Raw genomic sequence first — 40,961 nt, 5'->3', positions numbered from 1 at the left:
TTAGCGTCCAAGAACCGCACGGTACACCTCCGCTGTTTTTTCGACGGTCTGGCGCCAGGTAAGCTGCGCCGCCCGCTCCTTGCCGGCAGCGATGCAGCGCTGCCGAAGGGCATCATCCGTCGAGAGGTCCTGCATGGCCGTCCCGATCTCCTGCACGGACAGGGGATTCACCTCGAGCGCCGCCCCCAGCGAGACTTCCGGCAGCGACGTGGTGTTCGATGTCACGACCGGCACACCGGACGCGAAGGCTTCCACCACCGGGATGCCGAACCCTTCATGCAGCGATGGAAAGACGAACACGCCGGCGCCGGCATAGATCTGGCGCAATGCCGCTTCGCCTGATACGTAATTCAGCCAGACCACGTTCTCGCCGGCTTCCTTCGCCCCTTTCAGCCTGGCCAGCACCTCGTCGCACCGCCAGCCGGCGCGGCCGACGATGACGAGCTGCCTTTCCTTCTTGATTTCCGCGGGAAGCTTGAGATAAGCATCCAGGATGCGCTCCACATTCTTGCGCGGCTGCAGCGTGCCGACGAAGAGGAAATAACCGGGGCGCAGCCCATGTTTCGCCATCGCCGTCTCGACCTGTTCCACCGGCAACGGCTGGAGCCACTGCGACGCGACGCCGCAATGCACGACTGAAATCCGCTTCTCATCCACGCCGAAGCATTCGACCAGTTCCGTGATCGAAAAATGCGACAGCGCAATCACATGGTCCGCAAAGCCGGCCGTCTTGCGCAGGAAGTGATTCTTCACCTTGCGCATTGCCCCGCCATACCACTCGGGGAATTTCATCGGAATGGCGTCGTGCAACGTCGCGACGACCGGGCAGCTCATGCGATTGATCCGGTAATCGGTGGCATGAAAGATGTCGACGGGAAGCCGGGTACGCCACAAGGGCATGGCGACATCCCGGAGCAGCGTGAATTTGTGTGCCGCAGGCAGCGGCTTGCCGACCGCCATGCGCTTGTTCGAAGATCCCAGCGGATAGGACCAGGGCTGCACTTCGCAGCCGTGCCGGGGCAAGCCATCCAGCAGCACGGATGTGTAAACACCGATCCCGTCAAGCCCGAGCTTGACGTATTCCGGTTCCAGCAGGTTTGTCGACAGTCCGACAGAAATCTTGGTCATGCGTTGTACATCCAATCCAGCGTGCTTTCCAGCGGATACGTGGCAACCTGCCCGACCGCCCTTTGTAATTTTTCCGCCGACCCGACCAGCCGCTTGACCTCGTTGGCGCGGGTGAACGCGGGATTGACCCTGACGTCGATCGGGTAGCCGGCAATCGCCGACATCATGTCAAGAACGCCGCCCAGAGTGTGCCCTCTGCCCGAACAGATATTGAACACCTCGCCTGCCGGAGCTTCCTCGAGCAGGCGGCGGTAGGCATTGGCGACCGTGCGCACATCCGAAAAATCGCGCTCGACATCGAGATTCCCCAGTTCGATCACCTGTGCACGCTGCACGAAATGCGACACGATTTTTGGAATCAGGAAATGCGGCTCCTGCCCTACGCCGGTGTAATTGAACGGTCTCGTCAGCACGATGGGCAAGCGATCGCTCCAGGTCCTGACCATATGTTCCATGGCCAGCTTGCTTACCGCGTAATGATTCACCGGCTGCGGCGGCTGTGCCTCGGTGATCTGGTCGGCGCGCGCATTGCCATAGATGTTCGCGCTGCTGGCGACCAGCACGCAACGCGGCGACAGTCCGGCATCCGCGATCGCCTGCAGCAGATTCAGCGTGCCGATCACGTTGACGCGGTAGAACGCTTCCGCGTCGGCATGCTGCACGAAACTGATCGCGGCCAGATGCACCAGATAGTCCGGGCGCACCTTCTCCATCACGCGCCGGCAATTGTCCGGGGCGGTGATATCGAGCGTGACTTCATGCGGCCCTGCCGCCGCACCGACGATGGCGCCTATCACCGAATAGCCGGCGCGCTCCAGTTCTTCGCGTACGTACTTGCCGGTAAAGCCGCGTGCGCCGGTCAGCAGCACGCAGCCCCGTCCTGCGGATGCAGATATGTCAGAAGGAGAAGCCAAGCGTATTTCTCCGGAGATCCGCCTGTACCATCATCTGGCACAACTGCTCCAGCGTCGTCGATGGCGACCAGCCGAGCTTTTCCTTCGCCTTGGCCGGATTGCCGATCAGCAGGTCCACTTCGGCCGGCCGGTAAAACTTCGGGTTCACCCGTACCAGCGTCTTGCCGCTCACCGCGTCGACACCCGTCTCCTGCTCGCCGTGACCGCGCCACTCGATCTGGAAGTCGGCGGCCTTGAATGCCATCGTCACGAAGTCGCGCACCGTCTCCGTACGGTTGGTGGCCAGCACGAAGGTGTCCGGTTCGTCGGCCTGCAACATCATCCACATTCCTTCGACATATTCCTTGGCGAAGCCCCAGTCGCGCTTGGCGTCGATGTTGCCCAGCTCCAGCACGTCCTGCTTGCCGAGGCGGATCTTGGCGACGGTGTCGGTGATCTTGCGCGTCACGAATTCCCGGCCGCGCAGCGGAGACTCGTGATTGAACAGGATGCCGCTGCAGCCGAAGATGTTGTACGACTCGCGGTAGTTGATGGTGATCCAGTGCGCATACAGCTTTGCCACACCGTACGGGCTGCGGGGATAAAACGGCGTGCTTTCAATCTGCGGAATGGCCTGCACCTTGCCGAACATCTCCGACGTGGACGCCTGATAGAAGCGGATCGCCGGATTGACGATGCGGATGGCTTCGAGCAGGTTCAGCGGCCCGATGCCGGTGATTTCCGCCGTGGTGGCCGGCTGGTCGAACGATACGCCGACGAAGCTTTGCGCCGCAAGGTTATAGACTTCGGTCGCGCCGGAGGTCTGCAGCAGGCGGATGCTGGCACTGAGGTCGGTCAGGTCGTATTCCACCAGGTTCAGGTTCGGGTGCTTGTCGATCCCGAGCTCCTCGATGCGCCAGAAGTTGACCGAGCTGGTGCGGCGGTATGTGCCATACACCTTGTAACCCTTTTGCAGCAGCAGTTCGGCGAGATAGGCGCCATCCTGGCCGGTGATGCCGGTGATAATCGCGATTAATGGTTTAGTCATTTGAGATGCGGATTGGAGTTAATGAAGATGCATGTGCGGAACTAAGGAAATCAGGAAACCGGGCACTGGCAAGGTGATGAACGGGCGAGCCGCTCAGAGCTCGTCGACTATCTCGCCGACACGCTTTCGGAACAGACGCATGCCGATCGCGCACAGCGCTACCGACACCAGTAGTGGCGTCATCAGGCTGCTCCATTGCGGCCATTTTGCGTGCACGAGCACATCCTGGTAAGCCACGATCAGCGGCACCATCGGGTTGAAGCTGATGTAGTGTTGCGCCCACTCCGGCAGGATCGCTAGCGGATAGACGATTGGCGTGAACCAGAACCAGAACTGCAGCAGCACCACAAAAAACTGGCCCACGTCACGGAAGAATACGTTCAGCACGCCGACGATCATGCCGAGTCCGACCGCGAACGCGACCTGAATCAGCAGCACCGGTAGCACGGCAATAATCGTCATGCCGGGAAACGAGCCCGACAGGATGAGAAAACCGATAAACAAGCTGAAAATGATTGCGAAGTTGACACCGGCATTCAGCACGACGATGACCGGCAGGCAAATGCGCGGAAAACTGATTTTCTTGATCAGGTTGGCATGTTCAATGAAGACGTTCTGCGCCCGCCCGGTGATTTCCGCGAACAGTCCCCATGTCAGCACGCCTGCGCACAGATAAATGCTGTAGGCGAAGCCGTTGCTTACGCCTGGCAGCTTGGCTTGCATGACCTGCGAAAAAATCACCGTATAGACGACAATCATCGCCAAAGGGTTGAGCACCGTCCACGCCGCGCCCAATAGGGAGTTGCGGTAGCGGGACTGGAATTCCCGTTTGACGCTGCCCGATATGAAGCCGCGATAGCTCCATATCGAGCGTATCATGCCAACGGCCATTATTGTGCCCTGCCGTAGATATCCTCGAAGCGGATGATGTCGTCTTCACCAAGATACGGTCCGCATTGCACTTCGATCAGCGCCAGCTCCCCGCTGCTGCGGTTGCTCAGACGGTGCTTGTTGCCGGCCGGAATATAAGTGGATTGATTGGCTTCGAGCGTGACCACCTGATCGCCGTTGACGACTTCAGCCAGGCCGGACACCACGATCCAGTGTTCGCTGCGATGCTGATGCATTTGCAGGGACAGCGATGCGCCCGGCTTGACGACGATGCGCTTGATCTTGAAGCCGGGTCCCTCTTCCAGCACGGTGTAGGTACCCCATGGACGATTGACCGTGCGGTGTATCTTGTGCGCGTCATGCCCTCTTGCCTTGAGCTGGCTGACCACCTGCCGCACTTCCTGGCTCTTCGACTTGTCCGCCACCAGCAAGGCATCCGGGGTGTCGATCACGAGCAGGTTATCCAGCCCGATGACCGCCACCAGGCGGTCCTTGGATTCGATATGGGTATTGCGGCTGTCGATGACGATGGTCTGGCCGCTGGTGTGGGTATTGCCCTCGGCGTCGGCGGGAATGGCATCCGCCACCGCGCTCCATGCGCCGATGTCGCTCCAGTCGAAATCGCCTGGAATGACTGCAATGTTCTTTGCCTTTTCCATGACTGCATAGTCGATGGAGATGTTTTCCAGCTCGCCGAAAGCCTGGGGCAATTCCATCTTGTCGGCTTCCAGGCAGGTGTTTTCCCAGATCTTCTGCGCCGATTCGAGCAAGGCTGGATTGTAGATGGCGAATGCATCCAGAATGGCGCTGGCCTTGAAGCAGAACATGCCGCTGTTCCAGACATAATTGCCTTGCGCGAGGTACTTTGCCGCGGTGACGGCATCCGGCTTTTCGACAAAACGCTGCACGAGGTTCGCATGCTGGCTGACCTTGTTGCCCATTTCGATGTAGCCGAATCCTGTTTCGGGTCCGGTGGGCTTGACGCCGAACAGCACCAGGAATCCGTCTTTCGCCAGCGCCTCTGCGTGCTGCACCGAGGTGTAGAACGACGGGGTGTCCTTGATCAGATGGTCCGCCGGCATCACCAGCAGGCAGGCGTCGTTCTTTTGCTGGATCGCCCACAGCGCGGCCAATGCGATGGCCGGCGCGGTATTGCGCCCTGTGGGCTCGAGAAGATACTGCGGCTTGACCTCCTGGTCGGCGAGCTCGTCATGCGAGAGAAAATAGTAGTCGCGGTTGGTGACGATCAACGGCACGGTATTGCCGGACACCGCCATCGCGCGCTCGTGCGTTTGTGTCAGCAGGCTCTTGCCGCCGCCGATGCGCATGAATGGTTTCGGATGCGCTTCGCGTGACACCGGCCAGAGCCGTGTACCGGCGCCGCCGGAGAGAATGACAGGAATTAACATAATAATCTCGCAGTTCTTTTACCAGTGAGGCTTCGGGCGGCATCGGATGGATGCCGTCCGGCGCTGTTGCGCATCATGACCGGGTAAGTCCGGATACACGCTATCGCGGGCCATTTGCATGCGGAGGCGATACGGCGCAAAGGCGCGTCGAACCGCTTCCCGCATATCTTGTGTCTCCCACCTGACTGCCCCGATGGCTTCGATTGCAGACGAATCCGGCGGCAGAAGTGGCACCAAAATAGTCTGGGCAATACTGAAACAACCGATTTGACCTTGCGCAGGAATATCGAGAATGCAACACTGCACTTCATCGACTTGCTGCTCGAAATCAATCTTCGCTGCACGGTATTGCCGGCGGCAAAGTACCAGCTTGCCTTTTCTGCTCCAGTGGGCCTGATTCGGACACGCATTTGCACCTTGCTTCCGCAGATTGCTCTCACTGACTTCGCAGCCGCTGTATTCGTTTTAAAATCGCCCCGGCTGCGAAAAATCGATAGCCCGCCATTTTACGTGACCGGATTGGTAAAAACACATTTTACGAAGCGGATTACATCATTAATGAGCGTAAAAATTCGTAATGCTTTGTGAATATTCTTCACTTATTTGTATTTTTAGAGACCGGGTTCCAATGAACCTGGCCGCTTATTATAATAAATGCAACACCTCTTCTCCCACACATGACAATTTATGCAATCGGCGACCTGCAGGGCTGCCACGCAAAGCTGGTAGAACTGCTGGAGCGGATCCATGCACGGCATGCCGGCGACACCCTTGAACCCGAACTGATATTCGTAGGCGACCTGGTCAACCGAGGTCCCGGCTCGCTGGCGACCCTGAGACTATTGCGCTCGCTGGGCGACCGTGCCCGGGTCGTTCTTGGCAACCATGATCTGCACCTGCTCGCCGTGGCCAAGGGCATCCGGAAACCGCATTCCAGCGACACGCTGGACGACATCCTGGCAGCTCCGGACCGGGATGACCTGCTCGACTGGCTGCGCAGGCAGCCGCTGGCCATCCTTGAAGACAACCATCTCCTGATTCATGCCGGCGTGCTGCCGCAATGGACTGCTCATCAAACGCTGTCGCTGGCACAGGAAGTGGAAGCCGCACTGAGCGGACCGGACTGGGACGGCTTCCTGAGCCGGATGTACGGCAATACGCCGGCAAAGTGGGATGATGCGCTGGAAGGCGCCGACCGGCTGCGCTGCATCGTCAATGCGCTGACGCGCCTGCGCTTCTGCACGCCGGACGGCACCATGGCCCTCGCGGCATCGAAAGGCGTCGAAACCGCCCTGCCCGGTCATTTGCCATGGTTCGATGTGCCCGGGCGGCGGACCGAGGACATCACCGTGGTGTTCGGCCACTGGTCGACACTCGGACTGACCATCCGCCCCAACCTGCTCGGCCTCGATACAGGATGCCTGTGGGGTGGAAAACTGAGCGCCATCCGCCTGCAGGACCGCGCGGTGATCCAGGTCGATTGCCCGCAGTATCAGCGGCCAGGCGAAATCTGAGCTTCTTCAAACTCTGCCAGAGATTGAATGGCACCAGTGCTTAGTGCGGCGGTGATCGCCTTGTGTGTCACCCCCGCCAGCTCACGCCGGTGCATTCCCGGCGCGGCGTATATCGGCGGCAGCAACAGCAGCTGGGCATGGATGCGCCCCGCTTTCAGGATCGCCACGATGCTCTGGAGGAAGCTCATGTCGCCGACGAAGTCCGCCGCCGGATGGTAGTTGCCGGCATCGTCGAGGTAGCGCACCGCGCAGGGCTGTATCGGCACCTGTGCCTCGACGGCGGCTTCGAACAGGTTTGCATGGAACGGAAGCGGGTTCCCCTGCGCGGCGGTCGTCCCCTCGGGGAAAAACGCCACATGCTCGCCTGCCTCCAGGCTTGCCACCAGGCCCTCGTAGATTTTCCGGACATCCCTTACCCGCCCGCGCGCGATGAATACTGTTCCGGCCTTGTCGCATAGCCAACCGATCAGCGGCCAGCCGCGAATATCGGATTTGGCGACGAAACGGCATGGCAGGACGGAATCGATGACGAAAATATCCAACCATGACACATGGTTGGAGACGAAGAGTGAACGACGCACCACGTTCGCCTCCAGCGCGCCGACCACCTCGACACGCACGCCGCAGATCGTCAGCAATCTGCCTGCCCACCGGCGGATGCGGTCCTGCTTTCCGGCGGCATCCAGCCGGGGGAAGACGAACGCGCACGTCGCCATGCCTGCGAACAGGTGAAGCATGACGCGCAGCAACCGGTAAGCGATCATGGGCCCCGCTTACCGTTCAACGGACCGTTCAAATGCTATGTGGCCGCCGACGATGGTGGCGCTTACCCTCCCGGGCAGTTCGTAACCGAGGAACGGTGTGTGCTTGCCTTGGCTGGCAAGGATGCCGGGCGCCACCGTCCAGCGGGCGTTTGCATCGAAAATGCAGACGTCCGCCGCGCTGCCGACCGTCAGGCGCCCTGCCGGCAAACCGCCGACACGGGCCGCGTCGGAAGTGATCTTGCCGATGGCGCCGGCCAGCCCCGCCGGCGATCGGGCGTCTTCCCCTGCCCACTTGAGCGTGAGGGACAAGAGCAGTTCAAGTCCGGTGGCACCCGGCGATGCTTCGCCGAACGGCAGCAGTTTTTCGTCATCGTCCACCGGAGTGTGGTCGGAACAGATGACGTCGATGGTGCCGTCCGACAAACCCTGCCGAATCGCATCCCGGTCGCGCTGCGCGCGGAACGGCGGCGTGACCCGGGCATTCGGGTCGAAGAAGCCGATATCGGCATCGATCAGATGGATATGGTGTGCGCCGACATCGCAAGTGACCGGCAGGCCCTCCTTCTTCGCGGCACGCACCAGTTCCAGCCCGGCCGCCGACGACATCCGACATAAATGAACCCGCACGCCGGTGACACGCATCAACTCGAAAATCGTGTGCAGTGCGATGGTTTCGGCCATGACCGGCACGCCGGACAGGCCCAGACGGGACGCCACCGGCCCGCTGTGGGCGATGCCGCCGCGGCCGAGGTAGGCATCCTGCGGACGCAGCCAGACGGTATAGCCGAAGGTGTTCGCATATTGCATCGCGCGCATCAGAACCCGGGTATCAAGGATCGGATGATCCGCCTGGGAAAAGCCGATGCAGCCAGCCTCGGTCAGCTCGGCCATCTCGGTCAGCGACTCGCCCTTGAGGCCGACGGTCAGCGCGCCCAGCGGGTAGACATGCGCCTGGTTCAGCCCCTTGGCACGGTGCTTGAGCATCTCCACCAAACCCGGCTCATCCAGCACCGGATCGGTATCCGGCGGGCAGACGAGACTGGTCACCCCGCCCTGTATGGCGGCCTGCATCTCCGACTCCAGCGTCGCCTTGTATTCATAGCCCGGTTCGCGCAGGCGGGCACTAACGTCCACCAGTCCCGGAATGACCGTGAGGCGGCTGGCGTCGATCACCCGGTCGGCGGTGAAACCTGCGGGCGCCTGCCCGACACCGGCCACCTTGCCGTCGGCAATGTACAAATCCTGTTGCGCATCCGCGCCGCCGGCCGGATCGATCAGATGGCCGTGCTTGATGTGAATCTTCATCTTGTTAATTTCCCGCCAAAATACTCATGACCGCCATGCGCACCGCGATGCCGAACGTTACCTGCGGCAGGATCACCGCCTGCGAGCCGTCGGCGACCGCCGAATCGATTTCGACACCCCGGTTCATCGGCCCCGGATGCATGACGATCGCATCGGGCTTGGCGAGCGCCAGCCGTTCGGGCGTCAGGCCGTAGCTCTTGAAAAATTCCTGCGCCGATGGCAGCAGCGCACCGGTCATGCGCTCGTTCTGGAGACGCAGCATGATGATGACGTCGACGCCCTTCAGGCCTTCGTTGATGTCGGTGAAGACGCGCACCCCGAGCTGTTCGAGCCCGCCCGGCAGCAAGGTACGCGGCCCGATCGCACGGACTTCCGGCACGCCGAGCGTGGTCATCGCATGGATATCGGAACGGGCGACGCGGCTGTGCAGGATGTCGCCGACGATCGCCACGGTCAGCCCGGTAAAGTCCTTCTTGTAGTGGCGGATGGTGTACATGTCGAGCAGTCCCTGCGTCGGGTGCGCATGCCGTCCATCGCCGGCATTCACCACATGCACATGCGGCTGGTTGGTGTCGGTCAGGTGCTTGGCGATCAGGTAAGGCGCGCCGGATTGCGCATGGCGCACCACGAACATGTCGGCATGCATCGCGGCAAGGTTGTCGATGGTGTCGAGCAGCGACTCGCCCTTGCTGGCGCTGGAGGCGGAAATATTCAGATTGATGACGTCGGCCGACAGGCGCTTGGATGCAATCTCGAAGGTGGTCCGGGTACGGGTGGAGTTCTCGAAGAACAGATTGAAAACGCTCTTGCCCCGCATCAGCGGCACTTTTTTGACATCCCGGTCGCTGATGCCGACGAAAGAGGAAGCGGTATCGAGAATATGGGTGATGACGGCCTTCGGCAGGCCCTCGATGGTGAGCAGATGCGTCAGCTCGCCGTTTTTGTTCAATTGCGGATTAAGCATGGTCCACCGTTAGCGAGAATCGGCCGTCGTCGGCCCGTTGCAGCACAAGCTGCTGGTCATTGGGGAGCGCAACGGTTTCGGCAACAAAATCGGCTGCGATTGGCAGTTCCCTGCCACCGCGGTCCACCAGGGCGGCCAGCATGATCCGGGCCGGCCGGCCGTAGTCGAACAGTTCGTTGATGGCGGCACGGGTCGTGCGGCCGGTGTACAGCACATCGTCGACGAGAAGGATGGTTGCGCCGTCCACCGCGAACGGAATCTGGCTCGGTTTCACGTCCGCGTGCAGCCCTCTTTCCGCATAGTCGTCGCGGTAAAAGGAAACATCGATGAACCCGAGGCGCCCGGTGAGCTGCAGCTCGGAAGCAAGTCGTTCCGCCAGCCAGGCGCCGCCCGAGTGGATGCCGACAATCGCGATATTTTCCGCGCTTGCCAGCCCGGATTTGATACTGCGCGCAAGCGTCTGGTACAACGCCTCCGCATCGAGGTTAAGGTTGGGCATGGTCATTGAAATATTGTTGCAGAATAATTGCGGCGGCTTCCGCATCGATCAGCTCGCCGCGCCGCTGCGGCACCACCGATGACGAGTAACGCTCGTCGATCAGCGTCGTTTCGACACCGAAACGACCGTGGAGCTGATTGGCGAAGCGCCGGCAGCGTACCGTCATTTCGTGCTCCGAGCCATCCGGATGGCTCGGCAGCCCGACCACGCACAGGCCCGGCTGCCATTCATCGATGAGGGCCGCGATCGCTGCGAATTTACCGTCATTGGTGGCCGCCGAAATGATCGTCAGCGGCTGTGCCTGCCTGATCAGGGTATTGCCGACCGCCACGCCGATACGCTTCAGGCCGAAGTCGAAGCCGAGGATCGTCTGCATCCGGAACCCGTTCAGGCATGTCCGGCTTCGCCAGCCAGCATCATCGGGTCGATACCCAGCAGTCTCATGGCGGCAACGAAGCGCTGCTCAATCGGCAGATCGAAGATGATCGCCGGATCGGCGCGCACTGTCAGCCAGCCGTTGTTGGTGATCTCCTGCTCCAGTTGCCCCGCGCCCCAGCTTGAGCAACCGAGCGTGACCAGCAGGCGTTCGGGCCCCTTGCCCTTCGCCACCGCTTCGAGAATGTCACGGGAATTGGTCAGCGCCACCTGGCTGGAAACTTCCAGGGTGGACGAGAAATCGCCGGGTATCGCGTGGAGCACGAATCCGCGCTCGGCCTGCACCGGTCCGCCGAACATGACCTGCTTGCTGCCGATGGCGGTCCAGTCGGCGCCGGCCTCCGGGATGAGGTCGATGCGCTCCAGTAACTCGTCGAGCATGATGTCGGTTGGCTTATTGACAATCATGCCCAGGGCGCCATCCGTGTTGTGCTCGCACAGGTAGACGACCGTGCCGCCGAACATCGGGTCGAGCATCGAGGGCATGGCGATCAAAAAATGATCCGAAAGGTTTAGGTTGTGATCTGCCACGGTTTCGGAATGTGGAATTGGGTTGGTTGCCGGATCGGTCTGGCCGGCGGTGTCCGCGGAATCGGCCGATGTCTGCAGTTCCGGCGTTTGCACGCCTGCACTGCTTTCACGATAATGGCGATTTTATCATTGACGGCTGCGTCCCGGCCTCCGCCGGTTCACTCCGCTTCCGCATGCCAACATTCAGCAAATCCCTTGTCTGGTTCAGGCGCGACCTGCGCATGTTCGATCACGCCGCGCTTTTTCATGCGCTCAGGCAAAGCCGCGAGGTGTATTGCGTGTTCATTTTCGACCGCGCCATTCTCGACAGTCTTCCCCGGCGGGACCGCCGGGTCGAGTTCATCCTCGACAGCGTGATCGAGCTGAACCAGGAATTGCGCCGGAAAGGCGGCCGGCTGATCGTCCGGCACGCTGATGCGACGAAGGAGATTCCGGCATTGGCTGAGCAGCTCGGCGTCGATGCGGTATTCGTGAACCGCGACTATGAGCCGCATGCCGTTTCACGCGATGCCACGGTTGCCGATGAATTGCGAGTCGCCGGCCGGCAGTTGCTGGCTTTCAAGGATCAGGTCATCTTCGAGACCGATGAAGTGCTGTCGCTGGCCGGCAAACCGTTCTCGGTTTTTACACCCTACAAGAACGCCTGGCTGAAGAAGCTGCATTTGGCAGGCGACGATTTTTTCCTGAAAGCCTATCCGGTCGAAACCTATTGCACACGTTTGGCCGATCCGCCGCCCTTATTGTGCGGCGACATGCCCGCGCTTGCCGATATGGGCTTCGAGAAAACAAACCTCAGCGCGCTCGGCATGCCTACCGGCATGTCGGGCGCGGAAACCCTGCTGAAAGAATTCGGATCACGGGTTGATCAGTACCATATTTCTCGTGACTTTCCTGCCGTGAAAGGTCCTTCCTATCTGTCGATGCATTTGCGCTTCGGCACCGTGTCGATACGGGGACTGGCGCGCAAGGCTGTTCATGCAATGCGTCTGCAGGGCTGCAGCGGTTCCGCCACCTGGCTGTCGGAACTGATCTGGCGCGATTTCTATTTCATGATCCTGCATTTCCATCCGCACGTGGCCGAGCGCTGCTTCAAGCCGGAATACGATGCGATCCGATGGGAGTCGGGCGAGCGGGCACAGATCCTGTTCAATGCCTGGCGCACCGGCGCGACCGGCTATCCACTGGTCGATGCGGCGATGGCGCAACTCAACCAGACCGGTTATATGCACAACCGCCTGCGCATGGTGACTGCGTCGTTCCTGATCAAGGATCTCGGCATCGACTGGCGTTCCGGTGAACGCTACTTCGCGGAACGATTGAATGACTTCGATTTATCCGCCAACAATGGCGGATGGCAATGGGCAGCGTCCAGCGGCTGTGACGCGCAGCCCTACTTCCGCATCTTCAACCCGATCACCCAATCGCAAAAGTTCGATGCGGAAGGCAAGTTCATTCGGCGCTATTTGCCGCAATTGTCCGCGCTGCCGGACAAGCATGTGCATGCGCCCTGGCTCGCGCCGGCTTCCGTGCTGCGGCAGGCGGGACTCGTCCTCGGTCGCGACTACCCGCTCCCGGTGATACAGCACGACGCCGCCCGCCAGGCGACCCTGATCCGCTATGCGGTCGTCAAAAAATCTTCCGTTACCGCGCTCGACGAATAGCATGCTTTTCCTGTGTATGCGGGCGGCATCCGCGTCGCTGATCGGATATTGAGCGCCTTTCCGGATGCCCCATAAAAAAAGCCCGCAACCAGTGCGGGCTTTCGAATGATGCGGCGGAGCTTATGCAGCCGGAACCGCTTTGCGTATATAACCGGCAATCAGGCGCAGCAGTTCTTCTTCCTGATACGGTTTACCAAGATACTCATTGACGCCGAGTTCCATCGCGTAGTTGCGGTGTTTCGCCGCAGTACGTGATGTAATCATTACGATCGGTATGTGACGGGTACGCTCGTCGCCTCGAACGTTGCGGGTCAGGTCGAAACCATCCATGCGTGGCATTTCGATGTCCACCAGCATCACGTCCGGAGTCATTGACTGCAGGTGTTCGAGCGCATCCACACCATCCTTGGCGAGCACGACCTGATACCCCTCCCTTGCCAGCAGGCGCTGCGTGACGCGCCGCACGGTGAGGGAATCGTCGACCACCATGACGATGTTCTGTGTGCGCAGCCCCTGTACCGCTTCAGTCCCCGGTACAAGAGGCTGTGAACCGCCCATCTCGGCAACCGCACCCATTGATTCCGGTGCATCGGAAGGGAGGATACGCGGCGCGCGGAGGTTTGCCTGTACCGCGCGCTGTGCCAGCGGCACCGGATTCAGAATCAGCACGATATCGCCGGAACCGAGAACTGTCGCACCGGCAATGCCGATCATCCTCGCCAGCTGCGGGCCGATGTTCTTGACCACGACCTCGCGGTTACCAACGATCTCATCAACGTGCAGGGCCACACGGTCATTCCCGCTCTTGAGGATCAACAGCGGGGAATACTGCTGCGTTACCGGCGTGGCCGTCGCGTCGCCCAACAATCCCGGCAGGTAATACAGCGGCACACGCTGTCCCTGCCACATCACCGCACCGTCGTTATAGGCGGCGGCCAGCGGATTGGTTTTCAGCTGCTGCACCTGTTCCACCAGTACCGACGGCACGGCGTAAGTCTTGCCGCCGCTCGACAGCAGCACGACCTGGGTCACAGCCAGGGTGAGCGGGAGGTGAATGGTGAAGACTGCGCCCTTGCCGGACTCGGACATGGTCGATACCCGACCGCCGAGCGCCGTCGCTTCCGAACGTACGACGTCCATACCGACGCCACGGCCCGCCAGTTCGGTGATCTGGTCGGCGGTCGAGAAGCCCGGATGGAAAATCAGGTCTTTCACCTCATCTTCGGACAGCTTGCTGTCGTCGGTGAGCAGCCCCACCTGGCGCGCCTTCTTGCGGATATTGTCGAGATTCAGGCCCTGTCCGTCGTCCGAGAACTGGATGACGACCTCGTTACCTTCCTGGCGGATCTCAACCAGCAATTCGCCGGTTTCATTCTTTCCTGCCGCACGGCGCGAGGCGCGCGACTCGATGCCATGCACGATCGCATTGCGCAGCAGGTGCTCGAACGGCCCTGTCATCTTTTCCAGAACGCCGCGGTCGATTTCGACCGCGCTGCCGCGGATATCGAGGTTGACGCGCTTGTCCATTTCCTTTGCGGTCTGCCGCGTCACGCGGTAAAGACGCTCGGAGATGCTGGCAAACTGAACCATGCGCACCCGCATCAGGTCCTGCTGCAGGTCACGCGTAAGGCGCGCCTGGATCGACAGGTCGCCAGTGGCGCTGTCCAGCGTGCGGCTCAGGTTCTGCTGCACCGACCCGACGTCGTTGACGCTTTCGGCCATCATGCGGGTCAGTTCCTGCAGGCGGGTAAAGCGGTCGAACTCCAGTGGGTCGAACTCACGGTCGGCCGAATGCGCCATGCGGGAAGTAATCTGCGATTCCGCCTGCATTTCGATCTCGCGCAACTGGTCGCGCAGCCGTCCTACGTTTTCGGTCAGTTCCGACAGCGACTGGCGCAGCGTGCCGACTTCGGTTTCGATCTTTGAACGCGCGATCGACACCTCACCGGCCTGGTTGACCAGGCGGTCCAGTATGTCGGCGCGAACCCGCACCAGCGGCACCGAAGCGGAACCCGCCGCTGCGGCGACAGGGGCAGCCTCGACTGCCTTCGGTGCGACGAAACGGCCGCTTGGAACCGGCATCACCGATGTCAGCACCACCGGTTGCGCGGAGTCCTGATTCTTGACGACAGGAGTCGATTCGTCCGCCGGCGTTGCTTCGCTCTGTACCGGCGCCTGTTGAGGCGCTGTCCGGGATGCGGACGGATTCTGCAACTGCTCGAACAGTTGCAAGGCATCGTCGTACCGCACCAGCAAGTCGTCGACCGACACCGCGGTCGGCATGGTCAGGTGCATGATGTTTTCGATGCGCGACTCCATGTCATGCAGGTGCTGGCCAAGCGCCATCGCACCGGCCATCCGCGCGCTGCCCTTGAGAGTGTGCAGCAAGCGCAGCATCGATTGCGGCCACACGGCGCTGCCCAGCTCGCCCTGCCAGGACCGCAATACCTGTCCCATCTCGGGCAACATGTCGCGCCCTTCCTCAAGGAAGACCGGCAGCAGGTCGGCATCCAGATCGTCGTTGACGGTGATCGCCGGATGCGGTGCGTCGTCGGCCTGATTGGCGAAAACCGGCTCCTGGCGAACGGATGGCTGCGCCTGCACCGGCTGGAACGCCACTTCCGGCTCGAAGACCGCGTCTTCAATAACGCTGTCTGGCTGAAGCGGCTCGGCGGACTCTGCATCCCATGCATCACTCACAGTTGCCGAAGCCTCAGGCAATTCAGCCGGCAACTCCGCATGGACGTCCAGATCAGCTTCCATATCGGTCTGCGCATGCGGCTCTGCGGAATGATCGAACTCGACAGGCGGCTGCGTTTCCGGCTGGACGTCGGAACGTGCCTCGATCTCGCGCAGCATTCCCGATAGAAGCTGCACGAATTCCGGTTCGTGCGGCGGCATTTCCCCCAGCGCGAAGGTTTGCAGCATCAGCTTCAACTGCTCCACGCTTTGTTCCAGCGTGTCGTATTCACGATCGACCAGACGAACCGGTTTACGCATCAGGAATTGCAGCACCATCTCCAATGCATGTGCAACTTCCTGCAAGGCATTGAATCCAACCGTCGCGGAACTGCCTGCCAGCGAATGCGAAGCATGGACCGCCTGAATGCTGACCCGGCGTTCCGGCTCATGCCGCCATTCGGCGATATCGTTGGCAAGCAGACGAACCAGTTCGTCTGTCTCGGCAAGGTAGATATTGTGCAGCGGAACACTGATCTCCAGGTCACCGATACGCTTGACGTTGTCGTTGCTGACCGGCGTCGCCGGTGTCATGGTCGGGAAGTCGATGACTTCGGCGACGGATTCGCGCGGTGAAGCGGTAGATACACGTTCCGCCGGAACGTCGTCAAGAGCATGTAATTCCACCACGACCGATGACTCCGCCGCGGGCTTCAATTCAAGCACTACCGACTCTTCCTCGATATTGCCTGATTCCGCTACTGCCTCGATGTCCCCGGTGGCAAATTCATCTGCTGCCGGCGCCTGCGTCCCGTCTTTTGTCCCGGCAGCGAAGGTGCTGCTGTCGAACATGGCCATGTCGGCATCCGACAATTGCAACTCTTCCGCTTCCGGCAATTCCGCAACCGCTTCCGGCGCGGCGTCTTGCATGAAATCGGTAACAATGTCGAGCGCAGGCAGCGTTTCGGCTTCGGCGATTTCCTGCTGTGCGTCAGTCATCAACTCCGGAGTTGGTGTCGACCCGACAGTTGGCTCGAACGTCATCTCAGGATCAGGCATGGCGCTGATCGACAAGGCAGACGACGAATCGGATGCGGTCACGGGCTCAACCAGTGATTCGATCAGGGAAGCAGTCAACGACTCCGGGAGAATTTCCGCCACGGCCGGCGCTGCGGGATCCGCCTCACCCGGAATTTCATCCAAGGCAATTGCGTTCGATTCGGCAGAAATCTCTGAGTCGGCGATGTTGTGCGCTTCAATCAAAGCCGGTTCGGATACGGCTTCAGGCAACGATTCCGCTTCGGACTGGACTTGCTGTTCGACTTGCGGGCTGGAGCCCGATTCTTCGAAGACGAAGCTCTGGCCTGCCTTGATCCGCTCGGCAGCGGCGACTATCGCATGCGAAGTCCGGCTGGACCGCCCCTGGGTTTTCAGGTCCTGCACCCATGCGCCGAGAACTTCAGCGGCCTTGTCCAGCAATGCATACAAGTCCGGATCGCCCGGACGCGCGTCCGACAGGCGCAGATTCAATACCTGTTCGATGCTCCATGCTGCTTCACCGAATGCAACCAGTCCGACCATGCGACCGCTGCCCTTGAGCGTATGGAAGGAACGGCGCAATGTCGTGAGATGCTCCTGATTGCTCGGTTCACCGCGTGCCGCAGGGACGGTCTGACCGACGCACTCCAGCACTTCCTCGGCTTCCATCAGGAAGATTTCCAGCAATTCAGCGTCCACGGCCTCGTCGGTTTCCAGCGCGGCTGTTTCCGCCACGACCACTGCCGCAGGTGCCGCCGGAGCGGTATTGCTGACCACGGGCGCGAGAACCTGCGTGGAGGCGGCGATGTCCGCCCGCTTGAGCGCTTCGATGCCGGCTTCGGCCAGATCGTTGGCTTCGGGATTATCGACCAGGGCGGCATCACGGCGAATCTGTTCCAGCGATTCCTTCAGCTGCTCCTGCAGTACCTGATTGCCGGGTTCCGCGCTGAGCGAGAGCGCAAGCTCCGCCGACTGCTGCAGATGTAACTCGAGCTCGTCTTCCACAGTGGACAAGACGGCGGTTTCAGCGCCGGGCACCGCTGGACCGCCAGTCTCGGCCACCGGCTCAAAAGGGCCGGGGTCCTCCACGACAGGTTCAGGCGCAGGTCCCTTCTCCACCACGCTGGCGCGGAATACGCCTCGATCCTCGTCGTAGGAAAAACGCTGTTTCGCGCTGTCTGCATTGTGCTGCAGAGTTTCGATGAAGAAGCTCAGCGCACCGACGTTCTCCGCCACCCGCTGAAACTCTTGCTGTTCCGGCATCACATCCGTTTCCGTCGCGGCAAACCGCTTGACCGCCGCTCGCGTATGCTGGATGGTGCGCATTGCATCGTCCTGGTCGAGGATCGCCATCGCGCCTTCGATCTGATACAGGATGGTATCCAGCTGTCCCAAGGAATCCTGCTGCGCCGGATCCCGGAAATATTCGTCCAGCATCTTCTCGACCTGACGAAGGCTGTTCTGCATTTCACCGGCGAGCACCGTCATCGTCTGACGCTGTTGTGCTTCGCGGGACATGTCGTCCAGCCATTGGGCAGTCTCCACCGGCTGCTGACCCGCAACGATGGACAGCAGGCGGGCCGTCATGGCGTCCGCGCGTTCCGCGAAATTGTCTGGAAGACGGCCGATGTTACCCAGGGCGTTCTCGATGAAAAGCAGGCTGGTAGCCATTTCCAGCCCGAGGCTCTCGCCTGACGTACCGCGCGCTGCATGGCGCGAAATGCCGCTTAGCTCCCGCAACAGCTTCGTCAGCGCGGGCGCATTCAGCTTGGCGCCGGCGTCAGCGAGTGCCTGCATTTCATGTTCAAAGGTGTCGGCGCCGCTGACGTCGCCGCCGGCGATACGGTTCCACAGGTTTTTCGCCTGCGACAGCCGCTCCTTTGCAGCCGCAAGAGCATCCAGATTAATCTGTCCGTAACGCTTGATCTCATAATCTGCCGGAACCAGCCCGTCGAGCTGATATGCGCTGCGGATCTGTACTGCCCGTGGCGATGGATCGGTCATCTGCGCGATGAAGAACAGCGCATCGCGCAACAGTCTTTCGGCGATGCTCGACGAACCCTGGCTCAGGCGCCGGATCTGTAGATTGATTCGGGCAAAAAGCTGCTTGACGTAGATTTCCTTCGGAATCTTGCTGGCGGCGACCGCCTCGGCAAAACCATGCATCACCCACCAGAATGCTCTCGATTGCGGCGCGCTCTGCATCCGGTCGATTTCAGCGACGATGTCACGCAGGACAGCGGCGTTCGCCAGTTCGGCATTGCGGTCGGTGCTCTTCAAAAACGGCAGCAATGCTCTCTCGAACCGTTGGCGAAGCGCCGCATAGTCGGGCTTTGCGCCTGCCGCTGATGCGACCGGCAATTGCGGGCGAATCGCCAGATTGGGGAAAAACAGGTCAGCGGGATGAATGCGTTCCGCTCCGCGCACTTCCAGCAGGGCACGATAGTACGGAAACAAGCGGACAGGCTGATGCGGCAAGCCTGAAAGCAGTTCTTCCAGATACTCGACCAGAGCAACGTAGCCGAGATCGATTGCCTGCGCCATCTCATTGCTGAACTGGAGCTGCTTGGTATCAACCCGGTCAAGGAGATCCTCGACGGTTTCCGTGATGATGGAAACGCCATCGACATCAACGATCTGCAAAGCACCATGAGCCTGATGCAGATAGCTCTTGGCATGGCGAAGTGTAGTTGATTGCGCTTCGACATCCTGTGCGGCAGCCTCATACAAGGCGGCCTTGGAGCGGCCGAGGGCCTCGCGTATTTCACCCATCACCCAGGACAACGGTCCGGTATCGAAAGTATCCCGAACGCCCTGCGTAATGGCGGAAGAAGGGGTGGTCATGACTGCCTCGCGGAGGTTCAATAGGCGACAAACCGAACCGACGGTTTATCGCCTGGCATTACGAATTGGCGGCAAGCCGGTACAGGCGAACACCGGGCTGGGATCAGGCAGTTACGCGGAAACGCGATACCGAATTCTTGAGTTCTTCAGCCAGCATGGACAGTTCGTGAATCGACTGCGCAGTCTGTTGCGTACCTTCCTGCGTCTGTTCGGTAACGGTCAGGATGTTCTGAATGTTCTGCGCAACACCGTTCGCCGATGTTGCCTGCTGTTCGGTCGCAGAGGAAATTCCCTGAATCAGTTCCGCAAGGCGATTCGAAACGCGCCGGATGTCGGACAGTGCCGCACCGGCCGCATCGGACAGTTTGGCTCCCTCAACCACACCCTGCGTGGATTTTTCCATCGCCGCTACCGCATCGTGGGTATCCGTCTGAATGGTACGAACCAGCGCACCGATCTGCTTGGTCGCCTCACCGGAACGTTCCGCCAGTCGCTGCACTTCTTCAGCAACCACCGAGAAGCCTCGACCCGCTTCACCTGCCGACGCCGCCTGGATCGCCGCATTCAGCGCCAGCACGTTGGTCTGTTCGGTAATGTCGGAAATCAGTTCGGTGATTTCGCCAATCTCCTGCGAAGATTCGCCGAGACGCTTGATTCGCTTCGATGTTTCCTGGATCTGTTCACGAATCTCGTTCATGCCCTTGATCGCGTCTTCCACCGCTTTTGCACCCTGCTCCGCCGCGGCCACCGACTGGCGCGCCACGTCGGCAGATTCGTTAGCGGATTTCGATACATCGGTAATCTGGACTGCCATTTCAAGTACCGCCTGGCCGGTTTCCTGAATCTCGCGGGATTGCTTCTGGGACGCGGCAAGCAGTTCAGTCGAAATGTTTTGCGCCTGGTTGGACGCGGAGGTAACCTGCTCGGCGGTCTTCGTCACCCGGCCCACCAGGCCGCGCAGCTCTTCCACGGTATAGTTAACCGAGTCGGCGATCGCACCGGTGATGTCTTCCGACACCGTTGCCTGCACGGTCAAGTCACCGTCCGCCACTTCCTGCAGTTCGTTCATCAGTCGCAAAATAGCGGCCTGGTTCTGATCGTTCGCAGCCTGCGCTTCTTCTTCCTTGCGCAGCGCTTCGAGACGCTGTTGTTCCGCCTGCTGGCGGCGCATGTCCGCTTCCTTGGTGCGATTGCGGCTATCTTGCAGCAGTACCAGTGCAATACCGACCGCGGCAACCAGCGCTGCAACCGCGCTGACCAGCATCAGCCAGAAGGAGACGCTCAGCGAGTCCTCTTTTGCGCGATAAGATTGCTGCAACGTCGTCAGGCGCTGCTTCAGCGTTTCATTTTCAGCAAAGATCAATTGCTCGGATTGCTTGGCCGCAATGAAGTTTTGCAGGTTGCCGAGAATCGTCGCAACCGACTGCTGGTATTCGGCGAACGCGCTCTGCAGTTCCGTCAGTTTTTCACGTGTATCCGGATCTTGTGTCGCGGTCAGGCGCAGAACGTCGCTGCCGTTCAGGAAGCCTTCGGTGATGTCACGGAACGTGTTGGTGTCCTTACCCAGCAGGAACGCCGTTTCCGGGTTCACACCTTCGGATGTCAGAAATTCGTTGGCGCTGCGACCCAGACGCTGGGTCAACATGACCAACTGACCGGCGGCGGAGATTTCCCTTGGCGACGCGCCGGCCTGTGCTTTTAGCGTGGAGATCTGTTCAGTCAATTCAAGCAACACCGGGGACAGCGTATTCAGTTTCTGGAGTGTCGTACCGAAACCCGTCAGTTCCTTGTTGAGCTTGAGAATGGTGTCCGCCGCCTTGTCGGAATTCGACCAGATCTTCTCCGTCTCTTTCAGCAAGGTTTCCATTTCCGCGTCGGGTGGGCTGATTTCCCGTCCGAGGTATTCGCCGCCTTTGAGCAGCACGGACAGATCCCGATTGAATTCCTTGCGGCTTTCCTCGAGCTGTTTGAACGCGGCCGGGTTACCCTGGATCGCGTTAGGCGCCGCCTTACCGATACGCTGGGAGTGCATCAGCGCGTCACCGGCGATTTGCGTTTGGGTGGATGCGTGGATTGACTGGTTGGAATTCAACCACACAAAGGAGGCGCCAAGAACCAGCGAACCGCCGAGCACCGCCAGCAGGACCCGCACCTGCTTTTGCAGTGGCATCTTGCCGATCAGCGGCAGGCGGATATCGCCGCCCTTCTGGAGAGCGTCGCCGATAAAGGTAGCGTTGAGATTTGTTTCGGTAATGGCAACCAGCGGATCGGCGGGCGCGGCGGATGGTGGCGTCATGTCGCCAGGTTCGGCCTGCACTGCGACCGTGTTGGCATCGTCGGTTTGACCGACGTGCGCTGCAAGATCTCCGCCCTCAGCAAGTCCTTCCTTTTGTCCCTTGGAAAAGAACGGTAGTTTGAATGCCATTACTGAGTCTCCTAATTCTGATGACTGATTACTGTGTCGGGCTGGTCGTGCAACCTAGCGGCTTATAAACCAACATGCAAAAACCGCGGGTCTTGCACGATTAAAGATAAATTGAGTTCGGTCCAGACTTGGGACTCGCGATCAATGTAGCGCTGCGCAATCCAGGGTGTGGCAGTCCCGTCCGCCGGGCCTTGCAGCTCCATCTCTGAAATATTGCGCAGACCCATCACGCGGGATACGAGCAGACCGCTGTTGAAGGACAGGCTCGAAGAGAACGCCACGATGCGGCTGTCTTTGTCGATCGGCGTTGCCGGCTGCCCCTGGAACGCGGCAAGATCAATGACGCTGATCAGGTTTCCCCGGACGTTCGTCAGGCCCAGAAACCAGTCCTGCGTCAATGGAACCTCGGTGATCGATCCGATGGAAACGATTTCACCTGCTTCGCGCAGGTTGAGCAGCCATTTGGTCTGCCCGATCATCACGCCGAGCTGACTGGCATGCTCCTGCGCACCGCTGCGCACCGCCTGCATGCGCTCCACCAACTGAGCCTGGAATTCGCGCAAACGGGTGCGACGCGCACCGATGTCGCGTTTTGCAAGCACAGGCTTTGACAAGAGTTCAGGAGTGGTCTGGCTCATGACGGCGTCGTCTTTAACCAAGCGCGGCGATTTTGGAGAGAAGCTCCTGTGGATCGACCGGCTTGACGATGTAATCGCGCGCACCTTGGCGCAGCCCCCAGATGCGATCCGTTTCCTGATTCTTGCTGGTGCAAATGATGATGGGCACATCCTGTGTTTCAGGATCGCGGGAGATGGCGCGGGTGATTTGGAAACCATTCTGACCTGGCATGACCACATCCATCAGGATCAGCTGGGGCTTGTCAGCTTTTACTTTCAGCAGTGCTTCCTCGCCGCTTTCTGCGGTGGACACGGAAAATCCGTTCTTGATCAGGATATCGGTCAGGAAATAGCGCTCTGTCGGAGAGTCGTCTACTACAAGAATTTTTTGAATGGCCATCTTGAACTTTCAGATCGGTAATTATTTGGCAACGGCGATGGCGGTATGCTCGCGCACCGTTTTAAGCAGGCTGTCTTTGGTAAAGGGCTTGGTAAGGTAGGCGTCGGATCCGACCATCGCCCCACGCGCCCGATCGAAAAGGCCGTCCTTGGACGACAGCATGATGACCGGCGTGGTGTGGAATTTGGCGCTTTTCTTGATCAACGCACAAGTCTGGTAGCCGTCCAGTCGCGGCATCAGGATGTCGCAAAAGATAAGGGCCGGCTTATGGTCGTTCATTTTGGCGAGAGCGTCGAAGCCGTCGTCTGCCAATACGACCTGATAGCCAGCTTGGCCCAGGAAAATTTCCGCGGAGCGACGAATCGTACTGCTATCGTCGATCACCATTATTTTGAGACCGGCGTTATCTATTGATATTGTCATGACGTAATCTCGTTAAGCTACCGCCCAATATACGGCGCAACTGTAACAAAAAGCAAGATGCTTTAAAACAACTCTTTCTTTACGTCATGGATTAGCGTGGTTTTTATGCGAAACGCCGGGAGGTGGTTTATATAAAAATGACGGGAATTTTCAAAGTGCGACCATTTCGAAGTCTTCTTTCCGGGCTCCGCACTCCGGACATGTCCAGTTCATGGGCACATCGGTCCAAAGCGTTCCGGCCGGGATACCTTCATCGGGGAGGCCCGCCGATTCGTCGTATACCCATCCGCAAATCAAACACATCCAGGTCTTGAATTCCTGGTTCGACGATTCGTTATTACTCACGGTGCTTGCCCTTCAATCAAGTAAAATGCAAAGTCGCATATCTTAATCTACCCGCTGTGCAAAACCAAACATCTCCACTCATTCTCGCCTTTGGCGCAACCGATCCGGTGAGCGCCATCGGCATCCAGGCCGATCTGGCATCATTTGCCGGCATGGGTTGTCATGGCTTGTCGGTCGTCACCGCGATACTGATCGGCGACACGGCCCGTATCGAAGATGCGCAGGCCATTGATCCCGACTGGGTCGCCGACCAGGCGCGGGTAGTTCTCGAGGACATGCCGGTTGCGGCGTTCAAGGTCGGTGTCGTAGGCAGCATGGAGAATGTGACGGTGATCGCGGAAATCGTTTCCGACTATCCCGACATCCCGCTGGTGCTCGATCCGTTCATATCCGCCATGCCGGACCAAGGTCCGGAAGGCGAGGACATGCTGGTCGCGATACGCGAACTGCTGATTCCCCAAACGACAGTATTCGTGACCTCGGCGGTCGAACTGTCGCGACTGGCCGAAACCTGGCGCGAACCGTCGACCGAGGACACCATGGCAACCGACGCAATGCGCCTGATCGGGATGGGATGCGAATATGTTCTCGTTACCGGTACGCCGGGCGACGTGCATGAAGTCGGCAACATCCTGTTCGACGAATCGGGCATGGTGCGGCAGGACACATGGCAACGCCTGTCAGGCTCCTTCAGCGGCGCCGGCAGCACAATGTCCGCGGCGATCGCGGCGCTTCTCGCCAACGGCCTGGACGTGCCGGAAGCCGTATTCGAAGCGCAGGAGTTCACCCATGCGGCCCTGTCGAACGCACATCGACTGGGCATGGGAAAGCTGACACCCGACCGCTATTTTTGGGCCCAGGAATCTGAATCCGGCCCTAATACATAATCTTTCCTGCTTCACATGACATCTCAAAACGACACCCTTTTTGCCCGCGCCCAGGTGACGACGCCAGGCGGCGTGAATTCTCCAGTCAGGGCGTTTCGCTCCGTCGGCGGCACTCCGCGTTTCATTACCCGCGCAGCCGGCCCCTATTTTTGGGACGCCGACGAGCGCCGCTACATCGACTACATCGGTTCTTGGGGACCGGCGATCGTGGGCCATGCACACCCGAAAGTGATTCAAGCGGTACAGGATGCCGCCGCCCGGGGATTGAGCTTCGGCGCTCCCACTGAAGGCGAGATCGAAATGGCGGAGGAAATCTGCCGCCTGGTGCCATCGGTCGAGCAGGTGCGCCTCGTCTCCAGCGGCACCGAAGCGGCCATGAGCGCCCTGAGATTGGCGCGTGGCGCCACCGGCCGCGATGCGATCATCAAATTCGAAGGCTGCTATCACGGGCATGCCGATTCCCTTCTGGTAAAAGCCGGCAGCGGATTGCTGACGTTCGGCAACCCGACCTCCGCAGGCGTCCCGGAAGATTTCGCCAAGCATACCCTCGTGCTCGATTACAACGATCCCCAGCAGCTGGAAGAGCTGTTTTCACGTATGGGCGACCGCATCGCCTGCGTGATTGTCGAGCCGGTGGCGGGCAATATGAACCTCGTGCGCGCCACGCCGGAATTCCTGCAGACGATGCGGCGCCTGTGCACCGCACATGGTGCGTTGCTGATTTTCGACGAGGTGATGTCGGGATTCCGGGTCGCTCTCGGCGGCGCGCAATCGCTGTACGGCATCACGCCGGACCTCACCGTCCTCGGCAAGGTGATCGGCGGCGGCTTGCCGGTGGCGGCGTTCGGGGGCCGAAAGGACATCATGAAGCACCTTGCGCCGCTCGGTGCGGTCTACCAGGCAGGCACCTTATCCGGCAACCCGGTCGCCGTTGCTGCCGGAATGACGACGCTCAAACTGATCCAGGAACCGGGTTTCTATGAAAATCTCGGCGCGCAGACAACAAAGCTGGCAAACGGTCTGGCAGAAGTGGCGCGGCAAGCGGACGTACCATTCTGCGCCGATGCAGTGGGCGGCATGTTTGGCATTTATTTTGCCGAGCAGGTGCCGGCCACTTACGGCGCGATGATGAAATGCGATAAGGCGGCCTTCAACGCATTTTTCCATGCAATGCTCGATGCGGGCGTCTATCTGGCGCCGTCTGCATTCGAGGCAGGTTTCGTGTCCGCCCAGCATGATGACGCTATCATCGCAGCAACGCTGGATGCCGCGCATGCTTCATTCGGAAAACTGAAGCGCGCCGCCGGCTGATCCGATCCACGCCGCGGTCAATCCTGTCGCGGCGTAGATACTTATTTCAGCCAGCCGCGGCGGCGGAAGTAGAGGAACGGGGCGACTGCGCTACCTACCATCAGCATCAGCGCGAATGGGTAGCCCAGCGGCCAGTTCAGCTCCGGAAGCACACGGAAGTTCATGCCATAGATACTGGCGATGAGTGTAGGCGGCAGGAAGGCGACGCTGGCGACGGAGAAGATTTTGATGATCTTGTTCTGATTGATGTTGATGAAACCGACGGTGGCGTCCATCAGGAAGTTGATCTTGTCGAAGAGGAATGCAGTGTGGCCGTCCAGTGATTCGATGTCCCGCAGAATCTGGCGCGCCTCTTCGAATTGCTCGGTGTTCAGCAGGCGGCCACGCATCAGAAAGCTGACGGCGCGCCGGGTGTCCATCATGTTGCGGCGGATCCGTCCGTTCAAGTCCTCTTCCTGGGCGATCGCATTCAGCGATTCCGCCGCATCCTGGTCGCTGAGTTCCTTTTGCAGCACGCTCCGGCTTACCTCTTCCAGACTCTGATAGATTCCTTCGAGCGCGTCTGCCGAGTACTCGGCGTCGGTCGCATACAGGTCAAGAAGCACATCCTTATAGTCACCAATTGAACCGGGGCGCGAACGTGCGCGCATGCGCACCAGCCGGAACACCGGCAGATCATCGGTATGCACTGAAAACAGCATGTTTTTAGCAAGGATGAACGCAACGGTGATGACCCGTGACGGGCCATCCTCTTCCTCCAGCAGGAAATCGGTGCGCAGGTGCAGGTCGCCGTTTTCCGCTTCGTAATAACGCGCGGATGCTTCGATATCCTTGACTTCGTCTTCGCCGGGCAAGGTGACGCCATAGATGCTTTTCACCCATGCGCGCTCGTCGTCATTGGGATCGGTCAGATCCACCCAGACCGGCGCCGCCTTTTCCAGATCGGTCCGGGTCTCGATATTGACCTGGTTGAGGCGGCCGTTTTGCAAGACGAATACATTGATCATGTGGTCTCCCGGCCATGGTTCCCGTACCGGACGCATGGCCATCCTGCAGCGCAGAGGCTGCAGTCGAATGAATTTTCAGGGAACGCGGCTGGATGCGGGTCCGATATCGCAACATGGATACCGGCCGAATCCGTGGCCTGGACGCACCCGCCCACCAGCATGCGGCGAGAGGCGCATTGACGCTCGGGTATCGCGCTATCTCGCCGGTCGGAAGCCTGGCAACGACCGACAATGTGTATAGGGACTACCCAAGACGGGTCTCCATTAACGAAAACAGCGCAAGTGTACTGATATCGCCACAGTCAGGCAAGCACCGGAAAGACCAAAGCGCGCTTCCCGCGAGCTTGGTCAAGGAAGTCATCTCGGCGTCATCTTGTCCTGCAGCGCCTTCTCCATCATCCGGTCCTGCATGGATGGCGGCGCTTCGTCAGGTGCGGTTGCGGGAGCGGGCTTAGGGGGTTCTATCCCGCGGCTGTCATGCAGTACGACATCTCGGCTGGCAGGCCGGTCCGGACCGCAGTCGATATTCGAATACATGACCTTTCCATCAACCGTGCAACGCCGGATCTCCTTTCCGGCAGGCGTTCCCGACCGGACGTCCTGGTCAAGGGTTTTCACGGATTTTACGACCGCCGACGCCATCAGATTGGCCCAGCCATCTTGAAACAGATTGCGTTCATGACGCATCGACATCAAGGCTGCCATCCCGATGGCGGCAACGGCCCCGGCCAGTATCGCGCACCACAGCAAGCTCAGCGCGCCGCGCTGGGTCGTCAGCTTAACGGTCGTTCTCACGGCAACTCCGCCGCGCCCATGCGCCGCAAGATCAGATTGGTTCGTCGGGCCAGGTAAGTGGAATTGCGGTTTTTATCATAGAAGCGCGGCTTGGGCAGCATCACGGCAAGCCTGGCCGCCTGCGCCGGGCTCAACGCCGCAGCCGAGACGCCGAAATAATGCTGGGCAGCCGCTTCCGCGCCGAAGACGCCGTTGCCCCATTCCACTACGTTCAGATAAATTTCAAAGATGCGCTCCTTATCCATCCAGAACTCCAGCATGTAGGTAATGACGACTTCCTGCGCTTTGCGCAGATAGCTGCGTTTTCCGGACAGGAAAAGGTTCTTGGCAAGTTGCTGGGTGATGGTGGAGCCGCCGGCGACCACCTTCCCTTTCCTGGTATTTCTTTCATAGGCTTTTTGCATTGCCTCCCAGTCCACGCCTTCATGATCCGAGAAGTTGGAATCTTCGGCAGCGATGATGGCGCGCTTGAGATGAGGAGAAATCCTGTTGTATGGCACCCAGGTATGTTTGAGACGGGCGGATGGATTTTTCTCCTGCAGCACGTCCAGTTGCTGGCGCATGAAACTGGTGGATTCGGGATTGTTATTGACCCACCATCCTATTTGCAGAAAGAAATAAAGCTGCATTGCCAGTACGACAAGCAGCGGCGCGATGATCAGCCAGAGCAGAAGCTTGCGCAGTCGTTTCATTGATTACAGGCGGTCGCGCAGTTCGGTAAATACCGCGGCCGTATCAGGACGTACGCCGCGCCAGACAAGAAACGATTCGGCGGCTTGTTCCACCAGCATGCCAAGGCCGTCGCGCACTGCCGCGCCATGGCCGAGAGCGAAACGCATGAAGGCAGTATGCGCTTTTCCGTACATCATGTCGTAAGCCAAGGTGTCCTGGCAGAACACGGCCGGGGCAACGGGAGGCACGTCATTGGCGAGGCTGGCGGAAGTCGCATTGATCACGATATCGAACACATGTTGGACAGATGCAAAATCGGTAGCGCGAACCGGCCCCTGAGCACCGAACGTATCAGCCAGTTCCTGCGCCTTGCCGACTGTGCGGTTCGCGATCACCAGCTCCCGGGGCGACTCCTTCAACAAGGGCAGCACCACGCCGCGTGCAGCACCGCCGGCACCCAGCAGCAATACCTTCTTGGAACGCACGGCGACACCTGCGTTCACAACGATATCGGTCACCAATCCTACACCGTCGGTGTTGTCGCCCAGGATCCTGTCGCCATCAAAGCGCAAGGTATTCACGGCGCCCGCTGCCCTCGCCCGCTCGGTCAGTTCGGTAGCCAAGGCGTGCGCTTCCAGCTTGAACGGCACGGTTACATTCATGCCCTTGCCGTCTTGATCGATGAAGCCGCGTACAGTCGCGACGAAACCATCCAGTGGCGCAAGCAGACGTTCGTATTGCATGTTCTGCGCCGTCGCTGCGGCGAAACGGGCATGGATGTCGGGAGACTTGCTATGCGCAATCGGATTGCCGATGACTGCGTAACGGTCAGGCCGAGCGGGCATCATTGCGATCCACGCAGTTCGGTTTCGAGCCCCTCTTCCCTCGTGAACTTGAAGCGGGTGATGATTTCCCACACATCGTCCTTGCCGCTGGAGCGCATGTTGGCGGGGAAGCTTCCAAAGGGCGCGGCTTTCTCGACGATGCGCAATGCGGCCTTGTCGAGCGCCGGGATTTTGGACGATATCTGCACCTTCGGCCCGCCATCCTTGCGGTAGATCGAACCGTCCTGGAAAACCGGGATGTAAATCACGAGTTCGCCGTAGAGCTTCTTGCCGTCCTGCTGCGGAAAGTGCAGCGTGCCGACCTTTTCGATCTTCGACTGCAGGGTCTTGTAGTAAATCGCGTAACCGACTTCCCTGGTGCTCGGCGTGATCTGTGTTTTCTTGGGCCGCTTGTTGTAATCCTCGATGTTGCGCGCGATCTCGGCTTCGCGGCGCTGGATCTCGCTGCTGCTCTCCGTCGCATCGGGGGTATTCGGGTGTGGCTGCAGGTCCTTTGGACGGGCAAGGTCGTCGTTTGCGGGTGACGAAAGATCGGTCTTCCTGTTCATCTGCGCCAGCATGCGCTGCTGGTGCTGCTCGAGTTCTTCGATGCGGCGCTGCATGGCTTTCAAACCATCGCCGTTCTCGCTCCTGCGCATGTCGGGCAACGGCGATTTGGCACGCCCGGCATCGGCATTGCCGCCGCCGTCAAGATTCGCCTGTGCGAGTGCATCAGCCTTGAGCGGGGCCTTGTCGTGCTTGGCATTGACGAGGATGACTTCCAGGCCGGGATCGGTCGGCTTGAACTTGAACGCTTCCGGAGGCACGAAACGCACCGCGAGTAAGGCGCCATGCGCCAGCACCGACAGGCCGACGGCGATGGACAAGGTGCGGTTTTGGAGGATCAACTTCACGCGGCGGGATAGAGGCTATTGCGAATGCCTTGAATTCTACGACAAAGCCCGCCGTTTTCAGCCGAACTTTTCGCCCGCTTTCATTCGGAAACAGATTCTGTATCTGTTTCGCTCTCGCTTATGGCTATTTCGTCATCGGGTACGGTGGGCGCGCTTGCCACTTCGATCAGACGCGCCTCTACCGTAAGGTCGATTTCATCCCACCGGATCAAATCGAGTTTGACTTCGGTGCCGCGGGCCATCTGCGGCATGCCGGCCAGGCGGATGATCAGCGGGATATCGACCAGTCGCAGAACCTCGTCTTTCAACACCACCGCATCGACATGCCTGGCGCCTTCCTGCGCGAGCCATCGGAGGCACCAGTAACGTTCCATCGAGGACTGGAAATCGGCATAGGCGGAATAAGCGGCGTCAAAGGCCGATACCACCGCGAACAAGTCAGCGTCCTTCGGCTTGAACGGCGCGACCAGCGGCGCGGTCACGCCATGTTCGATACAGGCGAGAATCTGCCACTGATTGACGAGGTCGGTATAGCGCCGCAGCGGTGATGTGCTCCAGGCATACTGGTCAACGCCCAAGCCCTGGTGCGGTGCGGCGTGCGTCACCATTCGCACCTGCATCTTGGCCGCCCAGCCGCCTCCACCTCCACCCTGACTGCGGTAAATACCCGGCACGCCATGGTCGTGCATCATCTTGCCCCAACTGCTGTTTGCGAAAATCATCAGCTCGGCCACGATCTTGTCAAGCGGCGCGCCGCGCTTGCGGCGGGTGATCGTCACGATATCGTTCTCGACATAGAAATTGAAGTCGACGCGGTTGGTCTGTTCCGGCTTGAGGCCGAAGCCTTCCCGTTTGGCCATGCGGCCCTGCTCCAGCTTCTGCACCCACTGCCATAGCAGTGCAATGTCCGCCTTGTGCGGATAATCGCCGGCGCCGTTGGCCAGGTTTTCTTCGGTAACCAGTTCGTCCAGATCGTTGTGGCGAAGGTTAGCCGCGATCGGCACCGCTTCCGCCCGGCTCTCGGTTGATATGACCGACCAATCCCGGGTATCGAGGGTGGCATACAGCGACACGGCCGGACAGGTCCTGCCTTCGGCCAGGGTGAACGACTCGACCAGTGCGTCAGGCAGCATCGTGATTTTGTCGCCGGGCATATAGACCGTCGAAAGCCGTTGCCGGGCTATCGCATCAATGGCGTCGTCGCGGCGGATGCCGAGTCCGGGTGCGGCAATATGGATGCCGACGCGGACCTTGCCGTCGTCGAGATGAGTGACGGAGATGGCGTCGTCGATCTCCGTGGTGGTCACATCGTCGATCGAAAAAGCCTGCACTTCCGCCACCGGCAACTTGGGCGACGAGGGCATGGCGATGGCCGGAAAGCCCGTCCCTTTCGGAAAGTGCTCCGACAGGAATTTCGACAGATGCAGTTCCTTCGGCGAACCGATGGCGCCGACCGACAACATCAACCGCTGCGGCGTGGTTTGCAGTTCGCTGCAAGCCGCCTCCAGCGCCTTGTATTCGATACTGTTCTTGTCCGGTTTGAACAGCAATTGCAGTGCAGACGACTTGATTGCGTCCGGCAAGCGGTTTGCTTTCAGCTCGTCAACATACTGCGCCTGTATCTGGGCCTGCTGTTTTTTCTTTTCAATGCCCGCCAATGCCGCCTTCAGCGAGGCTTCGGGTGCTGCCTTGTAACGGCCCTTGCCCTTCTTGTAGAAGTACACCGGCGCTCCATGCAGTCTCAGCAACAGGCCGGCCGCTTCATGCGGCTTCGGATCATGGCCGAAATATTCGCTTCCCAGCTCGGCAAACCCGAATTCTTCCTCCCCGGCGACTTCCCACAGAAAGTCGAGATCAATCTCATCGGCGATGCTCTGGGCTTCGGTCAGCAATTGCGCCGGCGCCGGCGATGTGAATTGAAGCAGGACATCGCGCGCCTTTACTTTCGTCCGCTTGCCGGTCTGCATTTCGACCTGGTAAGCCTCGCCTTGTTGCGACAGTACTGCGCCCGCCTTGAAATCGCCGGATTCTTCAAAAAATAGATTCATTCAATGTTCTGCTTGTGAAATGTGTTGGCAAGGCCGATTTCGGCGATAGCCGGCAAAAAGACCTCGGTAACCAGCAATAGACCTTTTCTGCGATGAAAAAGGCGCCGGCGTGCAAAGAGCGGCGCCGGAGACGAAGTTGCACTGAGCGCCGCGGATGTGCGGCGCGCCAGCGGATGGTGCGGCAACAGGCGGGCATACTGCATGGGTCCGCGCGATACGCTTGGATCGCCAAACAGGATGGTACCGAGCGAACGTTCGCCCAGGGCACTGAAAAACGGCCAGTCGCCTGCGGTCGCATCCAGCGGCAAGATGGTGTGTGCATATACCATGGGCTGTTGCCCGCACCGCAAGAGCACATCGCGTTCCTGTACCCGAACCGGACGTCCCAGTCCGACCAGCCTGAATTCATCCGGCAGACAGAGCGCCGTGCGCTGGCACAAGCGTTGGACACGGAAACTGCCTCCGCGCTGCATCAGCTTGAGTGTCAGGGACGAAGGATCGGTAAGCCATCCGCGCATGCCTCCCGGCGGGTTGATGCCGTTGACATGCGAATACCAGCGTGCCCGGTTAACCGACCGGTACATCAGGCCCCTGTCCCGGCTTCGATGCCGCAAAACGCCAGTACTTCATCAATGTGGCGCTCGAAGTCGGAAATGCCGTGGTCACTTCCTTCGATCACTTTTTGCTTCGCGCCCGGGTAGTGCGCCACCATTTCCCGCCAGTCGAGCACCTCGTCGCCGGTAGCTGCAACCAGAAAATAACGTTCCGGCGAGGTGATTTTGTCGACAGCGAACGCTTTCAGTTCATCTATATATTGGTGCTTGAATTCGAAAGGTTCCGACGAATGGTAGGCAGTCGTCACGCCGACCTGGCTCTCGAGGTCGCGCGCCGCCGACACCGCGGGATTGAGCAGCACGGTCCGGCAACCGGCCTTTTCCGCCAGCCAGGTTGCGTAATATCCGCCCAGGGAAGAACCAATCAATGAGACGTCGTCTGCCGGATATCGTTCGAGCAATGCCGATGCCAGGGCAATCGCCTCACGCGGTGACGCAGGCAGTTGCGGGCAAAGATATTCCGCTCCGCGCCCCAATCCGTCCAGGCGCTGCCCGATCAGGTGCGCCTTGAAGGACCGCGGCGACGAACGAAAGCCATGCAGATAAACAATCATGTTGGCAATGCATCCAGAATTTTCTGGTGCACGCCGCCGAAGCCGCCATTGCTCATCACGAGAACATGGTCGCCCGGCCGCGCGGCCTGAGTGATTGCTTTCACTAGCGATTCCAGGTCATGGTACGCACCTGCCTTCGGCCCAAGCGGCGCGAGCGCCTCGGACAGATCCCAGCCCAGACTATCTTTGCCGGATTGCGCACCGTATCCGAAAACCAGGTCGGCGTTGGCAAGGCTTCCCGGCAGCGCATTTTTCATGGTGCCGAGTTTCATCGTATTCGACCGCGGCTCCAGCACTGCGAGGATGCGGGCGTCGCCGATTTTCCTGCGAAGACCGTCGACCGTCGTCGCAATCGCGGTGGGATGATGGGCAAAATCGTCATATACCGTGACACCACCCGTAACACCGCGAATCTCCATGCGGCGCTTCACGCTTTCAAACCGGGACAGCGATGCAATGGCTTGTGACGGCGTTACGCCGACGTGGCGCGCGGCGGCGATGGCGGCCAGCGCGTTCATGCGATTGTGCTCGCCGGTCAATGCCCAGTCGACCGTGCCTTGGGATGCGCCATTGAACATCACATCGAAGCTGCCGTCGGCATGGTTGATCAACATCCAGCCGCTATTACCCTCCGTGCCAAACCATTCCTTCTCGCTCCAGCATCCGCGCTGAATTACCCGCTGCAACGATTCCTCGCGCCCGTTGAGGATCAGCCGTCCTACGCCGGGAACGGTGCGCACTAGATGATGGAACTGGGTTTCGATTGCGCCGAGGTCCGGAAAAATATCGGCATGGTCGTATTCGAGGTTGTTCAGGATTGCGGTGCGCGCCCGGTAGTGGACGAATTTGCTGCGCTTGTCGAAGAAGGCGGTATCGTATTCGTCGGCTTCGATGACAAAGAATTCGGATCCGCCTTTGCCCCCGGACAAGCGGGCGGATATGCCGAAATTCATCGGCACGCCGCCGATCAGGAACCCTGGCGCATAACCGGCGTCTTCCAGTATCCAGGCCAGCATCGACGACGTCGTGGTCTTGCCGTGCGTGCCCGCCACTGCCAGCACCCACCTGTTTTGAAGGATGTGTTCGCCGATCCATTGCGGACCCGACGTGTACGGCAACCCACGGTTCAGGATTTCCTCCATCAGCGGATTGCCGCGGGAAACCACGTTACCAATGACGTATAAATCCGGCTGCAAGGCGACCTGGTCCGGGCTGAAACCCTCGATAAGCTCGATGCCCTGCGCCTCGAGCTGGGTGCTCATTGGCGGATAAACATTGCTGTCGCAGCCGGTGACCTTGTGTCCGGCCTCTTTTGCCAGCACCGCCAAGCCACCCATGAAGGTGCCGCAGATGCCAAGGATATGAATGTGCATTGTGCTGATTCAAAATAGAATAGCGAGATTTTACCCGACATGGCGGAGCTGGCCGTGCCGGTTTTTGGAGCAACATGAGCAATTACTCATCGGAAAGCGAACTTCTGCGGGCTGAAATCGCGGCGGCGGCGGCACGGATGATTGCCGAGGATGGTGCCGACTATGGCACCGCAAAGCGCAAAGCGGTCAAACAGGTACTCGGCAACGCCAAAGTGCGGGGCGACGTCATGCCGGACAACGCGCAAATCGAAAATGAAGTACGTATTTACAATGAGCTTTTTTTTGGCGACACCCAGCCTGCCCGCCTGATGGCGCTTCGCCGCCTGGCACTGCGGTTGATGGAAGAACTGGCAAGTTTCTCACCCTACCTTACCGGCGCGGTGCTCAACGGCACGGCCGGCGAGCATTCAGATATTCATCTTCAGCTTTTCACCGATAGCGCGAAAGATGTCGAAATATTCCTGCTGAATAAGAATGTGGACTTTGAAGTATCCGAGAGGTCGCATTTCAACGGTCGCGGGGATCCGGTCGAAACCATCAGCTTCATGTGGAAGAACGAAGGCATCCACCTTGCAATATATGCAACCGACGATGTCCGGGGTGCGGTGCGTACAGCCTCAAGCGGTAAAGTCGAGCGCGCCGACTTGAACACGCTGCGGATACTTATCCAGGAAGCGGAAAACAAATGAGAAAAAACCTCGTGCCGATTTTTGTCGTTGGCGTTTTATTCGCCGCCTTAGGCGTTTATTTCGGCTATCGAAACCTGGAACCCGATTCGCCACAAAGCAATGCCGTCACCAGCCTGTTCAATCTTTCCATGCCAACAGTGGACGGCAATGCGGAGCCTTTGTCGAAATGGAAGAACAAAACGCTGCTGGTGAATTTTTGGGCAACGTGGTGCGCACCCTGCGTCGATGAAATGCCTGAATTATCCGCCTTGCAAGCTACGAAGTCGGGGACAAATTTGCAAATCATTGGCATCGGCATCGATTCTGCATCCAACATCGCGCAATTCGCCAAGAAGCATCAAATTAATTACCCGCTCTACACTGCCGGCGTGACCGGCACGGAATTGTCGCGGCAATTCGGCAACCAAGCGGGCGGCCTCCCTTATACAGTGTTGATCGACGGTAATGGCAAAGTACGGAAAACCTATCTTGGCCGCCTGAACATCAAGGAAGTGGAAGCGGACCTCAAGCTTGAATAGTGCCGGAATAACGCCTGCAGATATTTGTTCTTGCCAATCTGCATCATTTGACGGCAAAATGCGCCATCCTCGTCAAACGGAGTTTGATCTCCATGGCAAAAAATATCCTTCTTATTAACGGCCCGAACCTCAATCTGCTCGGCACACGCGAACCGGAGGTCTATGGATCAACGACTTTGGCGGATATTGAACGAGACGCATCGCAACAGGCAGAGGCTGGAGGCGCGACATTCAATGCGTTTCAAAGCAATCACGAGGGGGCCTTGATAGACCGGATACATGCGGCGCGACAGGAAAACGTCGATGCGATCGTCATCAATCCCGGAGGGCTGACCCATACCAGCGTGGCATTACGGGATGCATTGGCAGGGGTCGCCATTCCATTTATCGAAGTGCATATCTCCAACATCCATAAACGGGAAGCTTTCCGTCATCATTCCTACCTGTCCGCTATCGCAGGCGGCGTCATATGCGGCCTCGGAATCGAAGGCTATCGTTTTGCCATCGATTACGCACTTAAAAAACTGTAATTTTCTTTATCTTCCCACAATCATCATATAATTGTGATGATTTCAATTGTATTGCAAATCAAATAATTCTAAGGGAATTCTATGGATTTACGAAAACTCAAGACCTTGATCGATCTGGTCGCTGAATCGGATATCGCCGAACTCGAGGTCACGGAAGGCGAAAGCAAGGTTCGCATCGTCAAATCCTCCGCTGTGCCTCAGAACCAGGTAGTCATGATGCAGCCGCAGTCGGCTCCGCAGCCGATCACGACGTCGAGCGCCGCTCCTGTTCAACCTGCCACGATCGCAGCCGCTGCGCCGGCAGAACCGGAAGGCCACATCGTCAAATCACCGATGGTAGGCACGTTCTATCGCTCATCCGGCCCAGGAAATCCGCCGTTCGTCGAAGTGGGTGGCACAGTGAAAGAAGGCGATACCCTTTGCATCATCGAAGCGATGAAGTTGCTCAATGAAATTGATGCCGACGCTGCAGGCGTCATCAAGCAAATCCTGGTCGAGAATGGGCAGCCGGTGGAATTCGGCCAACCATTGTTCGTGATCGGTTAAGGATAGACGCGGTTCATGTATGTGCCGGCACGGCCGGCAAACCGTCAACAACGTGCCGCGCCGGATTTTTAATGGCGCTCCTTAATCCTTCCTATTCCCCCGACTATGTTTGAAAAAATCCTTATTGCCAACCGCGGCGAAATCGCATTGCGTATTCAGCGCGCATGCCGCGAAATGGGCATCAAGACCGTGGTCGTCCACTCCGAGGCGGATCGCGAAGCGAAGTATGTGAAGCTGGCCGACGAATCGGTCTGCATCGGGCCGGCACCGTCGTCCCTGAGCTACCTGAACATGCCGGCCATCATCAGCGCCGCCGAAGTGACTGACGCGGAAGCCATTCATCCCGGCTACGGCTTTCTGTCCGAGAACGCGGACTTTGCCGAACGCGTTGAAAAATCCGGATTCGTCTTTATCGGCCCCCGCCCCGACTCCATCCGCCTGATGGGCGACAAGGTATCGGCGAAACAGGCAATGCTCAAGGCTTCGGTCCCCTGCGTGCCGGGCTCGGAAGGCGCGTTGCCGGAAGATCCGAAGGAAATCATCCGGATTGCCCGCAAGATCGGCTATCCAGTCATCATCAAGGCTGCCGGCGGCGGCGGCGGACGCGGCATGCGCGTCGTGCATACCGAAGCGGCCTTGCTGAACGCCGTCACCATGACCAAGAGCGAGGCCGGCGCAGCGTTCGGCAACCCCGAAGTCTACATGGAGAAGTACCTGGAGAATCCGCGCCACGTCGAAATCCAGGTTCTTGCCGACGAATTCAAGAATGCCGTCTGGCTCGGCGAACGCGACTGCTCGATGCAGCGCCGACATCAGAAGGTGATCGAGGAAGCGCCGGCGCCAGGCATCCCGCGCAAGCTGATCGAGCGTATCGGCGACCGCTGTGCCGAGGCATGCCGCAAGATCGGCTACCGGGGCGCCGGAACCTTCGAATTCCTGTATGAGAACGGCGAGTTTTACTTCATCGAAATGAATACCCGTATCCAGGTCGAGCATCCGGTCACCGAAATGATTACCGGCGTGGATTTGGTGCAAGAGCAGATCCGGGTTGCGGCAGGAGAGAAGCTGCGCTTCCGCCAGCGCGACATCGAGCTGACCGGGCATGCGATCGAGTGCCGGATCAACGCCGAGGATCCGTTCAAATTCACCCCGTCGCCAGGCAAGATCGTCTCCTGGCATGCGCCGGGTGGCCCCGGTATTCGTGTTGACTCCCATGCCTATGCCGGTTATTTCGTACCGCCGACGTATGATTCGATGGTCGGCAAGGTGATCGCCTACGGCGCCACGCGAGACCAGGCGATCCGTCGCATGCAGATCGCACTGTCGGAAATGGTGGTCGAAGGCATACAGACCAATATCCCGTTGCATCGCGAGCTGATGGTGGACGCCCGTTTCATCGAAGGCGGCACCAATATCCATTACCTCGAACAAAAGCTGGCTGCCAAGCCCGACCTGTCGAAGGAACTGGCGCAACTGGCAAAGAAATAAGGTCCTTTATGAGCTGGACTGAAATCGTCATCGAAATCGACCGCGCACACGCGGAAGCGCTCTCCGACGCATTGATGGAAGCAGGCGCGCTGTCGGTGTCGGTCGAGGATGCGGACGAAGGCACGGAAGCGGAACAACCGCTGTTCGGTGAGCCGGGCATGGAACCCGCGGAAGCCGCCTGGGAGCGCAGCCGGGTGGTTGCATTGGCGGATGTCGATGCTGATCATGCCGTCCTCGTCGCCGAGGCAGCCGCAGCAGTCGGCCTGGCTCAGCCGCCCGCCTATTCCTTGCGGCCGGTCGAGGAGCAGGATTGGGTCAGACTGACCCAGGCGCAGTTCGATCCCATTCATATCGGCACAAACATTTGGGTCGTGCCGAGCTGGCATGACGCACCGGACCCGAACGGCCTGGTGCTGGAACTCGATCCGGGCCTTGCATTCGGCACCGGCAGCCATCCGACGACCCGGTTGTGCATGGAATGGCTGGAGCGACACGCGCCGGAGACCCTGTCCGTGCTGGATTACGGCTGTGGTTCGGGAATCCTGGCGATGGTGGCAAAGAAGCTGGGCGCCGCCCGCGTGATCGGCGTCGACATCGATCCGCAGGCAATCGAATCGGCACGCTACAACAGCGAGCGCAATCAGTGTGAAATCGACTACTATCTTCCGGAGCAATTCGGCACGATTGCCCAACAGGAGCGGTTTGATATCGTGGTCGCGAACATATTGTCCAGCCCGCTGAAGCTTCTGGCGCCGATGCTGTCGGCCCGCGTCGCAGGTGGCGGTGCGCTGGTGTTGTCAGGCGTGCTCGTACGCCAGGCTGATGAGGTCGCCGCTGCCTACGCTCCCTTCATCGATCTGTCGGTCGCGGGTGAACACGAAGGCTGGGTCGTACTGGCCGGCCGGGCCGCCGGCACAAGATAAGCCAATGGCGCTGGCAACCCAATGTCCTCACTGTCATACGACGTTCCGGGTCGCGCATGACCAATTGAAGCTGCGATCAGGACTCGTACGCTGCGGCTCCTGCAAGCAGATTTTCAACGGCATCGAAAATTTGTTGCGGCCAGAGGAACCTGGGCCGCAGCCAGTCTCACCGCCGCCCGTTCCGTCACCAACGGCCTCTGATTCATCGCCGGATTCCCCGCAGGCATTCGTTGCGGACGCCAGTCCTGAAGCGCAACCGAAAGAACATCCGGAAGCGGTGCTCGACTCCCCTTCGGCAGAGATAGCCGATCCTGCGCCAGCCCCTCTGCCCGACGCGCACGGCGCGCCCGACTTCACCTCTTCGTCACCGGCGACACCAGACCCCGGCAACGATCCATTGCAGCGCATGACGCTGATGAATTTCAGCAATACCGAGGACAACCAGCCGCTTGACGGCGGTTTCCAGTCACCGGGACAGCCTGCCGATCCCGATGCGCCCGATCCGCTGGAGTCGGCGATCGAAGACCTGCAGCGCAAGCCGTTACGCGAAAAACGGAAATCGCGGCGCAAGCATACCGATGCCCTTGATGAAACCGACGACGACGAATCGGCATATCAGGAACCGAGCTTCGTCAAACAGGGCCGCAGGAGGCAGCGCTTCGGACGGGCGCTGCGTATCGCATTAATAGGCGGCACCTTGTTGATGCTGTTCGGCGCGCTTGCACAGGCCACCTATATATTTAGGGACCAGCTTGCCGCGCGTTTTCCGCAAGCCAAACCGGCGTTGGTGGAAGCATGCAACTTGATCGGATGCCGGATCGGATTGCCTGCCCAGATTGATGCGGTGGTGATCGAGTCGACCGAACTGCAGTCGCTGGCGCCGGAAAAGAACATCTTTATGTTGAGCGCCCTGCTGCGCAACCATGGCTCCATCGTCCAGGCCTGGCCACATATCGAGCTGACGCTGAAGGATGCGAATGAGAAGCCGCTTGCGCGACGCGTATTCGTACCGGCAGATTACGTCAAGTCCGGACCGGAGCTTCAGAAAGGATTGCTGCCGAAATCGGAACACCCCGTCAAAATACAATTCGAGCTGACGCAATTAAAAGCGGCAGGCTACCGGGTGTATGTGTTCTATCCGTAAGCGCAGGCATCGGCCACTCCCGCACCCACTTACCCTCCTATTTATTACTCTTTCCTCGAACCATGCCATCGTCCAAGCCATCCCTTATCTGCGGCTCGCTCGCATTCGACACCATCATGTCCTTCGGCGGACGCTTTTCGGAAGCATTGCTGGCCGATCAGTTACACAAGATCAATGTCGCATTCCTGGTACCGCAGTTGCGACGTGAATTCGGCGGTTGTGCCGGCAACATTGCCTACAACCTGAAACTGCTGCAAGGCGATCCGCTCATCATGGCGACCATCGGACAGGACGGAGGCAGCTATCTCGAT

At 59.4% G+C, this 40,961-nt stretch carries 38 protein-coding genes and 2 pseudogenes; 14 read left to right on the top strand and 26 right to left on the bottom strand.

The window, feature by feature from the left end:
• From VGU61_RS14960 to VGU61_RS14940, 5 genes are all read right to left on the bottom strand, one after another.
• The gene (locus VGU61_RS14960; RefSeq protein WP_326859968.1) at positions 1-1,128 is read right to left on the bottom strand and encodes a glycosyltransferase family 1 protein; all 1,128 of its coding nucleotides are present in this window, start codon (positions 1,126-1,128) and stop codon (positions 1-3) included.
• Positions 1,125-2,048: an NAD-dependent epimerase/dehydratase family protein gene (locus VGU61_RS14955; protein ID WP_414691644.1), complete on the bottom strand. Its 924-nt coding sequence runs from the start codon at positions 2,046-2,048 to the stop codon at positions 1,125-1,127. Before VGU61_RS14955 ends, VGU61_RS14960 begins: the two co-directional genes overlap by 4 nt.
• Positions 2,026-3,069, bottom strand: a complete 1,044-nt coding sequence (gene gmd, locus VGU61_RS14950; protein WP_326859966.1) for a GDP-mannose 4,6-dehydratase — start codon at positions 3,067-3,069, stop codon at positions 2,026-2,028. Before gmd ends, VGU61_RS14955 begins: the two co-directional genes overlap by 23 nt.
• A 93-nt stretch (positions 3,070-3,162) precedes the next feature.
• On the bottom strand, positions 3,163-3,948 hold the full coding sequence (locus tag VGU61_RS14945) for an ABC transporter permease (protein ID WP_326859965.1): 786 nt from the start codon (positions 3,946-3,948) through the stop codon (positions 3,163-3,165).
• Positions 3,949-3,959: 11 nt separating this feature from the next.
• Entirely contained in the window at positions 3,960-5,369 is a 1,410-nt protein-coding gene (locus tag VGU61_RS14940; protein WP_326859964.1) for a mannose-1-phosphate guanylyltransferase/mannose-6-phosphate isomerase, read from the bottom strand.
• A 315-nt stretch (positions 5,370-5,684) separates the two neighbouring features.
• Between VGU61_RS14940 and VGU61_RS14935 the strand changes: the two genes are divergently transcribed.
• Both VGU61_RS14935 and VGU61_RS14930 read left to right on the top strand, forming a co-directional pair.
• Positions 5,685-5,957, top strand: a complete 273-nt coding sequence (locus VGU61_RS14935) for a hypothetical protein (protein WP_326859963.1) — start codon at positions 5,685-5,687, stop codon at positions 5,955-5,957.
• A gap of 89 nt (positions 5,958-6,046) precedes the next feature.
• Positions 6,047-6,883 carry a symmetrical bis(5'-nucleosyl)-tetraphosphatase gene (locus VGU61_RS14930; RefSeq protein ID WP_326859962.1) on the top strand — a complete coding sequence of 279 codons (837 nt, stop codon included), beginning with the start codon at positions 6,047-6,049 and terminating at the stop codon, positions 6,881-6,883.
• Here VGU61_RS14930 and VGU61_RS14925 read toward each other — a convergent pair.
• From VGU61_RS14925 to VGU61_RS14900, 6 genes are read right to left on the bottom strand one after another with little or no spacing between them, the layout of a single operon-like run.
• Positions 6,862-7,647, bottom strand: a complete 786-nt coding sequence (locus tag VGU61_RS14925; protein ID WP_326859961.1) for a lysophospholipid acyltransferase family protein — start codon at positions 7,645-7,647, stop codon at positions 6,862-6,864. The genes VGU61_RS14930 and VGU61_RS14925 overlap by 22 nt on opposite strands.
• A gap of 9 nt (positions 7,648-7,656) precedes the next feature.
• The gene (locus tag VGU61_RS14920) at positions 7,657-8,952 is read right to left on the bottom strand and encodes a dihydroorotase (protein ID WP_326859960.1); all 1,296 of its coding nucleotides are present in this window, start codon (positions 8,950-8,952) and stop codon (positions 7,657-7,659) included.
• Positions 8,953-8,956: 4 nt separating this feature from the next.
• Positions 8,957-9,916 (bottom strand): aspartate carbamoyltransferase catalytic subunit, encoded by a 960-nt coding sequence (locus tag VGU61_RS14915; protein WP_326859959.1) that lies wholly within the window; start codon positions 9,914-9,916, stop codon positions 8,957-8,959.
• On the bottom strand, positions 9,909-10,415 hold the full coding sequence (gene pyrR / locus VGU61_RS14910; RefSeq protein ID WP_414691642.1) for a bifunctional pyr operon transcriptional regulator/uracil phosphoribosyltransferase PyrR: 507 nt from the start codon (positions 10,413-10,415) through the stop codon (positions 9,909-9,911). Before pyrR ends, VGU61_RS14915 begins: the two co-directional genes overlap by 8 nt.
• Complete coding sequence (gene ruvX, locus VGU61_RS14905) at positions 10,402-10,791, bottom strand: Holliday junction resolvase RuvX (RefSeq protein WP_326859957.1); 390 nt, start codon at positions 10,789-10,791, stop codon at positions 10,402-10,404. The genes pyrR and ruvX overlap by 14 nt, the downstream gene beginning before the upstream one ends.
• Positions 10,792-10,802: 11 nt before the next feature.
• On the bottom strand, positions 10,803-11,381 hold the full coding sequence (locus VGU61_RS14900) for a YqgE/AlgH family protein (protein ID WP_414691643.1): 579 nt from the start codon (positions 11,379-11,381) through the stop codon (positions 10,803-10,805).
• Between the two features lie 173 nt (positions 11,382-11,554).
• Here VGU61_RS14900 and VGU61_RS14895 point away from each other — a divergent pair, with 173 nt between their 5' ends.
• Positions 11,555-13,042 carry a deoxyribodipyrimidine photo-lyase gene (locus tag VGU61_RS14895; protein ID WP_326859955.1) on the top strand — a complete coding sequence of 496 codons (1,488 nt, stop codon included), beginning with the start codon at positions 11,555-11,557 and terminating at the stop codon, positions 13,040-13,042.
• Positions 13,043-13,162: 120 nt separating this feature from the next.
• Here the strand turns inward: VGU61_RS14895 and VGU61_RS14890 are convergent, their stop codons facing one another.
• The 6 genes from VGU61_RS14890 to VGU61_RS14865 all read right to left on the bottom strand — a co-directional run bounded on the left by VGU61_RS14890 (position 13,163) and on the right by VGU61_RS14865 (position 23,771).
• Positions 13,163-19,603, bottom strand: a complete 6,441-nt coding sequence (locus VGU61_RS14890) for an Hpt domain-containing protein (protein WP_326859954.1) — start codon at positions 19,601-19,603, stop codon at positions 13,163-13,165.
• A gap of 103 nt (positions 19,604-19,706) precedes the next feature.
• Positions 19,707-22,028: a methyl-accepting chemotaxis protein gene (locus tag VGU61_RS14885; RefSeq protein ID WP_326859953.1), complete on the bottom strand. Its 2,322-nt coding sequence runs from the start codon at positions 22,026-22,028 to the stop codon at positions 19,707-19,709.
• A gap of 62 nt (positions 22,029-22,090) precedes the next feature.
• Positions 22,091-22,666 (bottom strand): chemotaxis protein CheW, encoded by a 576-nt coding sequence (locus VGU61_RS14880; RefSeq protein ID WP_326859952.1) that lies wholly within the window; start codon positions 22,664-22,666, stop codon positions 22,091-22,093.
• A 13-nt stretch (positions 22,667-22,679) separates the two neighbouring features.
• A complete protein-coding gene (locus VGU61_RS14875) occupies positions 22,680-23,045 on the bottom strand; it encodes a response regulator transcription factor (RefSeq protein ID WP_326859951.1) in 366 nt (121 codons plus the stop codon).
• Positions 23,046-23,066: 21 nt separating this feature from the next.
• Positions 23,067-23,468 carry a response regulator gene (locus tag VGU61_RS14870; RefSeq protein WP_326859950.1) on the bottom strand — a complete coding sequence of 134 codons (402 nt, stop codon included), beginning with the start codon at positions 23,466-23,468 and terminating at the stop codon, positions 23,067-23,069.
• 150 nt (positions 23,469-23,618) lie between these two features.
• Positions 23,619-23,771, bottom strand: a complete 153-nt coding sequence (locus tag VGU61_RS14865) for a rubredoxin (protein WP_326859970.1) — start codon at positions 23,769-23,771, stop codon at positions 23,619-23,621.
• Between the two features lie 98 nt (positions 23,772-23,869).
• Here VGU61_RS14865 and VGU61_RS14860 point away from each other — a divergent pair, with 98 nt between their 5' ends.
• Both VGU61_RS14860 and hemL read left to right on the top strand, forming a co-directional pair.
• Entirely contained in the window at positions 23,870-24,700 is an 831-nt protein-coding gene (locus tag VGU61_RS14860) for a hydroxymethylpyrimidine/phosphomethylpyrimidine kinase (RefSeq protein ID WP_326859949.1), read from the top strand.
• Positions 24,701-24,715: 15 nt separating this feature from the next.
• Positions 24,716-26,011, top strand: coding sequence for a glutamate-1-semialdehyde 2,1-aminomutase (hemL, locus tag VGU61_RS14855; protein ID WP_326859948.1), 1,296 nt, complete (start codon positions 24,716-24,718; stop codon positions 26,009-26,011).
• A 41-nt stretch (positions 26,012-26,052) separates the two neighbouring features.
• Here hemL and corA read toward each other — a convergent pair whose 3' ends face one another.
• The 9 genes from corA to mpl all read right to left on the bottom strand — a co-directional run bounded on the left by corA (position 26,053) and on the right by mpl (position 34,812).
• Positions 26,053-27,018 carry a magnesium/cobalt transporter CorA gene (gene corA / locus VGU61_RS14850; protein ID WP_326859947.1) on the bottom strand — a complete coding sequence of 322 codons (966 nt, stop codon included), beginning with the start codon at positions 27,016-27,018 and terminating at the stop codon, positions 26,053-26,055.
• Positions 27,019-27,375: 357 nt separating this feature from the next.
• A complete protein-coding gene (locus VGU61_RS14845) occupies positions 27,376-27,813 on the bottom strand; it encodes a hypothetical protein (protein WP_326859946.1) in 438 nt (145 codons plus the stop codon).
• Positions 27,810-28,505 (bottom strand): monofunctional biosynthetic peptidoglycan transglycosylase, encoded by a 696-nt coding sequence (gene mtgA / locus VGU61_RS14840; RefSeq protein WP_326859945.1) that lies wholly within the window; start codon positions 28,503-28,505, stop codon positions 27,810-27,812. The genes VGU61_RS14845 and mtgA overlap by 4 nt, the downstream gene beginning before the upstream one ends.
• 3 nt (positions 28,506-28,508) lie before the next feature.
• The gene (gene aroE, locus VGU61_RS14835) at positions 28,509-29,330 is read right to left on the bottom strand and encodes a shikimate dehydrogenase (protein WP_326859944.1); all 822 of its coding nucleotides are present in this window, start codon (positions 29,328-29,330) and stop codon (positions 28,509-28,511) included.
• Positions 29,330-30,223 (bottom strand): energy transducer TonB, encoded by an 894-nt coding sequence (locus VGU61_RS14830; protein WP_326859943.1) that lies wholly within the window; start codon positions 30,221-30,223, stop codon positions 29,330-29,332. The genes aroE and VGU61_RS14830 overlap by 1 nt, the downstream gene beginning before the upstream one ends.
• An 80-nt stretch (positions 30,224-30,303) precedes the next feature.
• A complete protein-coding gene (locus tag VGU61_RS14825) occupies positions 30,304-32,271 on the bottom strand; it encodes a ribonuclease catalytic domain-containing protein (RefSeq protein ID WP_326859942.1) in 1,968 nt (655 codons plus the stop codon).
• The gene (locus VGU61_RS14820; protein ID WP_326859941.1) at positions 32,268-32,855 is read right to left on the bottom strand and encodes a chorismate--pyruvate lyase family protein; all 588 of its coding nucleotides are present in this window, start codon (positions 32,853-32,855) and stop codon (positions 32,268-32,270) included. The genes VGU61_RS14825 and VGU61_RS14820 overlap by 4 nt, the downstream gene beginning before the upstream one ends.
• Positions 32,855-33,439, bottom strand: a complete 585-nt coding sequence (locus VGU61_RS14815; RefSeq protein ID WP_326859940.1) for a YqiA/YcfP family alpha/beta fold hydrolase — start codon at positions 33,437-33,439, stop codon at positions 32,855-32,857. Before VGU61_RS14815 ends, VGU61_RS14820 begins: the two co-directional genes overlap by 1 nt.
• On the bottom strand, positions 33,436-34,812 hold the full coding sequence (gene mpl / locus VGU61_RS14810; protein WP_326859939.1) for a UDP-N-acetylmuramate:L-alanyl-gamma-D-glutamyl-meso-diaminopimelate ligase: 1,377 nt from the start codon (positions 34,810-34,812) through the stop codon (positions 33,436-33,438). The genes VGU61_RS14815 and mpl overlap by 4 nt, the downstream gene beginning before the upstream one ends.
• A 74-nt stretch (positions 34,813-34,886) precedes the next feature.
• On the opposite strand from mpl, the gene VGU61_RS14805 reads away from it, so the two are divergent.
• The 9 genes and pseudogenes from VGU61_RS14805 to VGU61_RS14765 form a co-directional block, all read left to right on the top strand.
• Entirely contained in the window at positions 34,887-35,501 is a 615-nt protein-coding gene (locus tag VGU61_RS14805; RefSeq protein WP_326859938.1) for a hypothetical protein, read from the top strand.
• Positions 35,498-36,019 (top strand): TlpA disulfide reductase family protein, encoded by a 522-nt coding sequence (locus VGU61_RS14800; RefSeq protein WP_326859937.1) that lies wholly within the window; start codon positions 35,498-35,500, stop codon positions 36,017-36,019. The genes VGU61_RS14805 and VGU61_RS14800 overlap by 4 nt, the downstream gene beginning before the upstream one ends.
• A gap of 92 nt (positions 36,020-36,111) precedes the next feature.
• Positions 36,112-36,549 carry a type II 3-dehydroquinate dehydratase gene (gene aroQ, locus VGU61_RS14795; protein WP_326859936.1) on the top strand — a complete coding sequence of 146 codons (438 nt, stop codon included), beginning with the start codon at positions 36,112-36,114 and terminating at the stop codon, positions 36,547-36,549.
• An 81-nt stretch (positions 36,550-36,630) separates the two neighbouring features.
• Complete coding sequence (gene accB, locus VGU61_RS14790; protein WP_326859935.1) at positions 36,631-37,095, top strand: acetyl-CoA carboxylase biotin carboxyl carrier protein; 465 nt, start codon at positions 36,631-36,633, stop codon at positions 37,093-37,095.
• 105 nt (positions 37,096-37,200) lie between these two features.
• On the top strand, positions 37,201-38,583 hold the full coding sequence (gene accC / locus VGU61_RS14785) for an acetyl-CoA carboxylase biotin carboxylase subunit (protein ID WP_326859934.1): 1,383 nt from the start codon (positions 37,201-37,203) through the stop codon (positions 38,581-38,583).
• Positions 38,584-38,591: 8 nt separating this feature from the next.
• Positions 38,592-39,506: a 50S ribosomal protein L11 methyltransferase gene (prmA, locus tag VGU61_RS14780; RefSeq protein WP_326859933.1), complete on the top strand. Its 915-nt coding sequence runs from the start codon at positions 38,592-38,594 to the stop codon at positions 39,504-39,506.
• 4 nt (positions 39,507-39,510) lie between these two features.
• Positions 39,511-39,576: pseudogene (locus tag VGU61_RS22655) on the top strand (zinc-ribbon domain-containing protein); the annotation flags it as partial.
• Positions 39,577-39,783: 207 nt separating this feature from the next.
• Positions 39,784-40,650 (top strand): DUF3426 domain-containing protein, encoded by an 867-nt coding sequence (locus VGU61_RS14770; RefSeq protein ID WP_326859969.1) that lies wholly within the window; start codon positions 39,784-39,786, stop codon positions 40,648-40,650.
• A 62-nt stretch (positions 40,651-40,712) separates the two neighbouring features.
• A pseudogene (locus VGU61_RS14765) lies at positions 40,713-40,961 on the top strand (carbohydrate kinase family protein); the annotation flags it as partial.

The sequence above is a fragment of the Noviherbaspirillum sp. genome, from assembly GCF_035944575.1.
Lineage (GTDB): Bacteria > Pseudomonadota > Gammaproteobacteria > Burkholderiales > Burkholderiaceae_D > Noviherbaspirillum.
Note: the sequence above shows the minus strand (reverse complement) of the source record. Positions and strands in the feature narration are given on the sequence as shown.

Bases quoted from the DNA above. Each gene is read 5' to 3' on its own strand.
- VGU61_RS14960 (WP_326859968.1), bottom strand. From the start codon at position 1,128: ATGACCAAGATTTCTGTCGGACTGTCGACAAACCTGCTGGAACCGGAA.
- gmd (WP_326859966.1), bottom strand. From the start codon at position 3,069: ATGACTAAACCATTAATCGCGATTATCACCGGCATCACCGGCCAGGAT.
- VGU61_RS14945 (WP_326859965.1), bottom strand. From the start codon at position 3,948: ATGATACGCTCGATATGGAGCTATCGCGGCTTCATATCGGGCAGCGTC.
- VGU61_RS14940 (WP_326859964.1), bottom strand. From the start codon at position 5,369: ATGTTAATTCCTGTCATTCTCTCCGGCGGCGCCGGTACACGGCTCTGG.
- VGU61_RS14930 (WP_326859962.1), top strand. From the start codon at position 6,047: ATGACAATTTATGCAATCGGCGACCTGCAGGGCTGCCACGCAAAGCTG.
- VGU61_RS14925 (WP_326859961.1), bottom strand. From the start codon at position 7,647: ATGATCGCTTACCGGTTGCTGCGCGTCATGCTTCACCTGTTCGCAGGC.
- VGU61_RS14920 (WP_326859960.1), bottom strand. From the start codon at position 8,952: ATGAAGATTCACATCAAGCACGGCCATCTGATCGATCCGGCCGGCGGC.
- VGU61_RS14915 (WP_326859959.1), bottom strand. From the start codon at position 9,916: ATGCTTAATCCGCAATTGAACAAAAACGGCGAGCTGACGCATCTGCTC.
- pyrR (WP_414691642.1), bottom strand. From the start codon at position 10,415: ATGCCCAACCTTAACCTCGATGCGGAGGCGTTGTACCAGACGCTTGCG.
- ruvX (WP_326859957.1), bottom strand. From the start codon at position 10,791: ATGCAGACGATCCTCGGCTTCGACTTCGGCCTGAAGCGTATCGGCGTG.
- VGU61_RS14895 (WP_326859955.1), top strand. From the start codon at position 11,555: ATGCCAACATTCAGCAAATCCCTTGTCTGGTTCAGGCGCGACCTGCGC.
- VGU61_RS14890 (WP_326859954.1), bottom strand. From the start codon at position 19,603: ATGACCACCCCTTCTTCCGCCATTACGCAGGGCGTTCGGGATACTTTC.
- VGU61_RS14885 (WP_326859953.1), bottom strand. From the start codon at position 22,028: ATGGCATTCAAACTACCGTTCTTTTCCAAGGGACAAAAGGAAGGACTT.
- VGU61_RS14880 (WP_326859952.1), bottom strand. From the start codon at position 22,666: ATGAGCCAGACCACTCCTGAACTCTTGTCAAAGCCTGTGCTTGCAAAA.
- VGU61_RS14875 (WP_326859951.1), bottom strand. From the start codon at position 23,045: ATGGCCATTCAAAAAATTCTTGTAGTAGACGACTCTCCGACAGAGCGC.
- VGU61_RS14870 (WP_326859950.1), bottom strand. From the start codon at position 23,468: ATGACAATATCAATAGATAACGCCGGTCTCAAAATAATGGTGATCGAC.
- VGU61_RS14865 (WP_326859970.1), bottom strand. From the start codon at position 23,771: ATGTGTTTGATTTGCGGATGGGTATACGACGAATCGGCGGGCCTCCCC.
- hemL (WP_326859948.1), top strand. From the start codon at position 24,716: ATGACATCTCAAAACGACACCCTTTTTGCCCGCGCCCAGGTGACGACG.
- corA (WP_326859947.1), bottom strand. From the start codon at position 27,018: ATGATCAATGTATTCGTCTTGCAAAACGGCCGCCTCAACCAGGTCAAT.
- mtgA (WP_326859945.1), bottom strand. From the start codon at position 28,505: ATGAAACGACTGCGCAAGCTTCTGCTCTGGCTGATCATCGCGCCGCTG.
- aroE (WP_326859944.1), bottom strand. From the start codon at position 29,330: ATGCCCGCTCGGCCTGACCGTTACGCAGTCATCGGCAATCCGATTGCG.
- VGU61_RS14825 (WP_326859942.1), bottom strand. From the start codon at position 32,271: ATGAATCTATTTTTTGAAGAATCCGGCGATTTCAAGGCGGGCGCAGTA.
- VGU61_RS14820 (WP_326859941.1), bottom strand. From the start codon at position 32,855: ATGTACCGGTCGGTTAACCGGGCACGCTGGTATTCGCATGTCAACGGC.
- VGU61_RS14815 (WP_326859940.1), bottom strand. From the start codon at position 33,439: ATGATTGTTTATCTGCATGGCTTTCGTTCGTCGCCGCGGTCCTTCAAG.
- mpl (WP_326859939.1), bottom strand. From the start codon at position 34,812: ATGCACATTCATATCCTTGGCATCTGCGGCACCTTCATGGGTGGCTTG.
- VGU61_RS14805 (WP_326859938.1), top strand. From the start codon at position 34,887: ATGAGCAATTACTCATCGGAAAGCGAACTTCTGCGGGCTGAAATCGCG.
- VGU61_RS14800 (WP_326859937.1), top strand. From the start codon at position 35,498: ATGAGAAAAAACCTCGTGCCGATTTTTGTCGTTGGCGTTTTATTCGCC.
- aroQ (WP_326859936.1), top strand. From the start codon at position 36,112: ATGGCAAAAAATATCCTTCTTATTAACGGCCCGAACCTCAATCTGCTC.
- accB (WP_326859935.1), top strand. From the start codon at position 36,631: ATGGATTTACGAAAACTCAAGACCTTGATCGATCTGGTCGCTGAATCG.
- accC (WP_326859934.1), top strand. From the start codon at position 37,201: ATGTTTGAAAAAATCCTTATTGCCAACCGCGGCGAAATCGCATTGCGT.
- prmA (WP_326859933.1), top strand. From the start codon at position 38,592: ATGAGCTGGACTGAAATCGTCATCGAAATCGACCGCGCACACGCGGAA.